This window comes from Sphingomonas yabuuchiae (assembly GCF_014199595.1).
GTDB classification, from domain to species: Bacteria; Pseudomonadota; Alphaproteobacteria; order Sphingomonadales; family Sphingomonadaceae; genus Sphingomonas; species Sphingomonas yabuuchiae.
In genome coordinates this window covers 1-57671 of record NZ_JACHNX010000001.1, presented here as the reverse complement: position 1 = coordinate 57671, position 57671 = coordinate 1, and the positions used below count along the sequence as shown (strand labels likewise).

44 protein-coding genes, 2 tRNA genes, 2 riboswitches and 1 other annotated feature (1 of these 49 running past the window's edge) are annotated in these 57671 nt (G+C 67.7%); of the genes, 14 read left to right on the top strand and 32 right to left on the bottom strand.

Going from position 1 to position 57671, the window contains the following annotated elements; translation table 11 throughout:
* The 6 genes from rbfA to rimP form a co-directional block, all read right to left on the bottom strand.
* Positions 1 to 71 carry the 5' portion of a 30S ribosome-binding factor RbfA gene (gene rbfA, locus GGQ89_RS00225; protein WP_184103175.1) on the bottom strand. Its footprint begins 337 nt before the window's first position, so 71 of the gene's 408 nt are visible here — the first part of the coding sequence; it begins with the start codon at positions 69 to 71; its stop codon lies beyond the left edge, outside the window.
* A gap of 104 nt (positions 72 to 175) precedes the next feature.
* Positions 176 to 3091 (bottom strand): translation initiation factor IF-2, encoded by a 2916-nt coding sequence (gene infB / locus GGQ89_RS00220; protein WP_184103173.1) that lies wholly within the window; start codon positions 3089 to 3091, stop codon positions 176 to 178.
* Positions 3088 to 3891 carry a DUF448 domain-containing protein gene (locus GGQ89_RS00215; RefSeq protein ID WP_240456554.1) on the bottom strand — a complete coding sequence of 268 codons (804 nt, stop codon included), beginning with the start codon at positions 3889 to 3891 and terminating at the stop codon, positions 3088 to 3090. The genes infB and GGQ89_RS00215 overlap by 4 nt, the downstream gene beginning before the upstream one ends.
* Entirely contained in the window at positions 3872 to 4108 is a 237-nt protein-coding gene (locus GGQ89_RS00210) for a tautomerase family protein (protein WP_056432362.1), read from the bottom strand. The genes GGQ89_RS00215 and GGQ89_RS00210 overlap by 20 nt, the downstream gene beginning before the upstream one ends.
* The gene (gene nusA / locus GGQ89_RS00205) at positions 4108 to 5730 is read right to left on the bottom strand and encodes a transcription termination factor NusA (RefSeq protein WP_056432365.1); all 1623 of its coding nucleotides are present in this window, start codon (positions 5728 to 5730) and stop codon (positions 4108 to 4110) included. Before nusA ends, GGQ89_RS00210 begins: the two co-directional genes overlap by 1 nt.
* On the bottom strand, positions 5730 to 6308 hold the full coding sequence (rimP, locus tag GGQ89_RS00200; RefSeq protein ID WP_056432368.1) for a ribosome maturation protein RimP: 579 nt from the start codon (positions 6306 to 6308) through the stop codon (positions 5730 to 5732). The genes nusA and rimP overlap by 1 nt, the downstream gene beginning before the upstream one ends.
* Positions 6309 to 6486: 178 nt before the next feature.
* Here rimP and GGQ89_RS00195 point away from each other — a divergent pair, with 178 nt between their 5' ends.
* The gene (locus GGQ89_RS00195) at positions 6487 to 7689 is read left to right on the top strand and encodes a PQQ-dependent sugar dehydrogenase (RefSeq protein WP_184103980.1); all 1203 of its coding nucleotides are present in this window, start codon (positions 6487 to 6489) and stop codon (positions 7687 to 7689) included.
* 163 nt (positions 7690 to 7852) lie between these two features.
* Entirely contained in the window at positions 7853 to 9097 is a 1245-nt protein-coding gene (locus tag GGQ89_RS00190; RefSeq protein ID WP_237243500.1) for an ROK family transcriptional regulator, read from the top strand.
* Between the two features lie 116 nt (positions 9098 to 9213).
* Here GGQ89_RS00190 and GGQ89_RS00185 read toward each other — a convergent pair whose 3' ends face one another.
* Together GGQ89_RS00185 and GGQ89_RS00180 are read right to left on the bottom strand one after the other, a co-directional pair.
* A complete protein-coding gene (locus GGQ89_RS00185; RefSeq protein ID WP_056432371.1) occupies positions 9214 to 10635 on the bottom strand; it encodes a sugar porter family MFS transporter in 1422 nt (473 codons plus the stop codon).
* 161 nt (positions 10636 to 10796) lie between these two features.
* Positions 10797 to 11864 (bottom strand): LacI family DNA-binding transcriptional regulator, encoded by a 1068-nt coding sequence (locus GGQ89_RS00180; RefSeq protein ID WP_076714563.1) that lies wholly within the window; start codon positions 11862 to 11864, stop codon positions 10797 to 10799.
* A 112-nt stretch (positions 11865 to 11976) separates the two neighbouring features.
* Positions 11977 to 12086, top strand: a riboswitch (SAM-I-IV-variant riboswitch).
* Positions 12087 to 12130: 44 nt separating this feature from the next.
* On the opposite strand from GGQ89_RS00180, the gene GGQ89_RS00175 reads away from it, so the two are divergent.
* Positions 12131 to 13201: a threonine aldolase family protein gene (locus GGQ89_RS00175; protein ID WP_076714561.1), complete on the top strand. Its 1071-nt coding sequence runs from the start codon at positions 12131 to 12133 to the stop codon at positions 13199 to 13201.
* 38 nt (positions 13202 to 13239) lie between these two features.
* Here GGQ89_RS00175 and GGQ89_RS00170 read toward each other — a convergent pair whose 3' ends face one another.
* From GGQ89_RS00170 to GGQ89_RS00135, 8 genes are all read right to left on the bottom strand, one after another.
* On the bottom strand, positions 13240 to 13584 hold the full coding sequence (locus GGQ89_RS00170; protein ID WP_056432379.1) for a hypothetical protein: 345 nt from the start codon (positions 13582 to 13584) through the stop codon (positions 13240 to 13242).
* A 53-nt stretch (positions 13585 to 13637) separates the two neighbouring features.
* Positions 13638 to 14189, bottom strand: coding sequence for an OmpA family protein (locus GGQ89_RS00165; protein WP_184103171.1), 552 nt, complete (start codon positions 14187 to 14189; stop codon positions 13638 to 13640).
* A gap of 125 nt (positions 14190 to 14314) precedes the next feature.
* Entirely contained in the window at positions 14315 to 15394 is a 1080-nt protein-coding gene (locus GGQ89_RS00160) for an AI-2E family transporter (protein WP_184103169.1), read from the bottom strand.
* 315 nt (positions 15395 to 15709) lie between these two features.
* Complete coding sequence (gene gltB, locus GGQ89_RS00155) at positions 15710 to 20224, bottom strand: glutamate synthase large subunit (RefSeq protein ID WP_184103167.1); 4515 nt, start codon at positions 20222 to 20224, stop codon at positions 15710 to 15712.
* Positions 20224 to 20802 (bottom strand): DUF2059 domain-containing protein, encoded by a 579-nt coding sequence (locus tag GGQ89_RS00150; RefSeq protein WP_184103165.1) that lies wholly within the window; start codon positions 20800 to 20802, stop codon positions 20224 to 20226. The genes gltB and GGQ89_RS00150 overlap by 1 nt, the downstream gene beginning before the upstream one ends.
* Positions 20802 to 22253 (bottom strand): NAD(P)-dependent oxidoreductase, encoded by a 1452-nt coding sequence (locus GGQ89_RS00145; protein WP_056432392.1) that lies wholly within the window; start codon positions 22251 to 22253, stop codon positions 20802 to 20804. Before GGQ89_RS00145 ends, GGQ89_RS00150 begins: the two co-directional genes overlap by 1 nt.
* 165 nt (positions 22254 to 22418) lie before the next feature.
* A complete protein-coding gene (locus tag GGQ89_RS00140) occupies positions 22419 to 23264 on the bottom strand; it encodes an undecaprenyl-diphosphate phosphatase (protein ID WP_184103163.1) in 846 nt (281 codons plus the stop codon).
* Between the two features lie 51 nt (positions 23265 to 23315).
* Positions 23316 to 24248 (bottom strand): complex I NDUFA9 subunit family protein, encoded by a 933-nt coding sequence (locus GGQ89_RS00135; RefSeq protein WP_184103161.1) that lies wholly within the window; start codon positions 24246 to 24248, stop codon positions 23316 to 23318.
* A 104-nt stretch (positions 24249 to 24352) separates the two neighbouring features.
* Here GGQ89_RS00135 and GGQ89_RS00130 point away from each other — a divergent pair.
* Positions 24353 to 24439 (top strand) — tRNA-Leu (locus GGQ89_RS00130).
* A 166-nt stretch (positions 24440 to 24605) separates the two neighbouring features.
* Here GGQ89_RS00130 and cobA read toward each other — a convergent pair.
* From cobA to GGQ89_RS00095, 7 genes are all read right to left on the bottom strand, one after another.
* Positions 24606 to 25397: a uroporphyrinogen-III C-methyltransferase gene (gene cobA, locus GGQ89_RS00125; protein ID WP_184103159.1), complete on the bottom strand. Its 792-nt coding sequence runs from the start codon at positions 25395 to 25397 to the stop codon at positions 24606 to 24608.
* On the bottom strand, positions 25387 to 27978 hold the full coding sequence (locus tag GGQ89_RS00120; protein WP_184103157.1) for a nitrate reductase: 2592 nt from the start codon (positions 27976 to 27978) through the stop codon (positions 25387 to 25389). The genes cobA and GGQ89_RS00120 overlap by 11 nt, the downstream gene beginning before the upstream one ends.
* Positions 27979 to 28099: 121 nt before the next feature.
* Positions 28100 to 28438, bottom strand: a complete 339-nt coding sequence (gene nirD / locus GGQ89_RS00115; protein WP_172839614.1) for a nitrite reductase small subunit NirD — start codon at positions 28436 to 28438, stop codon at positions 28100 to 28102.
* Positions 28435 to 30915, bottom strand: a complete 2481-nt coding sequence (gene nirB / locus GGQ89_RS00110; protein WP_184103155.1) for a nitrite reductase large subunit NirB — start codon at positions 30913 to 30915, stop codon at positions 28435 to 28437. The genes nirD and nirB overlap by 4 nt, the downstream gene beginning before the upstream one ends.
* Positions 30916 to 30943: 28 nt before the next feature.
* Positions 30944 to 32191, bottom strand: coding sequence for a nitrate/nitrite transporter (locus GGQ89_RS00105; RefSeq protein WP_076714527.1), 1248 nt, complete (start codon positions 32189 to 32191; stop codon positions 30944 to 30946).
* A gap of 380 nt (positions 32192 to 32571) precedes the next feature.
* Positions 32572 to 33768: an ABC transporter substrate-binding protein gene (locus GGQ89_RS00100; protein WP_184103153.1), complete on the bottom strand. Its 1197-nt coding sequence runs from the start codon at positions 33766 to 33768 to the stop codon at positions 32572 to 32574.
* Positions 33765 to 34346 (bottom strand): ANTAR domain-containing response regulator, encoded by a 582-nt coding sequence (locus GGQ89_RS00095; RefSeq protein WP_056432420.1) that lies wholly within the window; start codon positions 34344 to 34346, stop codon positions 33765 to 33767. The genes GGQ89_RS00100 and GGQ89_RS00095 overlap by 4 nt, the downstream gene beginning before the upstream one ends.
* A 152-nt stretch (positions 34347 to 34498) precedes the next feature.
* Between GGQ89_RS00095 and GGQ89_RS00090 the strand changes: the two genes are divergently transcribed.
* Both GGQ89_RS00090 and GGQ89_RS00085 read left to right on the top strand, forming a co-directional pair.
* On the top strand, positions 34499 to 36592 hold the full coding sequence (locus GGQ89_RS00090) for a TonB-dependent receptor (RefSeq protein ID WP_240456553.1): 2094 nt from the start codon (positions 34499 to 34501) through the stop codon (positions 36590 to 36592).
* Positions 36593 to 36896: 304 nt separating this feature from the next.
* The gene (locus GGQ89_RS00085; protein WP_184103151.1) at positions 36897 to 37352 is read left to right on the top strand and encodes a DUF3429 domain-containing protein; all 456 of its coding nucleotides are present in this window, start codon (positions 36897 to 36899) and stop codon (positions 37350 to 37352) included.
* 4 nt (positions 37353 to 37356) lie between these two features.
* On the opposite strand, the gene GGQ89_RS20195 is transcribed toward GGQ89_RS00085, so the two are convergent.
* A complete protein-coding gene (locus GGQ89_RS20195; protein WP_257787193.1) occupies positions 37357 to 37488 on the bottom strand; it encodes a hypothetical protein in 132 nt (43 codons plus the stop codon).
* An 85-nt stretch (positions 37489 to 37573) separates the two neighbouring features.
* Between GGQ89_RS20195 and GGQ89_RS00080 the strand changes: the two genes are divergently transcribed.
* The 6 genes from GGQ89_RS00080 to GGQ89_RS00055 all read left to right on the top strand — a co-directional run bounded on the left by GGQ89_RS00080 (position 37574) and on the right by GGQ89_RS00055 (position 45130).
* Positions 37574 to 37648 (top strand) — tRNA-Thr (locus GGQ89_RS00080).
* A 98-nt stretch (positions 37649 to 37746) separates the two neighbouring features.
* A complete protein-coding gene (locus GGQ89_RS00075; protein WP_184103149.1) occupies positions 37747 to 39039 on the top strand; it encodes a dicarboxylate/amino acid:cation symporter in 1293 nt (430 codons plus the stop codon).
* A gap of 73 nt (positions 39040 to 39112) precedes the next feature.
* The gene (locus tag GGQ89_RS00070) at positions 39113 to 41239 is read left to right on the top strand and encodes a transglycosylase domain-containing protein (RefSeq protein ID WP_184103147.1); all 2127 of its coding nucleotides are present in this window, start codon (positions 39113 to 39115) and stop codon (positions 41237 to 41239) included.
* Positions 41240 to 41530: 291 nt separating this feature from the next.
* Positions 41531 to 41586, top strand: a sequence feature (sul1 is cis-regulatory element that is thought to sense ions involved in sulfur or methionine metabolism; They are found in Alphaproteobacteria).
* A 69-nt stretch (positions 41587 to 41655) separates the two neighbouring features.
* Positions 41656 to 43137: a SulP family inorganic anion transporter gene (locus tag GGQ89_RS00065; RefSeq protein WP_184103145.1), complete on the top strand. Its 1482-nt coding sequence runs from the start codon at positions 41656 to 41658 to the stop codon at positions 43135 to 43137.
* Positions 43138 to 43196: 59 nt separating this feature from the next.
* Entirely contained in the window at positions 43197 to 44213 is a 1017-nt protein-coding gene (locus GGQ89_RS00060; RefSeq protein ID WP_184103143.1) for a threonine aldolase family protein, read from the top strand.
* Positions 44210 to 45130 carry a DMT family transporter gene (locus GGQ89_RS00055; protein WP_056432442.1) on the top strand — a complete coding sequence of 307 codons (921 nt, stop codon included), beginning with the start codon at positions 44210 to 44212 and terminating at the stop codon, positions 45128 to 45130. The genes GGQ89_RS00060 and GGQ89_RS00055 overlap by 4 nt, the downstream gene beginning before the upstream one ends.
* Here GGQ89_RS00055 and GGQ89_RS00050 read toward each other — a convergent pair.
* Both GGQ89_RS00050 and GGQ89_RS00045 read right to left on the bottom strand, forming a co-directional pair.
* On the bottom strand, positions 45040 to 45879 hold the full coding sequence (locus tag GGQ89_RS00050; RefSeq protein WP_338112358.1) for a Rossmann-fold NAD(P)-binding domain-containing protein: 840 nt from the start codon (positions 45877 to 45879) through the stop codon (positions 45040 to 45042). The genes GGQ89_RS00055 and GGQ89_RS00050 overlap by 91 nt on opposite strands.
* Positions 45880 to 46017: 138 nt before the next feature.
* Positions 46018 to 47724 carry a M28 family metallopeptidase gene (locus GGQ89_RS00045; RefSeq protein WP_184103141.1) on the bottom strand — a complete coding sequence of 569 codons (1707 nt, stop codon included), beginning with the start codon at positions 47722 to 47724 and terminating at the stop codon, positions 46018 to 46020.
* Between the two features lie 138 nt (positions 47725 to 47862).
* On the opposite strand from GGQ89_RS00045, the gene pepN reads away from it, so the two are divergent.
* Positions 47863 to 50466 carry an aminopeptidase N gene (gene pepN, locus GGQ89_RS00040; protein WP_240456585.1) on the top strand — a complete coding sequence of 868 codons (2604 nt, stop codon included), beginning with the start codon at positions 47863 to 47865 and terminating at the stop codon, positions 50464 to 50466.
* A gap of 125 nt (positions 50467 to 50591) precedes the next feature.
* Here the strand turns inward: pepN and GGQ89_RS00035 are convergent, their stop codons facing one another.
* The 5 genes from GGQ89_RS00035 to GGQ89_RS00015 all read right to left on the bottom strand — a co-directional run bounded on the left by GGQ89_RS00035 (position 50592) and on the right by GGQ89_RS00015 (position 56347).
* Positions 50592 to 51524, bottom strand: coding sequence for an alpha/beta hydrolase (locus GGQ89_RS00035; RefSeq protein ID WP_184103137.1), 933 nt, complete (start codon positions 51522 to 51524; stop codon positions 50592 to 50594).
* A gap of 166 nt (positions 51525 to 51690) precedes the next feature.
* Positions 51691 to 52062, bottom strand: a complete 372-nt coding sequence (locus tag GGQ89_RS00030) for a tRNA-binding protein (RefSeq protein WP_184103135.1) — start codon at positions 52060 to 52062, stop codon at positions 51691 to 51693.
* Entirely contained in the window at positions 52049 to 52720 is a 672-nt protein-coding gene (locus tag GGQ89_RS00025; RefSeq protein WP_007405605.1) for a glutathione S-transferase family protein, read from the bottom strand. The genes GGQ89_RS00030 and GGQ89_RS00025 overlap by 14 nt, the downstream gene beginning before the upstream one ends.
* 86 nt (positions 52721 to 52806) lie before the next feature.
* Positions 52807 to 54195, bottom strand: a complete 1389-nt coding sequence (locus tag GGQ89_RS00020) for a PepSY domain-containing protein (RefSeq protein ID WP_240456552.1) — start codon at positions 54193 to 54195, stop codon at positions 52807 to 52809.
* 22 nt (positions 54196 to 54217) lie between these two features.
* On the bottom strand, positions 54218 to 56347 hold the full coding sequence (locus tag GGQ89_RS00015) for a TonB-dependent receptor (RefSeq protein WP_240456551.1): 2130 nt from the start codon (positions 56345 to 56347) through the stop codon (positions 54218 to 54220).
* A 214-nt stretch (positions 56348 to 56561) separates the two neighbouring features.
* Positions 56562 to 56782: riboswitch (cobalamin riboswitch) on the bottom strand.
* An 88-nt stretch (positions 56783 to 56870) separates the two neighbouring features.
* Here GGQ89_RS00015 and GGQ89_RS00010 point away from each other — a divergent pair.
* Positions 56871 to 57188, top strand: a complete 318-nt coding sequence (locus GGQ89_RS00010; protein WP_184103972.1) for a hypothetical protein — start codon at positions 56871 to 56873, stop codon at positions 57186 to 57188.
* Between the two features lie 150 nt (positions 57189 to 57338).
* Here GGQ89_RS00010 and GGQ89_RS00005 read toward each other — a convergent pair whose 3' ends face one another.
* Positions 57339 to 57485: an entericidin A/B family lipoprotein gene (locus GGQ89_RS00005; protein WP_076714508.1), complete on the bottom strand. Its 147-nt coding sequence runs from the start codon at positions 57483 to 57485 to the stop codon at positions 57339 to 57341.
* Between the last annotated feature and the right edge of the window lie 186 nt (positions 57486 to 57671).

Here is a 57671-nt window from a genome sequence, read left to right as displayed (position 1 = left end):
ATGTGGCGAACCTGCTCGCCGACACGCAGCAGGCGGACCGAGGGTTCGGCGGGGTTTTTGGACTGGACCATGTCAGTTTCTTCTCAAACGAAAATCGCGGCCGCCATATGGGCGACCGCGATCCATTCCGGCATGAAGCGTGGGCGGCAGGACCTGTCCCGCCGCCCCGCGATCATCAGAGCGAACGCTCGCGGAGTTCGACCTCGAAGGTTTCGAGATAGTCGCCCGCCTTGATGTCGGTGAAGTTCTGCGTGAACGTCACACCACATTCCAGACCGGCGCGAACTTCGGCGACATCGTCCTTGAACCGGCGGAGCGAGTTGATCTCGCCCTGGTAGATGATGACGTCGTTGCGCGTGATGCGCGCCTTGAGCGCCTTGCGGATGACACCCTCGGTGACCAGCAGACCGGCGGCCTTGCCGATCTTGCCCGCCGAGAAGACCTCGCGGATTTCGGCGCGGCCGACGACCGTTTCGAACGCCTCGGGGCCCAGCTCACCGGCCATGCCCGCGCGGATCTCGTCGATCAGGTCATAGATGACGTCGTAATATTTCAACGCCACCTTGTTCCGCTCGGCGATCTCGCGCGCCTTGGCATTCGCACGGACGTTGAAGCCGATGATCGGCGCGCCGGAAGCGGCCGCCAGCGTCACGTCCGACTCGGTGATGCCACCGACGCCCGAGTGCAGGATGCGCGCCTTGATCAGATCCGACTGGATCTTGTTGATCGACGCCACGATCGCCTCGACGGTGCCCTGCGTATCCGCCTTCACGACCAGCGGATATTCCTTGGCCTGGTTCGCCTTCAGCGCCGAGAACATCGACTCCAGGCTGGCCGGGGCCGAGGTCGTGCGCTTCTGGAGCACCACGCTCTGGCGATATTCGGCGACCTCACGGGCCCGCGCCTCGTTCTCGACGACCTGCAACAGGTCGCCCGCCTGGGGCACGCCCGACAGACCGAGGACCTCGACCGGCATCGCAGGACCGGCCTGCTTCACCTGACGGCCCTTGTCGTCGACCAGCGCACGGACCTTGCCGCTTTCCGCACCGACGACGAACACGTCGCCGACCTTCAGCGTGCCGCGCGTGACGAGCACGGTCGCGACCGGACCACGGCCCTTGTCGAGCTTGGCCTCGACCACGCTGCCCTCGGCGGCGCGGTCGGGGTTGGCGGTCAGTTCGAGCAGTTCGGCCTGCAGCTGGATCTTCTCGATCAGCGTATCCAGACCGATCTTCTTGAGGGCCGAAACCTCGACGTCCTGGGTTTCACCGCCCATGTCCTCGACCTGCACGTCATGCTCGAGCAGACGCTCGCGGACGCGCTGGGCATTGGCGTCGTGCTTGTCGATCTTGTTGATCGCCACGATCATCGGCTTGCCCGCCGCCTTGGTGTGGTTGATCGCCTCGATCGTCTGCGGCATCAGCCCGTCATCGGCCGCCACCACCAGCACCACGATATCCGTGACGTCGGCGCCGCGGGCACGCATCTGGGTGAAGGCCTCGTGACCCGGCGTGTCGAGGAAGGTGACCTTCGACTTGTCCTTCAGCGTGACCTGATAGGCGCCGATATGCTGGGTGATGCCACCGGCCTCACCGCGCACCACGTCGGTGCCGCGCAGCGCGTCGAGCAGCGAGGTCTTGCCATGGTCGACATGGCCCATGATCGTCACGACCGGCGGACGCGGCTGAAGGCTCTCGGCCGCATCCTCGGTGGTGTCGAGCGCCAGATCGATGTCGCTGTCGGAGACGCGGACGATGTTGTGGCCGAATTCGGTCACCAGCAGCTCGGCCGTATCCTGGTCGATGGTCTGCGTCATCGTGACGGGCATGCCCATCTTGAACAGCGCCTTGACCAGATCCGCGCCCTTTTCGGCCATACGGTTGGCCAGTTCCTGGACGGTGATCGCCTCGGGCACCTGCACGTCGCGGACCTGCTTGACCTGCGGCTCGCGCGGGCCGCCGAAGCCACGCTTTTCCTTCTCGCGGGCACGCTTCAGCGCGGCGAGCGAACGGGCACGCGCCCCGTCCTCGTTCAGGGCACGCGTCACGGTCAGCTTGCCGCCGCGACGCTCGTCACCCTTGCGGTCGCGCTGCTGCGGACGGCCCGGAGGCGCGTTGCGCGGCGTCGCTTGGCCCGAGGGCATCGAACGCGGGGCGCCGCCCGACGGAGCGGAGGCGGTGGTGTTGCTCGGCGCGCTGGCGGCAGGCGCCGCCGCTGCGGCGGGCGCAGGTACGGGCTTGGGCGCAGGCTTCGGGATTTCCGGACGCTGCACCGGCGAGAAGCGGCGCGGCGCGGGCATCGAGGGATCGCGACCCAGGATCGGCGGCGTCGGCACCACCGGCGCAGGCGCCGGGGTCGGAGCGGGCGCGGGCGCAGGCTTCGCCGCAACCGGAGCGGGCGCGGGCGTCGGCGCAGGAGCCGGGGTCGGGGCGGGTGCCTCGACCTTGGGGGCTTCCACCTTGGGTTCGGGCGCCGGGATCACCGGACGCTCGACCGGACGGAACATGCGCGGCTGGACCGAGATGGTCGGTGCGGCAGGCGCCTCGGCCTGCACGGGGGCCTGCACGGGCGCTTCGGCGACCGGCGCAGGGGCCGGCTCAGCCGCAGGCTGAGGCTCGGGCGCCGCTTCGGCGGCCGGTTCCGGCGCGGGCGGCGGGGCAGCGGCAGCCTCGGCGGCGGCACGCGCACGTTCCTCGGCGCGGACACGCTCGTCCTCGGCACGCTGCTGACGCTCGGCGTCCTCGCGGCGACGAATCTCTTCCTGCATGGCGAGGCGCTGTTCCTCGGCCTCACGCAGCAGACGGGCCTGACGCTCCTGCGCCGTCTCGTTCGACGGAACGGGGCGCGGCGGGGCGACCGGCGCCGCCGCCACGGGGGCGGCCGGAGCCGGGGCCGGAGTCGGCGCAGGGGTCGCCGCCTCGGGCGCTCCACCCTGCGGGCCCAGGACGCGACGGCGCTTCGTCTCGACGATCACGGTGTTGGACCGGCCGTGGCTGAAGCTCTGCTTCACCTTGCCGGTCTCGACCGTGCGCTTCAGCCCCAGGGGCTGGCGCATTCCGAGTTTCGGCTTGTCGTTGTCGGTCTCGCTCACTCAAAATCCTCGTGTACGGTCACGGCCGTTCGGTCACCGGTAATGTCGGACGCCGATGCGCCTTGCGAGGCCGTTTCGCAAGGCGTTGCCACAGGGTCGGGTCCGATAAAATGCAGCCAGCGGTCGAGCGCTTCGCTCACCCGCTTTGCCGCGTTACGATCTGTCAGGCCGATGTGTACCACATTTTCGCGGCCCAACGCCATTGACAATATGGGGCGTGTGGCGGGCAGTGCCAACCCCTTGAGATCAGAACCTTCGCGATCCGACCCCACGCGCCACGCCTGCGCCAGCTTGCGACAGCCATCGTCGCCCGCATCGGACGCATGATAGAGCGCGTGCAGCTGGCCCGAACGGGCCGCCGTCGCGATCTTGTCCGATCCGGTCAGCAGCATGCCCGAACGCGACTCAAGTCCCAGCCGGTCGAGCGCGTTCCGCTCCAAAGCGGATGCGATCAGATCGGGCAGGTCGTCGGGAATACTGAACTCGCCCGTCTTGAACGCGCGCGCCAGTGCTCCCTTCAACTTGCCCTTGGCGATGGCCGTTTCCAGTTCGCCGCGAGTCACGCCGATCCAGCCGCCCCGGCCCGGCGCCTTGGCGCGGACATCGGGCAGCACCCGCCCATCGGGCGCGAGCGCCAGACGGATCAGGTGCGGGCGCGCATCATGCTCGCCCGACAGGATGCAACGGCGGACCGGCCCGTCGATCGAGTCGCGGGCCGCCTTCGCGGACTCCCTGGGACTCCGGCCCTTCCTGGCCGAAGCGTTGTTTACGCCACCGCGCTCATTGTCCCGGTTCCGCATGCGCGTCTCCCCGGGCGTTGGAGGCAGGGGCATCACGGTCGGCGATCAGCTGACCGCCGGCCCCGTAATTTTCGGTCGAAACCTCCTCGATCACGATCTGGACGGCGGCCGGGTTCTTGCCCAGCCGCTCCACCAGCGAACGAGTCACGTCGGCGACGATCTCGGCCTTTTGCTGCTTGGAGGCGGTGCCCGCCAGACGGATCGAGACGAACGGCATCAGGCTTCGTCGCCCTCCGCCTGCTCTTCACCGGCGTCTGCGGCAGGCTCTTCCTCATCGGTGAACCAGTGCGCACGCGCGGCCATGATGATCTCGTTGCCCTGCTCATCGCTCAGGCCATATTCGGCCAGGATGCCGCCCTTGGGGGCGGGACGCGGGGTGTCATCACCACGACGACGCGGCTCGGCGCGCTTCTTCTCGACCAGCTCGTCGGTCGCCAGATCGGCGAGATCGTCAAGCGTCTTGATGCCCGCCTTGCCCAGCGTGACCAGCATAGCCTCGGTCAGATACGGCATCTCGGCCAGCGCGTCGTCGACGCCCAGGCCACGGCGTTCATCACGCGCAGCCTGTTCGCGGCGATCCAGCGCTTCCTGCGCGCGGCTCTGCAGCTCCTGCGCCAAGTCCTCGTCGAAGCCCTCGATCGCGGCCAGCTCGTCGAGCTCGACATAGGCGACCTCTTCCAGCGCGCCGAAGCCTTCGGCGACCAGCAGCTGGGCCAGCGTCTCGTCCACGTCCAGTTCGTTCTGGAACAGCTCGGAATTCGCGACGAATTCCTTCTGACGCTTCTCGGAGGCATCGGCCTCGGTCAGGATGTCGATTGCCTTGGCGGTCAGCTGGCTGGCCAGACGGACATTCTGGCCGCGACGGCCGATGGCGAGGGACAGCTGATCGTCGGGGACGACGACCTCGATACGGTCCTCTTCCTCGTCGATCACGACGCGGCTGACGTTCGCGGGCTGAAGCGCGTTCACCACGAAGGTCGCGGTATCGGGCGACCAGGGGATGATGTCGATCTTTTCGCCCTGCATTTCCTGCACGACCGCCTGGACGCGGCTGCCCTTCATGCCGACGCAGGCGCCGACCGGGTCGATCGACGAGTCGTGGCTGATCACGCCGATCTTGGCGCGGCTGCCCGGATCGCGCGCGGCGGCCTTGATCTCGATGATGCCGTCATAGATTTCAGGCACTTCCTGCGCGAACAGCTTCTTCATGAAGTCCGGGTGCGCGCGGGACAGGAAGATCTGCGGGCCACGGTTCTCGCGGCGCACGTTCAGGATCAGCGAGCGGATGCGGTCGTTCACGCGAACGACTTCGCGCGGGATCTGCTGGTCGCGACGGATCACGCCCTCGGCGCGGCCCAGATCGACGACGATGTGACCGAACTCGACGCGCTTGACGACGCCGGTGATGATCTCGCCCTGGCGATCCTTGAACTCGTCATACTGACGGTCGCGCTCGGCGTCGCGGACCTTCTGGAAGATGACCTGCTTGGCGGCCTGCGCCGCGATGCGGCCGAATTCGATCGGGGGCAGCGGGTCGACGATGAAGTCGCCGATCGCAGCACCCTTTTGCAGCTTTTCGGCACCCTTCAGGTCGATCTGCTTGTAATAGTCGTCGACCTGCTCGACCACCTCGACGACGCGCCACAGACGCAGGTCGCCCGAGTTGGGATCGAGCTTCGCACGGATGTCGTTCTCGGCACCGTAGCGGGCACGGGCGGCGCGCTGGATCGCGTCCTCCATCGCCTCGATCACGATACCCTTGTCGATCATCTTTTCCGAGGCGACCGCATTCGCGATCGCGATCAGTTCCGCCTTGTTGGCGGAAATGGCGGTAGCCATCAGTGCCGTCCTTCCGTGGTGGCGCCGTCCTGTTCGGGCGCATCCTGATAATAAACCTCTTCCGCGCCATCGAGGGACAGCGGCACCGTCGCGGCGATCAGCCGATCGGTCATGACGAGCTTGGCGTCCTCGATCGCAGTGAAGGGCAGTTCGTGGCGAACCTCTTCCCCGTCGACGATGACGACAGTCTCGCCCTCGACCCCGGCCAGATCGCCCTTGAACTGCTTGCGACCGTTCAGCTTCTCGGCGAGCGTGATCCGCGCCTCATGCCCCGCCCAGTCGGCGAAGTCCTTCAGCCGGGTCAGCGGGCGGTCGATACCGGGCGAGGACACCTCCAGCCGATAGGCATGGTCGATCGGGTCGCGGCCCTCGGCCTCCAGCGCGTCCATCACGTCCGAAATGCGGCGCGACAGGTCGGCGCAATCGTCGATGTTCAGCTGGCGCGTATCGGGACGCTCGGCCATCACCTGCAGCGTGGGGTCCGACGTGCCGCCATACATCTTCACGCGCACGAGCTCGAAACCGAGCGCCTTGGCCTCGGGTTCGATGAGTTGCGTCAGAAGGGCGATGTCCGCCATGAAAGCTCCAGATGTGCCGGATCGGTGCCGCGGAACCCGTCCCGCAGCCTCTTTCACCCGACGATGTAAGAGAATGCGGCAGTCTATACGCGCAACGCTCTTGCGAAACAAGCATCGATATCGAAACGTTAGCCGGTGCAATCAGGGCCGCGCTCGGCCCGAGACGGGAGAGACGATGATGAAACTGCCGCTGTTCGCTGCCTTGCCGGTGGCGCTGATCGCCTGCTCGGGCAATGGCCCCGGTCCCAGCGAAACGGGCAACACGTCCCCGATCACGGTGACGCCCGGCGGCACGCCCTCCCCCTCCCCGTCCGCCACGGCCAGTCCGCCCGCGACGGTGGTGAACGGACAGCCCTTCGGCCGGACGGTCATCGCCGATTTCGACGCGCCCTGGGCGATGACCTTCCTGCCCGACCGGCGGATGCTGGTGACCGAGAAGGACGGCCGGATGCTGCTCGTCGGCGCGGATGGCCAGGCGCGCCAGACGGTCGCGCGGATCGCGGTCGATTCGGCGGGCCAGGGCGGCCTGATGGACGTGGTCCTCGCCCCCGACTTCGCGCAGAGCGGCCGTGTCTATTTCAGCTATTCGGCCGCAGCGGACGGCGGCAAGCGAGTCGTCCTGGCGCGGGGGCGCTTGGCGGAAGCGAACGGCGCCGCGCAGCTGACGGCTGTCGAGACCCTATGGGCCGCCACCCCCGCCGTCACCGGCGACGGTCATTATTCGGGTCGCATCGCCTTCTCGCCCGACGGCCAGTATCTGTTCTTCACCGCGGGCGACCGCCAGAAGTTCACGCCCGCGCAGGACCCCAAGGCCACGCTCGGCAAGGTGCTGCGCCTGACCCCGGACGGCCAGCCCGCGCCGGGCAATCCGCTGGCGGCGCAAGGTTTCGACCCGGCCGTCTGGTCCTATGGCCATCGCAACTTGTTGGGCATCGCCTTCGATGGTGCGGGCAATCTGTGGCAGCAGGAAATGGGGCCCAAGGGCGGCGACGAGCTGAACCTGATCCTGCCGGGCCGCAACTATGGCTGGCCCAACGCCTCCAACGGGTCGCATTATGACGGGCGCGACATTCCCGATCACCGCGCGGGCGACGGGTATGAAGCCCCCAAGGTCTGGTGGAACCCGGTGATCTCGCCGGGCGGGCTGATGATCTATTCGGGCTCGCTCTTCCCGCAATGGCGCGGCGACGCCTTTATCGGCGGATTGTCGAGCAAGGCGCTGATCCGCGTCGACCTGAGCGGCACCAGTGCCACCAAGGGTGACCAGTGGGACATGGGCGCCCGCATCCGCGAGGTCGAGCAGGGGCCGGACGGCGCCATCTATGTGCTGGAGGATGGCGGCGATTCGCAAGGCAGGCTCATCAAGCTGACCCCAGCCTGACACCCCCTCACCGCCCCGACATAAGCCCTGGAAAATAGGACCAATGTGCCGGGGCGGTATGGTCAGGTCCGATGATAGGTCTTGACCTGACACGGCCTGCGCGCCGATCCTATGGCAAAGACGGGCGATCGGAGTTCGCTCCACCATAGGAGACGAAAACCAGATGATGCGATCGACGCAGCCCATGCCGCCCGAGCGGGGGCCTGCCATCGAGGCGCATTCGCGCGATTCGCGTCTGTCGCGCGGGCTGTCGGGCACCAATCTGGAGCGGGCGGGGGATTATAATCTGCGCACCGTCTTGCAGGTCATCCGCCTGCATCGGGAAACGACGCGGATCGCGATCGCCAATCAGACCGGGCTGACCCCGCCGACCATCGCCAACATCACCGGGCGACTGATCGAGATGGGGCTGATCCGCACCGCCGGGCGGCTGCATCGCGGGCGCGGGCAGCCTGCGCTGAAGATCGAGCTGTGCCCCGACGGCGCATTCGGCATCGGCCTGACCATCGACCGCGACCATCTGGCCATCGCGATCCTCGACCTGTCCGGCACGGTGCGCGCGCGGGCGACCCGCGAGATCGCCTTTGCGACGCCGGACGACGTACTGGCCTTTATCGGCGATACGCTGGAACCCGCGCTGGCCGAGGGACAGGTGGACCGTTCGCGCGTGCTGGGCGTCGGCGTGGCGATGCCGGACGGCGTCGACCGCTCGCTGCCCAACCAGACGCGCGGCTATGACGCCTGGAACGGGGTCGACACGGCGGCGTTGCTCGCGCCGCTGCTGCCCTGGCCGATGTACCGCGACAACGATGCCGCCGCCGCCGCTTTGGGCGAGGCGCAGCACGACCATGATTTCGCCTGCCCCAGTTTCTTCTACCTCCTCATCACGGCCGGGCTTGGCGGCGGGCTGGTCATCGACCGGACCTATCATCGCGGCGCGCATCGCCGATCGGGCGAGATCGGGCTGATTCCCGACCCCACGGCGGGACGGCCCGGTGCGATCGTGCAGGATACGGTATCGCTGGCGGGGCTGGAGGTGCGGCTGAAGGCGGCGGGCTACCGCCTCGATTCGCCCGAGACGCTGGGTGACGGCGACGACCCGATGCTGTGCGCGGTCATCGACCAGTGGATCGAGGATTCGATTGCCGCGCTGCTCCAGCCCATCGTGGCAGTGACGACTTTGTTCGATCCCCATGCGATCCTGATCGGCGGGCGCCTGCCCGACTGGCTGCTCCAGCGACTGACCCAGGGGCTGAGCGAAGCGCTGGCCGGAATCGAGCTGCCCGCCCGCCCCGCCATCCGTCCCGCCCGCCGCGCGCAGGACGCCCCCGCCGTCGGTGCGGCGATGCTGCCCTTCATGGACCGGCTGTTGCCCTCCGACTCCATCCTGATCCAGGCGGGGCGCTAAGGCCCCCTCCTGCGTTCAGGCTGAACGGAGGGCGGGAAGCTGACATAGAGGCCAAAAGAAAAAGGCCCGCCTCCCATGGGGAAGCGGGCCTGTCAGGCGTTCGACGGTCGGGGCGATCAGCCCGCCATGTCTTCCAGCTCGCGACCGCGCGTCTCGTTGACCATGGCGCGGACGAAGAAGAACGATACCGCCGCGAAGAAGGCGTAGCCGAAATAGGTCACGCTCAGGCCCGGCGACACGGCGAGCGCGGGGAAGCTGACCGAGATGGCGGCATTGGCGATCCACTGGGCAAAGCCCGAGACGGCCAGGCCGGACCCGCGAATCTGGTTCGGGAACATCTCGCCCAGCATGACCCACATCACGGGGCCCCAGCTGGCGTTGAAGAAGATGACGTACAGGTTCGCCGCGACCAGCGCGATCACGCCGTTGTTGCCGGGCAGCGACACCGCGCCGTCGGCACCGGTGACGGCGGTCGAGAAGGCATAGGCGACGATCGCCAGCGTCACCGCCATGCCCGCCGAGCCGATCAGCAGCAACGGCTTGCGGCCGATCTTGTCGACGGTCGCGATGGTGAACAGGCAGGCCGCGATCGACAGCACGCCCGACAGGATGTTGGTCTGGAGCGCGTAATCCTCGGAAAAGCCGACCGCTTCCCACAAAGTCGCGCCATAATAGAAGACGACGTTGATGCCGACGAGCTGCTGGAACACGGCCAGGCCGATACCCGCCCAAAGGATCGGGCGGATCTTGCCGGTCGTCTTGTCGACCAGGTCCGACAGCTTGGGCTTGTGCTTGTCGCTGGCCAGCGAACCCCGGATTTCGGCCACCTTGCGGGTCGCCTCGGCCTCGCCGAACAGCTTGGTCAGGACCGTATGCGCCTCGGCATCGCGGCCCTTGGCGACCAGGAAGCGCGGGCTTTCCGGGATGATTGAGAGGGCGGCGAAATAGACCGCCGCCGGGATCGCCTGAAGCCAGAACATCCAGCGCCAGGCGGGGAAGCCCAGCCAGAATTCGGCGGTCGAACCACCGGCATAGCGGGCCAGTGCGAAGTTGGCGACGAACGCGCCGGTCAAGCCGGTGATGATCATCACCTGCTGCACGCTCGACAATCGGCCGCGAATCGAGGCCGGGGTCACTTCGGAGATATAGACGGGCGAGATGACGCTGGCCGCGCCGACGCCCAGGCCGCCGATGATGCGCGCCAGGATGAAGATCGCCGAGCTGCCGGCGGCGCCCGCCAGGATGGCGCTGACCAGGAAGAGCGCGGCGGCCAGCATCATGACGTTGCGGCGGCCGATCGCATCGGCCAGCCGCCCTGCACCGAACGCACCGATCGCCGAGCCGACCAGGATCGCGCCGACATTGACGCCGACGCCCAGACGGCCGAGGTCGAACGCGGCCTCCAGCCCCTTCTGGGTGCCGTTGATGACGCCCGAGTCATAGCCGAACATGAAACCGCCGATGGTCGCGACAACGACGATCGCGGCGATGAAACCATGATTGACGCGTGCGGCGTCCAATCCCCTTGTGTCGGTCACTTCCGGCCCTCTCCTGATCCGTGCGTGGCGTCTTGGCCTATCCGCACGGCAATGTCCTGTCACCGGCGCGATTCACGGCCAGCCATAATGGTAACGCTATCTTAAAACATCGCGCCGTCAAGCGGGTGCGTACACGGTTCGTCCCGCTTCGCGACCCGCCATCAGAATCCGCGCGGCCTGCGCCGGGGTGCGGCGTCCGACTGACGGCGGATCAGGCTGTAATCCAGCATGCGGTGCGCGGGCGGCTCGGCATTTTTCTGGCGGATGACGGTCGCCATCATCTCCACCGCCGCCCGCGCCATGTCGGCGATCGGTTGGTGAATGGTGGTCAGCTCGGGCCAGATCGTCGTCGACAGCGTGGTGTCATCGAAGCCGCAGACGGTCAGGTCGCTCGGCACGTCCAGGCCCCGGCGATGCGCCACCGCCACCGTCGCCGCCGCCATGTCGTCGTTCGACGCCAGGATCGCGGTCGGCGGCTCGGCCAGGTCGAGCAGCCGCTCGGCCGCATCCAGACCCGAGCGATAGGTATAGAGGCCGGGCGCGACCAGTTCCTCGTCGAACGGCACGCCCACCGCCTCCAGCGCGGCGCGGAAGCCCTCGTAACGGCGGGCGCTGGCGGTCAGGTTAGGATTGCCGCAGATGAAGCCGATCCGGCGATGGCCCAGGGTCATGACATGACGCGTCATCTCCTCGGCGGCCGCGCGGTCGTCGATCTGCACCGCCATCGCCGATTCGGGCATCTCCTGCGGCGCGACGCCGGTCGCCACGACCACGGCGGGCACCCCCGCCTCGCGCAGCAGGGCCAGCACGGCCTCCGCCTCGCACAAGGGCGGCGGCAGGATCACGCCGTCGATCCCGCCCGCGATCAGATGGCGCGCAACCTCGACCTCATGGTCGCCGATCTCGCATTTCTCCACGACCATCTGCACGTCCAGCCGCGACGCCTGGTCCAGTGTGCCGAGCAGGAATTCGCTGAGGAACCCCTGGCTGGGATTGCTGTAGAGCATGCCGATGCGGATCTGCGCCGCCCCCGCCAGGCTGCGCGCCGCCGGATTGGGCGCGTAGTTGAGCTGCGCAATCGCCGCCTCCACCTTTTCGCGGGTGGCGGGGCGGACATTGGCCTCGTTGTTGATGACGCGCGAGACGGTCATTAGCGACACACCGGCGGCGCGCGCGACATCGCTGATCGTGGGAGCGCTGCTACCGCGGCGCGAGGTCCTGATGCTCATAACGTTTACGCTTCCACTTTTCGGACGCGATACGCAATGCTTTGAGGGGCGAAAGATGACAGACACGGCAGTCGGCGCTCTTGCGGAGCGGGCCGCCCGCCGCTAAAGGCTGCGCCAGCATCAAGAGTCGGGCCGTCGCCCGGCACCAACCTGCCTCCCGGCAAGGTGGTGCCTTTCCGGATGGAGAGGGATGTGGCCGAACCGGCAACAACGGGACGAACCGCCACTTTCCTCATCCGACTCGTCATAGGTACGAAGGATTTGCGATGAGCGCGGTGGTTCCCCGACATTCTGCCCCCCAGCAATTTGCCAGCGACAATTATGCGGGCATCTGTCCCGAGGCCTGGGCCGCGATGGCCGAGGCGAACCAGGGCTATGTCCCGGCCTATGGCGAGGACCCCTATACCGACCGCGCCGCCGACGCGTTCCGCACCCTGTTCCAGACCAAGTGCGAGGTCTTCTTCGCCTTCAACGGCACGGCGGCCAACTCGCTGGCGCTGGCGGCGCTCTGCCAGAGCTATCACAGCGTCATCTGTTCGGCCTCCGCGCATGTCGAAACCGACGAGTGCGGCGCGCCCGAATTCTTCTCCAACGGATCGAAGCTGCTGGTCGCGCAGACCGAGGACGGCAAGCTGACCCCCGAGGCAGTGCGGGCGCTCGCCACCGGCCGGTCGGACATCCACTTCCCTAAGCCGCGCGCGGTGACGATCACCCAGCCGACCGAGACGGGACAAGTCTATACGCTGGCCGAGATCCACGCGCTGTCGGCGGTGTGCCGTGAGCTGGGGCTGCGGCTGCACATGGACGGCGCGCGCTTCGCCAACGCCTGTGCCGCACTGGGCTGCTCGCCCGCCGACATGACGTGGCGCGCAGGCGTCGATGTCCTCTGCTTCGGCGGCACCAAGAACGGCATGGCGGTCGGCGAGGCCATCCTGTTCTTCGACCCCGTGCTGGCCGAGGATTTCGACTATCGCTGCAAACAGGCGGGGCAGCTGGCGTCCAAGATGCGCTACCTCGCCGCGCCGTGGATCGGGATGCTCGACACCGGCGCATGGCTGACCAATGCCGCCCATGCCAATGCCTGTGCGCAAGCGTTGGCGGCGCGGGTCGCGGGGCTGCCCGGCATCGAACCGATGTTCCCGGTCGAGGCGAACGCCGTCTTCCTTAGCGCCCCGCCTGCTGTGCTCGACGGCCTGCGTGCGCGGGGGTGGCGTTTCTACACCTTCATCGGCGGCGGTGCGCGGTTCATGTTCGCCTGGGACGCCGATCCCGCGCGGGTCGACCAACTGGGCGACGACATCGCAGCGGTCGCGGCGGAGGCGTTGCAGGCGGCGTAGCGCGTATGCTCTTCCTCCCCTTACCGGGGAGGAATGAGTTATTGGTCCTCCGCCGTCAGACGATCGAGCCACGCCTGCGCCTGTTTGGGTTCCCCCACCGCCTCGGGCCCGACCGGCCCACGGGAGGCGAGAAATTCGGCATGGAGCGCGAAGGGCGGCAGGCCAAGCTGCTCCCGGGCTTCATCGATCTCCTCGCCCATCTCGGTCAGCTGCGCCACCACCGGCGCCGCCGCCGCGCGCGCCACCCGGTCCTTGCGGTGGTCGAACAGCCCCCATTTGCCCGCCGCCGTGGTCCGCAGCGCGGCGATCAGCGCCTCGCGATACTCGCCTTCCATGTCTTCGCGATGCGCGTCGAGCCGCGCCAGTCGATCACCCTTGGCCATGGCATGGCCTTACGATCCGACCGCCGGGTCGGCAATCGCTCGCGCCGCTTCGATCAGCCGCCGCGGTCGAGTTCGATCTCGACCCGGCGGTTGCGTGCGCGGCCGTCGCTGTCGTCGCTGCCATCGGGTTTGGCGTTGGGCGCGACGGGGCGGGTTTCGCCGAGCGCGATCACCCGCATCCGGTTCCGGTCCAGACCCTTGCGCGCCAGATAGTCGCGCACCGCCTCGGCCCGTTTGCGCGACATGATGCGATTGGCCTCGTCATCGCCCTCGCTGTCCGAATGGCCGCGCAGGATCAGGCTGCCGCCGCGCACCGCCGGGTCGGCGACCAACCGGTCGAGCATCGCCTTGGCCTCGCTATTCAGGCCCCCGCCGCCCTGGGGAAAGCCGATGGTGGTCAGGCTGGCATCGGCATCGGCCGCAACGGTGCCGGGCAGCGTGTCGGGTTGCGCGACGGTCTTGCCCGGAGACGGCGCCGGGACGGGCAGTTCGATCGAAGCACCGCTGGCCCCGGCCTGACGCGCGACATCGCCGCCTCCGCTGCACCCGGCCAATGCACAGGCGAGCCCGGCCGTCATCTTCCAGGCCCCCAATCGCAGTCGCATCACGCTACCCCATCATCCGGCCGATCCCCCCGGCCGGTCCGCCCTTTGCGCGGACCATAGGCAGCGCGATGTTGCAGCGCAAATCGGCTTTAGGGTCAGGGTCGGTCCGATATGAGCCAGCGCCCTTAGGCCGCCTCGCCCTCGGGCGGGGCGACGCCGCGTTGCTCGCTCAGGATGCGCCAGCCCGCCAGGAACAGCGCGGCGACGACCGGGCCGACGACGATGCCGCTCAGCCCCAGCAGGTCGATGCCGCCCAGCGTCGTCAGCAGCACGATCCAGTCGGGCAGCCCGGTGTCGCGCCCGACCAGGATGGGCCGCAGGATATTGTCGGCAAGGCCGATGACCAGCACGCCCGAGGCGACGACCACCGCCCCCTGCCAGATCGCGCCGGTCGCGAGCAGATAGATGGCCACCGGCCCCCAGATGATCGCCGGACCGATGGCGGGCAGCAGCGCCGCGATCGCCATCAGCACACCCCACAGCAGAGCGGCGGGCACGCCGACGATCCAAAAGGTGATCGCCCCCAGCGCGCCCTGCACCAGCCCGACGATGACCGAACCCTTGATGGTGGCGCGCACCACCGCGACGAAGGTATCGACCAGCCGCGTCGCGACACCCCGGTCCAGCGGGAGCGAACGGACAAAGGCCGGTCCCAGTCGTTCACCGTCGCGGATCAGGAAGAAGGCGACATACAGGCCGACGCCGAAGGCCAGCGCAAAGGCAAAGGCATTGCGTCCGATCGACAGCGCCTGGGACGCGATCTGGCTGACGCTGCTGCTCAGCGTGCGCGAGATGCGGGATTGCAGCCCCTCGACGCTGTCGATGCCCCAATTGTCCATCGCCTGGCGCAGGCGGGTGGGCAGCGCATCGCGGACCTGCTGGAAATATTGCGCGAAATCGATCTGGCCGCTGCGCACCTTCAGATAGACGCCCGACGCCTGATCGACGACCATGCTGCCGATCAACAGGGTCGGCACCACCACCGCAAAGGTGATGATCAGCATGGTCAACCCGGCGGCCAGGTTGCGCCGCCCGCCGGTCTTGGTCAGCAGCCACTGGAACAGCGACCGGAACAGGATCGCCGCCAGCCCCGCCCAGAGCAGGGCCGCAAGAAAGCCCGACACCACCGCCAGCATTCCGATGGTGATCAGCGCGAGGAACAGGATGAATCCCCCGCGTTCGATCTTCTGGCGATCGATGGTCATGCTGCTGTCCCCTTTTTCATCGCGGCGTAACCGTCACGGCGGCGCAACGGTTCCGTAATCTGGGTTAATGGGGCGACGGGGGTGTCATGGATTTAAGCGTGCGAGCCGCATGCTCCCGCTCCGTTCAGCCTGAGCGAAGTCGAAGGCCATGCGCTCGTTCACCAAGCGGGTGGCAACCGGGCTCCCTTGGCCTTCGACTTCGCTCAGGCTGAACAGATGGTGGGAATGGTGTCATTCCTCCCCTGCAAGGGGAGGTGGCAGCCCGAAGGGCTGACGGAGGGGTGTCACCGTCCGCGATGACACCCCTCCGCAATCTTACTCCGCCGCGACCGCCTCGACGCTGTCGTCGAGCGGATGCGCCAGGCGGGTCAGCATTTCCTTAGGGACAACCTGCCAGAAATGCCCGGCCGCCCGGTCCCAATCCTCCAGCAGGCCCTTCGACCATTTGCTGTCGGTCCGCGCCGCATGTTCCTCGATCAGGCCGCGCAGCACGCCTTCCCAATGTGCGGAGGCGAGACGCTGCCACACGATGTTCTCGGGGTTGGCGCGGCGAGGGAAACGCTCCTCGGGGTCGTAGATGAAGGCCATGCCGCCGGTCATGCCTGCGCCGAAGTTCGCGCCGACCTCACCCAGCACCACGGCGGTGCCGCCGGTCATGTACTCGCAGCCATTGGCGCCGCAGCCCTCGACCACCACGACCGCGCCCGAGTTGCGGACCGCGAAACGCTCGCCCGCCTGGCCCGCTGCGAACAGACGGCCCGAGGTCGCGCCGTAGAGCACCGTGTTGCCGATGATCGTGTTCTTCTGGCTGGCCAGCGGCGAGCTGACCGCAGGCCGCACGATGATGGTGCCGCCCGACAGGCCCTTGCCGACATAGTCGTTGGCGTCGCCGAAGACTTCCAGTGTGATGCCCTTGCACAGGAACGCGCCCAGCGACTGGCCCGCGCTCCCTCGCAAGCGCACGGTGACGTGCCCGTCGGCCAGCTTGCTCATCCCGAACTTGCGCGTGATCTCCGACGACAGCCGCGTACCGACCGCGCGGTGCGTGTTGCGCACCGAATAGGTCAGCTGCATCTTCTCGCCGCGCGAGAACACGGCGCTCGCATCCTTGATGATCTGCGCATCCAGGCTGTCGGGCACTTCGTTGCGGAAGGTCGACAGGCTGAACCGCCGCTCGGCGTCGGTCGCATCGACCTTGGCCAGCACCGGGTTGAGATCGAGATCGTCGAGATGCTCGGCACCACGGCTGACCTGGCGCAGCAGCTCGGTCCGCCCGATCACCTCGTCCAGCGAACGCACGCCCAGACGCGCCAGGATGTCGCGGACTTCCTCGGCGATGAAGGTCATCAGGTTGATGACCTTTTCCGGGGTGCCGGTGAACTTGGCGCGAAGCCGCTCGTCCTGCACGCAGACGCCCACCGGGCAGGTGTTGCTATGGCACTGGCGCACCATGATGCAGCCCATCGCGACCAGGCTCAGCGTGCCGATGCCGAACTCTTCCGCACCCAGGATCGCCGCGATCACGATGTCGCGCCCGGTCTTCAGGCCGCCGTCCGCGCGCAAACGGATGCGACCGCGCAGGCCGTTCAGGGTCAGCGTCTGGTTGACCTCCGACAGACCCATTTCCCAGGGCGTACCGGCATATTTGATCGAGGTCTGGGGCGAGGCGCCCGTGCCGCCGACATGGCCCGACACCAGGATGACGTCGGCATGCGCCTTGGCCACGCCCGCCGCGACCGTGCCGATGCCCGCCGAGCTGACCAGCTTCACGCAGACGCGCGCGCGCGGGTTGATCTGCTTGCAGTCATAGATGAGCTGCGCCAGATCCTCGATCGAATAGATGTCGTGGTGCGGCGGCGGCGAGATCAGCGTCACGCCCGGCGTCGCATGGCGCAGCTTGGCGATGAACTCGGTCACCTTGAAGCCGGGCAGCTGCCCGCCCTCGCCGGGCTTGGCGCCCTGGGCCACCTTGATCTCGATCTCGTCACAGGCGTTCAGATATTCCGCCGTCACGCCGAAGCGACCGCTCGCGATCTGCTTGATCGTCGAGTTGGCGTTGTCGCCATTGTCGTAGGGCTGGTAGCGCAGCTTGTCCTCCCCGCCCTCGCCCGACACGGCCTTCGCGCCGATCCGGTTCATCGCGATCGCCAGCGTCTCGTGCGCTTCGGGCGACAGCGCGCCCAGCGACATGCCCGGCGTCACGAAGCGCTTGCGGATTTCGGTGATCGCCTCGACCTGATCGACCGGCACGCCCTCGTTCGGAAAGTTGAACTGGAGCAGGTCGCGCAAATAGACCGGCGGCAGATCGCCGACGCCGCGTGCGAATTGCAGGTAGGTCGAATAGCTGTCGGTCGCGACCGCCGTCTGCAACAGGTGCATCAACTGCGCCGAATAGGCATGCGTCTCGCCGCCGTCGCGCTGGCGATAGAAGCCGCCGATCGGCAGCGTCGCGACATGCTGGTCCCAGGCCGCTTCGTGACGGACCATCGCCGAGTAGTGCAGCGAGTTGTAACCCTCGCCCGAAATCTTGGCAGGCATGCCGGGGAACAGGTCGTTGACCAGCGCGCGGGACAGGCCGACCGCTTCGAAGTTGTAGCCGCCACGATAGCTGGAGATCACCGCGATCCCCATCTTCGCCATGATCTTGAGCAGGCCGTCCTCGATCGCGGTGCGATGGTTGGTCAGGCACTGTTCGATGCTCATCTCACCGAACAGGCCACGGCCATGACGGTCGACGATCGCGGCTTCGGCCAGATAGGCGTTCACCGTGGTCGCACCCACGCCGATCAGCACCGCATAATAATGGGTGTCGAGGCACTCGGCCGAGCGCACGTTGATCGACGCGTAACTGCGAAGGCCCCGGCGGACGAGATGCGTGTGCACCGCCGCCGCCGCCAGCACACCCGCGATCGCGACACGGCCTTCGGAGACATGCTCGTCGGTCAGGAACAGCTCGGACCGGCCCTCGCGCACCGCCTGTTCGGCCTGGTTACGGATTCGCTGGATCGCGGCGCGCAGGCGGTCGGGACCGCCATCGGCCTCGAAGGTGCAGTCGATCTCCGCCGCCGAGCGGCCGAAATGCGTCTTCAGCCGGTGCCAGTCCGCGCCGGTCAGCACCGGGGACGGCAGGACGAGCACGCGCTCGCGCCGATCCTCGGTGTCGAGGATGTTGGCGAGATTGCCGAACCGGGTCTTGAGCGACATCACATAGCGTTCGCGCAGCGAGTCGATCGGCGGGTTCGTGACTTGGCTGAAGTTCTGGCGGAAGAACTGGCTGATCAGGCGCGGCTTGTCGGAGATGACCGCCAGCGGCGTGTCGTCGCCCATCGAGCCGATGGCTTCCTTGCCCCCCTCGGCCATGGGCGACAGGATCAGCTCCATGTCTTCCATGGTCTGGCCTGCCGCGACCTGACGGCGCAGCATTTCGGCGCGCGGCATGCGCACCAGCGCTTCCTCTTCGGACGGCGCGGGCAGCTGGTCCATGGTCAGGAACTCGCCGATCATCGCGGCATAGTCCTGCTCGCCGGCAATCTGGTCCTTGATCGCGCGGTCTTCGTACAGCTTGCCCTCGGCCAGATCGACGGCGATCATCTGCCCCGGCCCCAACCGGCCCTTGGCGGTCACGGTGGCCTCGGGCACCACGACCATCCCGCTTTCCGAACCGACGATCAGCAGGCCGTCGGCGGTCAGCGTATAGCGGAGCGGACGCAGCGCGTTGCGGTCCATGCCCGCCACCGCCCAGCGGCCATCGGTCATCGCCAGCGCGGCCGGACCGTCCCACGGCTCCATCACGGAGGCGAGATACTGGTACATGTCGGCATGCGCCTTGGGCGCGTCGAGGTCCTTCTGCCACGCCTCGGGCACCAGCATCAGCTTGGCGGTCGGCGCGTCGCGGCCCGACCGGCAGATCGCCTCGAACACCGCGTCGAGCGCGGCGGTATCGGACGCGCCCGCCGGGATCACCGGCTTGATGTCCTCCGAATTATCGCCGAACGCGATCGAGGCCATCCGGATCTCGTGGCTGAGCATCCAGTTCTTGTTGCCGCGGATCGTGTTGATCTCGCCGTTATGCGCCAGGCAGCGGAAGGGCTGCGCCAGCCACCATTGCGGGAAGGTGTTGGTCGAATAACGCTGGTGGAAGATCGCCACGCGGCTCTCGAACCGGTGATCCTGCAGGTCGGGATAGAAGACCGACAGGCTCTCGGCGAGGAACAGCCCCTTGTAGATGATCGAGCGGCAGGACAGCGAACAGATATAGAAGCCGCTGATCTGCGCCGCGATCACGCGCTTTTCGATGCGGCGGCGGATCAGATACAGGTTCTTCTCGAACTCGGCGGCATCGACCTCGTCGGGCATCGGCCCGGCGATCATGATCTGCTCGATCTCGGGGCGCGTCGCCTGCGCCTTCATGCCGATGACCGACACGTCAACCGGCACCTGACGCCAGCCATAGATGGTATAGCCCGCCTCGATGATGACGCTCTCGACGATGGTGCGGCAGGTTTCCTGCGCGCCCAGATCGGTGCGCGGCATGAAGACCATGCCGACCGCGAGGCGGTTGGGCAGAACCTTGTGGCCCGACGCGGCGATCGCATCGTCGAAGAAGCGGTGCGGCAGGTCGACATGCAGGCCCGCGCCGTCGCCGGTCTTGCCGTCCGCGTCCACCGCGCCGCGATGCCACACGGCCTTCAGCGCGTCGATCGCCGACTGGACGACGCGGCGCGAGGGCCGGCCATCGGTGGCCGCGACCATGCCGACGCCGCACGCATCACCCTCGAACTCGGGGCGGTACATGCCATGCTCGGCGAGATATTGGCGCTGATCGGTCATCACTTCTTATCCTGCTTGGTCGCGGCGGGAGCCTGGGTCTTGGCCAGGGCCTCGATGCGGGCGCGAATCTTGGGGAAAGCGGCCATGCCCGCGTCGCGGCCCATCCCCTTGCCGAACTCGGCCAGACGCTGCTGCAACTGCGGCTGCAGGGCGAGCAGATGCTGCCCGGCCTGCGTATTGTAAAAGGCGACGATCGCTTTCAGATCTTCCTCGGAAAAGCTCCGGCGATATTCTTCGGCCGCCGCCTCGCGAATTTCGGGATAGCGGGACCGCATGGCCGCCAGCATTTCCTCGCTCACGATCGCGCGGACCTTGGCCTGCCCCTCCGGGGTCGCCAAGACCTGCTTGATCCCGGCCGGCGCATCGGACGAGGTCTGCATCACGCCCAGCACATTACCTGTCACCAGCGGCATCAAACTCGCGAACTGGAAATTTAGCAGCCGGTCGATGTTCATCTTCTCGACCAGAGCACGGGCGGTTTCAATCCGCCCCCCTGCATCGGGGGTGGCCTCGGTCGGGCCCGTCTGCGCCACGACCGGCGCAGCGAGCAGCAGCGCCAGCGGGACGAGCGCGCGCATCACGCCGCCTGCCTTTCGCGCGACGCGGTCTTGGCCCGCGCCTTCAGCCACTGGTGCATCGCCTTGGCGACGTCGCGACCGTCGCGGATCGCCCACACCACCAGCGAAGCGCCGCGCACGATGTCGCCCGCCGCGAACACGCCGTCCAGGCTGGTCATCAGCGTGCGACCATCGACCAGCACCGTGCCCCAGCGGCTGACGCCCAGTTCGGCAGTGCCGAACAGGCTCGGCAGATCCTCGGCATCGAAGCCCAGCGCCTTGATGACCATGTCCGCTTCCAGCAGATGGTCGGCACCCGGCTCGGCCTCCGGCGCGCGGCGGCCGCTGGCGTCCGGCGCACCGAGACGCATTTTGGCGGCGCGCACGCCGGTCACCGTCTCGCCGCCCTCGAAGCCGAGCGGGGCGGACAGCCAGACGAACTCGGCACCCTCTTCCTCGGCATTGGCGACTTCGCGCTGCGAGCCCGGCATATTGGCCCGGTCGCGGCGATAGAGGCACTTCACCGACTTGGCACCCTGGCGGATCGCGGTACGGACGCAGTCCATCGCGGTGTCGCCGCCGCCGATCACGACGACATTCTTGCCCTCGGCATTGAGCGAGCCGTTCTCGAACGCCTCGACCGTATCGCCGAAGCTCTTGCGATTGGAGGCGGTCAGATAGTCGAGCGCGGCGATCACGCCGTTCGCGCCCGCACCGTCCACCTCGACATTGCGCGCCTTATAGACGCCGGTCGCGATCAACACCGCGTCATGGCGACGGCGCAGCTCCTCGAGCGTCGCGTCCTCACCGACCGCAAAGCCTTCGTGGAAGACGATGCCGCCTGCCTTCAGTCGCTCGACCCGGCGCATGACGACGGGCTTTTCCAGCTTGAAACCGGGGATACCATAGGTCAGCAGCCCGCCCGCCCGGTCGTGCCGGTCATAGACATGGACCTCATAACCCGAAACGCGCAGATATTCGGCGGCGGTCAGGCCCGCAGGCCCCGCGCCGATCACCGCGACCGACTGGCCGCGCGCGGGTCCGGGGACCAACGGCTCGACCCAGCCCTCTTCCCAGGCGGTGTCGGTGATGAACTTCTCGACCGAGCCGATCGTGACCGCGCCGTGGCCCGAAAACTCGATGACGCAATTGCCCTCGCACAGCCTATCCTGCGGGCAGATGCGGCCGCAAATCTCGGGCATGGTCGAGGTGGCGTTGGACAGCTCATAGGCTTCGCGCAACCGCCCCTCGGCGGTCAGCCGCAGCCAGTCGGGGATATGATTGTGCAGCGGACAGTGCACCGAGCAATAGGGCACGCCGCATTGCGAGCAGCGCCCCGCCTGGTCCTCTGCCGCCGGGGGCGCATAGCGCTCGGCGATCTCGCGAAAATCCTCCGCACGGGTCTCCGCGGCCCGCTTGGCCGGATAGGCCTGATCGCGGCCTACAAACTTCAGCATAGAATCGTTCGCCATATGCGCCTCCGAAGATGCGGATATTGCGCAGGCGACCCTGTGTCACCTCGAAATCGACATATAAGTCAGCATGACTGACTAATTAAAATGGGTTTTGCGCTACCAGACCCTTTTATTGCGAGCGACCCGCAATAAACAAGGACCGATTCGGCATTAATGCTGCGCTCAGTGCATGATCAGCAGCGCCAGCGCGATGCTGCCCGCCACGATTCGGTACCAGGCAAAGGGGCCAAAACCGTGACGGCCCACAATGCCAACGAACCAGCGCACGACCAGCAGCGCGACGATGAAGGCGACGACGAAGCCGACCGCGATCTCGATCGGGCCGACGCTGTTTCCGGCACGCATGGCATCCATATGCCCGGCCGTCTCGACGACGCTCGCGCCCAGCATGGTGGGGATGGCGAGGAAAAAACTGAACTCCGCCGCCGTGCGCCGCTCGACGCCCAGGGTCAGCGCGCCCAGGATCGTCGCGCCCGAGCGGCTGACGCCGGGGATCATCGCCAGGCACTGGAGGAAACCGACGCCCAGCGCCGTCCTGGCCGGAACCGCCGCGATGCCGCGCGTCGTGCCGGGCTTTACCACCCGCTCGATCACCAGGATCGCGATGCCACCGACGATCAGCGCGACCGCCACGACCTTGGGCTGGAGCAGCAGCGCTTCGATATGTTTCTTCGCCAGCACACCGATGACGGCGGCGGGAATGAAGGCGATCAGCAGGTTGCGCACGAAGCGGACCGAGCCGGGATCGCGCTTGAACAGCCCGACCAGGACGGTCCAGAAGGTCCGCCAATAGAGGACGACCACCGCCAGGATCGCGCCCAGCTGGATGACGATGTTGAACATCTGCCACCGCGCATCGTCATAGCCGAGCAGCGCGCCCGCCAGGATCAGATGGCCGGTGGAGGACACCGGCAGAAATTCGGTGACACCCTCGACAATCCCCAAGATGATGGCGGCAATCAGATCGTTCACGCGAGTCCCCACAAGCAAAGGCAGCCCCGCCGCCATAAGGCGACGGGGCTGTCAGCGAAACGATAAAGACTGTCAGCTTGGGACGGTTCAGGCCGCCAGCGTCTCCGCGCGCCGCCCGAACCGGCCCGCCTTGCGGAAACGGATCAGATATTCGGGCGCGACGGTCGCCAGCGGGGCGGCCTTGATGCCCAGCGCGGCCAGACCCGGCGTACCGGCGGCGGCGACATTGTCCTGCTGCAGCATCAGCCACTGGTCCCAGCTGATCGGTGAGCCCGGCAGCCGGGCGAGCAGCGCGCCTGCGAAATCGGGGATTTCCACGAAGTTGGGCTTGCGACCCAGCGCCTGGGCGATCCAGCGGAGCAACTCGCCCATCGACAGCACGTCCGGGCCACCCAGCTCATAGGTAAGACCACCGTGCGATTCGGGATCGCGCAGCGCGTTGGCGACCGCTTCGCCGACATCGCCCGCAAAGACCGGCTGGAACTTCACGCCCGAACGCAGGACCGGGACGATCGGCGCACCCATCATGCCCGCGAAGCGGTTCACGAACTGATCCTCGCGCCCGAACACGATCGAGGGGCGCAGGATGGTGGCGTTCGGGAAGGCCGCGCGCACCGCCTCTTCGCCCTGCCCCTTGGACCGGGCATAGGCCGCCGCACCATTCGTGTCCGCGCCGATCGCCGACACATGGACCAGCGCCCCGGCACCGGCGTTGCGCGCGGCTTCCGCCACGGCGCGCGCGCCGTCGACATGGATGCGCTGCATATTGCCGCCCATCACACCGACCAGATTGACGACCGCATCGGCGCCTTCGACCGCGCGTGCGACCGTCTCCGGCCGGGCGATATCCGCGGCCACGAACTGCGTCTGGCCCAGCCCGCCCTGCGTGCGCAGGAAATACGCCTGGCGCGGATCGCGCTGCGCCACCCGGACGCGCGTACCGTCCCGCATCAGTTCGCGTGCGACATAGCGGCCCAGAAAGCCCCCGCCGCCGATCAGCGTCACCAGCTTGTTCGTCATGACCGTCCCTATTCGCCAGATTTTTTGTGCACCGCCCCTTTGCCTCGCAAAAAAGCCGTTGACAAGGATTCGAACCCTACCCTAAAGGCGCAGGCCTACCCCGTGCCCAGATGGCGGAATTGGTAGACGCACCAGCTTCAGGTGCTGGCGATCGCAAGGTCGTGGAGGTTCGAGTCCTCTTCTGGGCACCATTCTTTCCCAAGGCTTCCAAGCCTCGGGACTGGCGGAAAACCAAGACTTTCTACCAACGTCACCGTGCGATAGCGCGATGACGAAGTCTTGGCCTCTCCCGCCGCCATGGGGCGCCGAGGCGCGCTCACTCCTTCCCTTACAAAGTCGACGCGCCGGTCTTTCGGGTCAGGCGATCAATATCCCTTCGCGGACCCCGCTGGATTGTGCGGGTGCGAAGGTCGGATCGGCTTCGACCGCTTCGCCGACGATCAGCATGGCGGGATCATGCGCGCTGATCGCCTCGACCAGAAAGGCCAGCGAGGACAGCCGCCCCCGGATGATTCGCTCATTGGGCAGCGAGGCGTTGACCACGACCAGCACCGGCGTGTCGGGGCTGCGCCCGGCGGCGACCAGTTGCTGGGCCACGGTCGCCGCCGCCGCGCGGCCCATATAGATGGCCAGCGTCGAATCGGTCGCGGCCAGCGCTGGCCAGTCGAGGTCGAGCGTCGCGCCCGCCTGCGCATGCGCCGTGACCAGGGTCAGGCGGCGTGCCACGCCGCGCAGGGTCAGGCTGGTCCCCGCCGAGGCGACGGCCGCGCTGGCGGCGGTGATGCCGGGGCAGATTCGTACCGTCACGCCCGCCGCGCGGCAGGCGGTCACTTCCTCCGCCGTACGACCGAAGATCGCCGGGTCGCCACCCTTCAGCCGGACGACCCGCTTGCCCTCCAGCGCTGCCGCGACGATCAGCGAATCTATGGTCCGCTGATCCTTGGAATGACGGCCCGAGCGTTTGCCGACGCTGATCTGCTCGGCGCGCGCGCCGATCAGGTCGAGGATGCCGGGGCCGACCAGCGCGTCGTAGAACACGATATCGGCCGCCGCGATCAGCCGCTCGGCCTTGCGGGTCAGCAGATCGGGATCGCCCGGCCCGGCCCCGACCAGCCAGACCGAACCGGCGGGAAATTCGTCATGCGGCATGGATAGTCTCCTCGGCGAGCAGGCGGGCGAGCGCGGGGCGGCAGGATCCGCAATTGGTGCCAGCGCCCAGAGCGGCCCCGATCGCGGCGACATCGGCCAGCCGCTGGTCGCGGATCGCCGCGACGATGGTGCGCATCCCGATATCGAAACAGGCGCAGACGATCGCGCCGCGATCCGCCTGCACCCCCGGCGCACGTCCGGCGAGCAGGGTCGGTGCTGCCTCCGCCTCGGCCAACTGGCCGATCAGCCAGTCACGGCTGGGCAATTCGCCGCTTTCGGTCACGAACAGCGCGGCGATCAGCCGGCCGCCCGACAGGATCGCGATTCGCCTGGTGCCGCGCGCCGCATCGATCGCCTCGACACGCTCGCCAGCGGGCAGGCTCGCCTCCAGCTTTACCGGATCGCCATCGCCCGCCAGTTCCCACAGGCTGCCCGCCGGAACCGCGACGCGCGTCGCCCAGAGGCAGGAGGGACGCCGCACCGGCTCGCCCGCGAGGATCAGGAAACCACGCCAGCGCGTTGCTACCGCCGCCAGCCGCGCCGGGGTTTGCTTGAAGCCCGGCTGGCCCGACACCGGATCGACCAGCGGACGCGGCAGCAGGCCGGTTCGCCCGCCGCTGGAGGTGCGGTCGGTCCAGTGGATCGGCGTGAAGATCTCGCCCCGCCGCTGCGCAGGCGTCACGCGCACGCGGTAGAGGCTGTCGCCCTGCGGCGTCGCCACCCACGCCAGCCCGCCCTCGATGACGCCTAGTCCGGCGGCATCATCGGGATGCACCTCGACCAACGGCTCTTCGCGGTGGCGGGCCAGCTTGGGCGCAAGGCCGGTGCGGGTCATGCTGTGCCACTGGTCGCGATAGCGGCCGGTGTTGAGCGTCAGCGGCCAGGCGGCAAGCGGGCCGGAAATCGCCTTTTGCGTCACCGTCACCAGCCGTGCGCGGCCATCGGGGGTGGAGAAGCGGCCATCGGCAAAGGGGGTGCCGCCCCAGCGGAACGGCGTCATCGCGTCATACTCTGCATTGCCCGCGCTCGACAGACCGGGCAGCGCGAACAGGCGCGCGCCGTCATTCTCATAGGCCGACAGACGGCAATGCTCGCGCCAGATCTCGGCGGGGCGGTCATAGGCAAAGGCGGTCTTCCACCCCATGCGGCGGCCGACCTCCTTGACGATCCACCAGTCGGGCCTTGCCTCACCGGGCAGCGGGAACAGCGCGCGCTGGCGGCTGATCGTGCGGTCCGAATTGGTGACGGTTCCGTCCTTCTCGCCCCAGGCGGCGGCGGGCAGGCGGACATGGGCATAGGCCGAGGTGTCGGTGTCGGCGATCACGTCGCTGACCACGACGAAGGGGCAGGCGGCCAGCGCCTCGCGCACGCGGCCCGCATCGGGCATCGACACGGCGGGATTGGTCGCCATCACCCACAGCGCCTTGATCCGCCCCTCGCCCAAGGCGCGGAAGAGTTCGACGGCCTTCAGGCCAGGCTGTTCGGCGATGGTCGGCGCGGCCCAGAAGCGCTGGACACGGGCGCGGTTGTCGGGCGCGAAGTCCATATGCGCGGCCAGCGTGGAGGCCAGCCCGCCCACCTCACGCCCGCCCATGGCGTTCGGCTGACCCGTGATCGAAAAGGGCTGCGCGCCGGGCTTGCCGATGCGCCCCGTCGCGAGATGGACGTTCAGGATCGCATTGACCTGATCGGTGCCGCTCAGCGACTGGTTCACCCCCTGGCTGAACAGGGTGACGGTGCGCGGGGTGGCGGCGAATAGTTCGTAGAAGCGGCGCAGGTCGGCCGGGGGCAGGTCGCAGGTCCTGGCGACCGACCAGAGATCGCTCCCCTCGCCCACCCGCTCCCAGAAATCGGCCGGAACCGACAGATGATCGGCAAGGAACCCCGCGTCGAGCGCCCCCGCCTCGCGGCACCAGGCGAGCAGGCCGTTCATCAGCGCCACGTCGCTGCCGGGGCGCAGCGGCAGATGCAGGTCGGCTTCCTCCGCCGTCTCGGTGCGGCGCGGATCGATGACGACCAGCTTGGCACCCGCATCGCACCGGGCGCGAATACGCTGATAGACGATGGGATGGCACCAGGCGGTGTTGCTGCCGACCAGCACGATCAGGTCGGCGGCGTCGATGTCTTCGTAAGACGCGGGCACCACATCCTCGCCGAACGCGCGGGTGTGGCCCGCCACCGCGCTCGACATGCAGAGCCGCGAATTGGTGTCGATATTGGCCGAGCCGATAAAGCCCTTCATCAGCTTGTTGGCGACATAATAGTCTTCGGTCAGCAACTGGCCGGAGACGTAGAAGGCGACGCTGTCGGGACCATGCTGCGCGATAGTGTCGCGGAAGCGTTTCGCCACCAAATCCAGCGCCTTGTCCCACGAGGCGCGGCGCTTGCCGATCATCGGGGTGAGCAGGCGACCTTCGAGACCGACCGTCTCGCCCAGATGCGTGCCCTTGGAACAGAGCCTGCCGCGATTGGCGGGGTGGTCGGGATCGCCCTCGATCTGGACGGCACGCTCGTCGGTGACGGTCGCGCGGATGCCGCAGCCGACACCGCAATAGGCGCAGGTAGTGCGGATCGCGTTCATGCGTTGCCCCTCCCCTTCAGGGGAGGGGTTGGGGTGGGGCAGTTCGGCAAGCGCGCCGCTTGTGGCGAGGCCCCACCCCCGACCCCTCCCCTGAAGGGGAGGGGGGAAAGCAGCCTCATGCTCACGCCGCCGCCTTCAGGGTGCTGGCGCGGCAGATCAGCACGCGGCCGCCGCTGATCTTCACCGGCACGGTCGGCGTGCAGCCCTTGTCCTCGCCCAGCGCCTCGCCGGTGCTGAGCGAGATGCGCCAGTTGTGCAGCGGACACGCCACCGCGCCGCCATGGACGATGCCCTGGCTCAGCCGCCCATGCTTGTGCGGGCAGCGGTCGAGCAGCGCGAAGACCTTGTTCTCGCCGGTACGGAAGACGGCGATGTCGTGGCCGCCCTCGACCTGCACGGTGCGGCTGCCGCGCACCGGGATCTCGTTCACCCAGCCGATATCGAGCCATTCGCCGATCATGCCATCTCTCCAACAGGTTGGAAGCGCGCCATCGGCGCATGGATTTCGCGTTCCTCGCCCGCGACGCGCGCGGCCCAGGGATCGTCCTGCGAGAAGCTCTGCGAATAGAAGAAGCGGCGGGCGAGTTCGGCGCGCGCCTCTTCGTCGGGCAACAGCCGCGACTGGATGTATGCCAGGCCCACACGTTCGATCCACGGCGCGGTGCGTTCCAGATAGCGCGCCTCCTCGCGATAGAGCTGGACGAAGGCGGCGCACATCTCCATCGCCTCCGCCTCGGTCGCGACCTTGCACAGCAGGTCGGTGGCGCGGACCTTGATCCCGCCATTGCCGCCGACATGGAGTTCGTAGCCCGAGTCCACGCAGACCACGCCGAAGTCCTTGATCGTCGCCTCGGCACAGTTGCGCGGGCAGCCCGACACCGCGATCTTGAACTTGTGCGGCATCCACGACCCCCAGGTCGCCCGCTCCAGCTTGACACCCAGCCCGGTCGAATCCTGCGTGCCGAAGCGGCACCATTCGGAGCCGACACAGGTCTTCACCGTCCGCAGACTTTTCCCATAGGCATGGCCGCTGACCATCCCGGCGGCGTTCAGATCGGCCCAGACGGCGGGCAGATCCTCCTTCTTGATGCCGAAGATGTCGAGCCGCTGGCCGCCCGTCACCTTGACCATCGGCGCGTTGAACTTCTCGACCACATCGGCGATCGCGCGCAGCTCCTTGGGGCTGGTGATGCCGCCCCACATGCGCGGTACGACCGAATAGGTGCCGTCCTTCTGGATGTTGGCGTGCATCCGCTCGTTGACGAAGCGGCTCTGCTGGTCGTCGACATATTCGCCGGGCAGCGCGCACAGCAGATAGTAATTGAGCGCGGGGCGGCAGGACGAACAGCCATCGGGGGTCGACCAGTGCAGCTTCTGCATGACCTCCGGAATGGAGCGCATGTCCTGCGCGACGATCTCGCGGCGGACATCGTCATGGCCGAAGCTGGTGCATTTGCACATGGTCTTCGGCCCCGCCTCGACCTCGTCGCCCAGCGTCAGCGCGAGCAGCGTCTCGACCAGCCCGGTGCACGAGCCGCAGCTCGCCGATGCCTTGCAGGTGGCACGCACCGCATCCAGGCTGTGTGCGCCCTTGGCGATGCACGACACGACCTGCCCCTTGGTGACGCCGTTGCAGCCGCAAATCTCCGCCGTGTCGGAGAGCGCCGCAACGGCCGCCTTAGGGTCCGCCTGCCCCCCTCCCGAGGCGAAGGCCTGGCCGAAGATCAGCGCGTCGCGAATGTCGCCGACGCTTTCGCCCTTTTTGAGCAGGTCGAAATACCAGTTGCCGTCGGCGGTATCGCCGTACAGCACCGCGCCGACGATGCGGTCGTCCTTGACCACGACGCGCTTGTAGATGCCGCGGGCCGCGTCGCGCAGCACGATATCCTCCGCGCCGTCCCCGCCGCCGAAATCGCCCGCCGAGAAGACGTCGAGTCCGGCAACCTTCAGCTTGGTCGCGGTGGCGGTGGGGCGATAGCCGCTGGGGCTGCCGGTCAGTGCATCGGCGAGGCTGCGGCACATGTCCCAGAGCGGCGCGACCAGGCCGTATACCTGTCCGTCATGCTCGACGCATTCGCCGACGGCCAGGATGCGCGGGTCGGAGGTGACCATATGGTCGTCCACCTTGATCCCGCGCCCGACCTCCAGCCCGGCGGCGCGGGCCAGCGCGACGCAGGGACGGATGCCGACCGCCATCACCACGAGATCGGCAGGGATCTCGCGGCCGTCCTTCAGGCGGATCGCCTCGACCTTGCCGTCGCCCAGGATCGCGGCGGTGTCGGCGCCGCACAATACGGTCTGGCCGCGCGCCTCCAGCGCCTGCTTGAGCAGCCAACCCGCCGCTTCATCCAGCTGCCGCTCCATCAGCGTTGGCATCAGGTGGAGGACGGTGACGGTCATGCCGCGCAAGCTCAGGCCATGCGCCGCCTCCAGGCCGAGCAGGCCGCCGCCGATCACCACCGCGCTGCCACCCCGCTCGGCGGCGTCGAGCATATGCTCGACATCCTTCATGTCGCGAAAGCTGATGACGCCGGGCAGGTCGTGGCCGGGCACCGGGATGATGAACGGGTCGGAACCGGTCGCGATGAGTAGCCGATCATAGTCCAGCACCATGCCGCTCTGGGCGGTGACCGTCCGTGCCTCGCGGTCGATCGCGGTGACCGGATCGCCGCTGACCAGGGTGATGCCGTTATCGGCATACCAGTCGAGGCCGTTGATGACGATCTCGTCGAACGTCTTCTCGCCCGCCAGCACCGGCGACAGCATGATCCGGTTGTAATTCACCAGCGGTTCGGCACCGAATATGGTGATACGGTAGCGGGCGGGATCGCGGGCCAGCAATTCCTCGACCGCGCGGCAACCGGCCATGCCGTTGCCGACGACGATCAGGTGTTCGCGGGTATCGACCTTGGCGGCGCTCAGGACTTCGTGTTTCATCGGTTCGATCCGTCGAAGAGGAAAAGCATCAGATCCGCACGCCCTCGGCCGCGCCCCAGCTGCGGCGCCAGCGGCTCTTGACCAGCATCAGGCCCGCCAGCGCGACCAGGGCCAGCGCGGCGAAGATCAGGAACCCGCCCGAAAAGCTGCCCGTCCACTGCTTGGCGAACCCCAGCGACGAGGCGAGGTAGAAGCCGCCGATCCCGCCCGCCATGCCGACCAGGCCGGTCATCACGCCGATCTCGGCGGCGAAACGCTGCGGCACCAGCTGGAAGACCGATCCGTTGCCGACACCCAGCGCCAGCATGGACAGGACGAACAGCGCCAGCGAGGCGGCGAACCCGTCGACCATCGCCACGCCCGTCAGGGTGACCGCGGCGGCGGCGAACACGCCGAGCAGCGCCTTCACCCCGCCGATCGCATCGGCCAGCGCCCCGCCCATCGGCCGCACCAGTGACCCGGCAAAGACGCAGGCCGCCGTGGCGTAACCCGCCTGCACCGGGGTCAGCCCGAAGCGGTCGGTGAAATAGATGGGCAGGCTGGCGGCAAGGCCGACGAACCCGCCGAAGGTGACGGCGTAGAAGCCCATCAGCCACCAGGCATCGGCCTGTTTCAGCGGCGCGAGATACTCGACCAGACGGCGTGGGCTCGGCGCACCCGGTGCGTCCTTGGCCATCACCATATAGGCGAAGAAGACGAGGGTCAGCGGCAGGCAGGCGAGCCCCAGAACGGCGTTCCAGCCGAACAGCTTGGCCAGCGCAGGCGCGAACAGCGCGGCGAGCACCGTGCCCGAATTGCCCATGCCCGCCAGACCCATGGCCTTGCCCTGATGCTCGGGCGGATACCAGCGGCTGGCGAGCGGCAGCGCGATGGCGAAGCTCGCCCCCGCAAAGCCCAGGATGACGCCCAGCACCAGTGTGCCGCCGAAGCTGTTCACCCCCAGCACCCAGGCGGAAAAGAGGCCGCCGATGACGATCAACTGGCTGATCGCGCCCGCGCGCTTCGGCCCGATCCGGTCGACCAACAGGCCGTTGACGACGCGCAGGATCGCCCCCGCCAGCGTCGGCACTGCGACCATCACACCCTTTTGCGCAGGCGTCAGGCCCAGGCTGGCGGAAATCTGCGGCGCCAGCGGGCCGAGCAGGACCCAGACCATGAAGGCCAGATCGAAATACAGGAATGCCGCGATCAGCGTCGGCGTATGGCCGCTCGACCAGAAACCGCCGTCATCGCCCGCTTTCGCCGCTTTGCTGTCATCCCAGAATGCCGTCGCCATCGTGCCGCCTCCGTGGGGCCCAGGGCCCAAAACGAAAAAAGCCGCCAGGACGCGGGGCCCTTGCGGGTCGCATCCTGGCGGCTTCGTTGCCTCCAAGCGGAATATGGGGACTGCCCCGCTTCCGCCAGCGCGCCACCCCGTCGTTGGAGCGGACCGCGCCGTTATCTCGTGCCCGACGCCATTGCCGGGCGAATTGAAAATTGCCCGATTCGCGGGCGCCGCGCAAGAGGCTTTCGCAAATGCAGCAAAACCAAGTCTATTCCTCCCCTGGAAGGGGAGGTGGCGCGCGCAGCGCGTCGGAGGGGTGTCCCGCTATCGAGAGGGTTACACCCCTCCGTCAGGCCTGACGGCCTGCCACCTCCCCTTTGAGGGGAGGAATCTCAGGGAAGTGCCGCCAGATACCCCGGAATATCATCCGGATCGAACGCCCGCCCGTCGAAGAACCGGTCGCTCCCCAGCACCAGCCGCCCTTGCGTCGATCCCGCCCCGATCGGCTCGACCAGCGCGCCTTCCAGCTTGGAACTCGCGCCCGGCAACGGCGCTCCCGATCCGGCCAGCGCGGCGCGGTACAGGTCGGGGCGGAACACCCCCTGCGCCGTCGCGGCGTCCGCGTTCGAGAAGGGCAGCCCTTCCCACCGCACCATCTGCGCATGGAGCCAGCCCGCCTGGCTGCGCCACGGGAAATTCGCTGCCTCGCGATACTGGAACATGAAGTCGGGATAATGGACCGGTTCGCCGCCCGGCACCACGCGGATGCGGTCGGTGATCGCGCGCAGGATCGCCCCCATTGGCGCGTCGAGATAGTGGGGGCGCGACAGGATTTCGGCGCTCTGTTCGACCGTCTCGGGATCGATGAAATGCGCCGCCGCCGCGTGCAGCGCGCGGATCAGCCGCAGCACCGCGTCGCGCCGTTCCTCGGCCTGGTCGGCGCGCATCGCCAGCACCTTTTCCACGCCGCGCCGCCAGATTTGCGCGGTCGCCAGCGCGATCCGTCCCACGCCACGATCGACCGCGATCGAGTTCCACGGCTCGCCGACGCAGATGCCGTCCACCTCGCCCGCTGCCAGCGCATCGGCGGCGAAGGGCGGGCTCGTCACGACGATATCGACATCCGTATCCGGCCGGATGCCGACCCCGGCCAGCCAGTAGCGCAGCATGTAGTTATGGCTCGAATGGCGGTGCACCACGCCGAAGCGCAACCGCTGTCGTGCCGCGACCGCGCGCAGGGCCGCCCCCACCGCGATCGGATCGCCCAGCCCTTCGCCCAGCCCGCAGGCCTCACCCAACGCGGTCGAGAAGGTGATCGCATTGCCGTTCAGCCCCAGGACGAAGGGCACCGCCATCGGCACCGCCGGGCGATCGCGGCCCAGCGCGGTCGCGATGGCGAGCGGCGCGACCATATGCGCGGCGTCCGTATGCCCGTAGAGCAGCCGATCCCGCACCGCCGCCCAGGTGACGTCGCGGACCATTTCGACGCCTACGCCCTGCTCTTCGGCAAAGCCCAGCTCATGCGCCAGGATGGGCAGCGCGGCGTCGACCAGCGGCACGAAGCCGATGCGGAACCGGTCGAGACTCACGGCAACTCTCCCATCAAGGCCTCGCTGGTCACGATCGCCTCGGCCACCTCCGCGATGCGCCGGTTGGATTGCATCGCATGGCCGCGCAGCAACGCATAGGCGGCGGGCTCATCGATCCCGCGCCGCCGCATCAGGATCGCCTTGGCCCGGTCGATCGTCTGGCGGTCGGCCAGTGCGGTCTTCGCCTCGGCCAGTTCGGCCTGGAGCCGCGAAAAGGCCTGGAAACGGCGAATCGCGACATCGAGCACCGGCTTGATCCGCTGCTTCGCCAGACCGTCGACGACATAGGCCGACACCCCCGCATCGACCGCCGCCAGCGCGCTTTCGGCATCCGACTGGTCGACGAACATCGCGATCGGCCGGTCGAGCGCGCGCGACATGGCGAAGAAATCCTCCAGCAAGTCGCGGCCGGGATTCTCCAGATTGATCAGCACCACCTCGGGCGCGCACGCCTCGATCTGACGGACGATCGGCCCGGCGGGATCGATCAGCACCTGATCGTCCAATCCGGCCTCTCGCAGCCCCTCGGCGATGATCGCCGCGCGCGTCGTGCTGGTGTCGATGATCGCGATCCTCACGGGCGGATGGACTAGCGGCAAAGGCGCATATCATCCAGCCCGGACGATGAAGGGCGGCATGACGTTTTTTTCAGAATAGCCGGGCCGAAGTGTTGCCTTGCAGCATTGCCGCCCTATGAGACGTTGCAACATACCACATCACCGGATCACCCATGGCCGTCATCGACCACTCCCTTCGCTGTTCCCGCCTGGCCGCGCTGGCCCTTGCCATGACCACCTGCGCCATGCCGTTGTGCGCCAATGCGCAGGAAAGCCAAGGGCAGGAGAAGACCGAGGATCGCTCGGACATCGTGGTCCTGGGCACCCGTCACTCGGTCGACCGTACCCTGTCCTCCGACCCCGCGACCGAGCGCATGTCGCAGTCCAGCCGCTCGCTGGAGCAGGATGTGCTACAGGCGGCGGGCACGTACCGGCTGAACGACGCGCTGGAGCTGGTCAGCGGGTTCAGCCAGCAGAACAACCGCGGCGGCGTGCTCGACAATTTCGCGATTCGCGGTTTTCTGGGCACGCCGGACGGCGGCGCGGAATTCTATGTCGACGGCTTCATCGCCAATCGCGGCATGGTCCCACCGCGTGACCCCGCCACCGTCGAGCGGATCGAGGTGCTGAAGGGCCCGGCGGGCGCGATCTTCGGCGAGGTCGATCCGGGCGGCCGGGTCAACATCGTCTCGAAGATGCCGCGCTTCACCCCCTATGCCCGGCTGACCGCGACCTATGGCTCGTTCGACACGCGCCGGGTCGAGGCGGATGCCACGGGGCCGCTCTCCGATACGCTGGCCGCACGGATCGTCGTCGCAGGCGAGGACAGCGATGGCTGGCGCGACACGGTGTCGCTGAAGCGGCGAGTGGTGTCGCCCTCGCTGACCTGGGCGCCAAGCGATTCGCTGCGGCTGACCTATCTGGCCGAGTTCATGCAGTTCGACACGCCGTTCGATCGCGGTATCCCGGCGGTCGGCGACGATGCCAACGCGCTGTCCCGTTCCAACTATTATGGCGAGCCGTCCAACGGACTGACCCGCTTCCGCAACGAGCGGCACCAGCTGACCGGCCTGGCGCAGCTGGGCGGCGGCTGGACGCTGAACGGCGGCATCGTCTGGCGGACCGGCTCGCTCAAGGGGTTTTCGGCGGACCAGTCGCGCATCGTCGGCACCCAGGTCTGGCGCCAGCGCCGCTCGCGCGATTTCGTGATCGACGATCTGGCCGCGCGGATGGAGCTGGCGGGCAATGTCGGGCGGCACCAGCTGAGCGTCGGCATCAAAGGTTATCGCATGACCTATGGCGAGCGCTGGATGCGGCGCAATCCGTCGGCGGCGGCGCCCTATGCGGTCGATCTCTACGATCCGGCCTCGACCTATGGCGGGACCGCCGCGTCGCTGCTGCCCTTCACCAACAATGACGAGAATCGCTGGGCGGGCACATTCTATGTCCAGGATATGTGGGCGGTGACCGACCGGCTGACCCTGGTCGGTGGTGCGCGGGTCGATCCCTATCGGCAGAAGATCGTCAACAACCGCACCGGCGGGGTCGGGCAGATCGTCGACGAGCCGGTGAAATTCCGTGCAGGGGCCCGCTATGCGGTGGACGACCATGTCTCGGTCCATGCCAATTGGGGCGAGTCCTTCGTGCTCAATTCCGGCACCGGCCGCACCGGCGACGGATTCCAGCCCGAGCAGGCGCGCGGTTACGAAGTCGGCGTCGCGGGCCGCTGGACCGGGCTGGACCTGGGCATGACCTGGTTCGACATCGCCAAGAGCAACATCCTGACCACCGATCCGGTCGATCCTGGCTTCAACGCGCCGGTCGGCCGGATGAACAGCCGGGGGATCGAGGCCGACGCCTCGCTGCGTCTCGCCCGCCGGTGGCAGGTGATCGCCAACTACGCCTGGGTCCATGCCCGCAACGACGACAAGAGCTTCGCCACCACGGCGGTGCTGGGCGTGCCGACGCATTCGGGAACGGTGCTGGTCGTCCATCATCTGCCGCTGGCCGGGCGCGACTGGCAGTTGAGCGGCGGCGTCGCCTATGTCGGCGACCGCGCCGGTTCGCTCGATGCGCAGCCGCTGGTCCTGCCGTCCTATGTGAAGGCCAAGGCGGCGGTCGAAATGCCCGTCACCGACCAGCTGCGCTTCCGGCTGGAGGCCGACAACCTGTTCGACGCGCGCTATGCCGCGAGTTCGTACAGCCGGTTGTGGATCTATCCCGGGGCACCGCGAACGGTGCGGGCCTCGCTGCGGGTGGAGATCTAAAAGCGGGATAACATTGCGTTGAAGTAACGTGAGCCCCTCCCCTTCAGGAGCATCAGGTAAACCGCGCCACGCGCGGTTTAGATCAGGCTGGGAGCCTGATCGACCTGATGCTGGGTTGGGGTGGGGCCTTTCCACGAACGCCACGCCTGAGGACACGCCCCACCCCCGGCCCCTCCCCTGAAGGGGAGGGGTGGATTGAGCTTATGTCGCCTCCGGCACCGGGAGGAATGGGCGTTGCCCCGAATGAACCAACACGCGGCCCCTGCGTAGCCACCCCGCAACGCCATGTTTCGGGAATGCCGCGATGAATCACACTCGCCTGCCACGACCACCGCTTGTCTTGGGCGCGGCGGGTGTGCTGCCGCCCCTGGCCTGTGTCGGGCTGACGCTGGTCGACCCGGCGCTGACCCTGCCCGCGACGATCGGCGGCGGGCTCTATGCCGCGCTTATCCTGTCCTTCCTGGGCGGTATGTGGTGGATGGAGGCGCTGCTCCGCCGCGACGATCGGAGCTGGCCCTATCTGGTCGCGGTGCTGCCCAGTCTGATCGGATGGGCATTGTTCTTGCCGCCGCTGCTGGCGGGCGGCTCGATCCGGGTTGCGCTGATCCTGCTGGGTCTGGTCATCATGGTCACGCCGCTGGCCGACCTTCGGGTCGGCGATGCGATGCGGGCCATCGCAGGCTGGGCCGGGCTGCGCTGGGCCTTGTCGCTGGGTCTGGGGAGCCTGACCCTGGTCCTGGGGCTGATCGCCCCCCGCTAAGCGGTCAGGCGGACTCGTCGCGCGGGGCGGGATCGGGCGCACGCCCTTCGTCCTGTTCCCGCGCCTGGGCCTTTCGCCGCTTCAGATTTTCCCGGAGCGCCGCCGCCAGCCGCTCCGCCCGTTCGTCTTTTGCCATGGCTTTTCGCATAATCCGCACAAAGGTCGCTTGACAATGCCCGCCCAATCGTCTCTAGGCGCGCTTCCCGCGGTGAAACGCGAGTGCTGCCGTAGCTCAGTGGTAGAGCGCATCCTTGGTAAGGCTGAGGTCGTGAGTTCAATCCTCACCGGCAGCACCATTCTCCCCCGCCCCGCAAGGGGCCCGAAATGGGGAGCTTTCTGGCCCCCACGCAAAACTTGATTGGGATCGTTTCGCCGGCTTGCTAGCTATGGTCGGATGAGATTCCGTTTTTCTTTCGGCGCACAGGTGTTCGTCGGCATGGCCGTGGGCCTGCTGCTCGGCCTGCTCGCCCGGTCGCAGGGCCTGGCCGGATTGGCCGAGGGCCTGCGCATCATCGGCGAGAGCTTCGTCCAGCTGCTCAAGGTGCTGGTCGTGCCGCTGGTGTTCACCGCCATCGTGGCGTCGATCGCGGCACTGCGCGACCTGAACAATGCCGCGCGGTTGGTCGCCGCCACCTTCATCTGGTTCGCGATCACCGCGCTGATCGCCGTCACCATCGGCCTGACGCTGGGCACCGTGCTGCAACCCGGCCTGCATGCGGGCGTCGCACCGGGCAGCGCGGTGCGGCCGGATACGGCGGGGTCCTGGCTCGACTTCCTGCGCGGGCTGATCCCGTCCAACATCCTGGGCCTGTCCGCCTCGACGAGCGCGGGCGACAATGGTGCGCTGAAGACCGGGCTGTCGTTCAACATCCTGCAGATCATCGTCATGGCGGTCGCGATCGGCGTCGCCGCCGTGCGGGTCGGCGACAAGGGCGAGAGTTTCCTGTCGTTCAACGCCTCCGCGCTTGCCATCTTCCGGCGCATCCTGTCCTGGGTGATCCGGCTGACCCCGCTCGGCTCGGGCGCGCTGCTGGGCAATGCGATCGTACGCTATGGGTGGCAGTCGCTGTCCGCGCTCGGCAGCTTTGCGCTGGCCGTCTATATCGGGCTCGGCCTCGTGCTGTTCGTGGTCTATCCGCTCCTGCTGCTCGCCAATGGCATGTCGCCCAAGCGCTTTTACGCCGCCGCCTGGCCCGCCATCCAGCTGGGCTTCGTGTCGCGCTCCTCGATCGCCACCCTGCCGGTGACCGAAGACGCCGTGGAGCAGCGACTGGGCGTGCCGCGCGCCTATTCGGCCTTTGCGGTCCCCTTTGCCGCGACCACCAAGATGGATGGGTGCGCCGCCATCTATCCGGCGATTTCGGCGCTGTTCGTCGCGCAATATTACGGCCTGCCGCTGCATATGGGCGATTATGTGCTGATCGTGCTGGTGTCGGTGCTGGGTTCGGCGGCGACGGCGGGGCTGACCGGGGCGGTCGTCATGCTGACGCTGACCCTGTCGACGCTGGGCCTACCGCTGGAGGGGGCCGGACTGTTGCTGGCGATCGACCCCATCCTCGACATGGGCCGCACCGCGATCAACGTGGCGGGGCAGGCTCTGGTCCCGACCATCGTCGCGCACCGGGCGGGCCTCATCACCGACACGCCCCCGGCGGAGCGCTTGCCGGAGGTGCCGCAAACAGGGTAAACGCGTGCATGAGCTTGCGCGCGGTGTTCTGGTGGAGTAATACACGCGAGTGGCCGACCACCGGAACCCTGTGATGCGCCCCGACCCGTTTAATCCCGATCGTACCCCCCTGGACCGTCCTTACGAGCCGGTGGGGCCCCATTATCCGCTCTATGATGCGGAGACGCAGAGCTGGACCTTTGGCCCCGATGAAGACGATGCGTCGCCCGAGCGGCCGCGTCGGAACATCCGCTGGGGCCGCTGGATCGCGCGCGCCATGGGGGCGGGCATCATCCTGCTGGTCATCGCCATCGCCTGGCTGGCCGTCACCGCGCCGCTGTCGCGCTCGCTCCAGCCGCCGACGCCGCCCTCGATCACGCTGACCGCCGATGACGGCACGCCTATTGCCCGGCGCGGGGCGATCATCGGCGCGCCCGTCGATGCGGCCAAGCTGCCCGCCCATGTGCGCGAGGCGTTCATGGCGATCGAGGACCGGCGTTTCTATTCGCACTGGGGCGTCGATCCGCGCGGCATCCTGCGCGCGGCCTGGCACAATGTCGGATCGGGCGGCGTGCGCGAGGGTGGATCGACCATCACCCAGCAGCTGGCGAAGAATGCCTTTCTCGATTCCGACCGGACGGCGGGGCGCAAGATCCGCGAGGCGATGATCGCCTTCTGGCTGGAGGCGTGGCTGACCAAGGACGAGATCCTGTCGCGCTATCTGTCCAACGTCTATTTCGGCGACAATGTGTACGGCATCACCGCCGCGTCGAAGCATTATTTCGGCCGCACGCCTGACAAGCTGAACATCGGCCAGGCGGCGATGCTGGCCGGGCTGGTCAAGGCGCCGTCGCGCCTCGCCCCCACCACCAACCTCAAGGGCGCGCGCGCCCGGCAGGCGGTCGTCGTCGCGGCGATGGAGGATGCGGGCTTCCTGACCAAGGCGGAGGCCGATGCCGTTCAGCCGCAGCGGGTCCTCGCCTCGCGGCCCGAAACGCTGCCCAGCGGCACCTATTTCGCCGACTGGGTACTGCCCGAGGCGCGCGACCAGGCCGGCGAGATCAAGACCGAGGCGACCGTCCAGACGACGCTCAATCCCCGGCTGCAACGGATCGCCGAGCGTACGGTGCGCAGCGCCGGGCTGAACCAGGCGCAGGTCGCCTTGATCGCGATGCGCCCCGATGGCCGCGTCGTCGCGATGGTCGGCGGCAAGGATTATTCCAAGAGCCCGTTCAACCGTGCGACCCAGGCGCGCCGCCAGCCGGGTTCGGCGTTCAAGCTGTTCGTCTATCTGGCGGCCTTGCGCTCCGGCATGACCCCGGACTCGACCATCGAGGACGAGCCGGTCGATATTGCCGGGTGGAAACCGCGCAACAGCGACGGGCGCTATCTAGGCAAGATCACGCTGCGTCAGGCCTTTGCGCGTTCGTCCAACGTGGCCGCCGCCCGGCTGACCCAGGCGGTCGGCGTGAAGTCGGTCATCAAGGCGGCGCGCGATCTGGGGATCACCACGCCGATCCCGAACGAGGCGACCATCGGCCTCGGCACCTCGACCGTCAGCCTGCTCGAGCTGACCGCCGCCTATGCCGCGGTCGCCAATGAAAGCTATCCGGTCGCCGCGCGCGGCCTGAACGACGTCAAGGACAAGGGCTGGTATCAGTCGCTGACCGACCGCAAGACGGGCTTTGCCTCATCGGTGCATGACGGGATGCTCGACCTTCTGTCCTCCTCGATCAAGACGGGCACGGGGCGGCAGGCGCTGCTGACCGTCGATGCCTATGGCAAGACCGGCACGACGCAGGATTCGCGCGATGCGCTGTTCGTCGGCTTCGCGCGCGATCTGGTGGTCGGCGTGTGGGTCGGCAATGACGACAACACGCCCAATCCCGGCCTGTCGGGCGGCGGCGTGCCCGCCCGCATCTGGCGCGCCTTTATGCAGTCGGCGCTCGACATCCCGCCGGTCGCCGCCCCCGTCGTGCAGGAAGAGGTCGATCCCGACGCGATCTCCAATGGCATGGACGACGGCATGATGCCCGGTGGCCCCGACATGATGCCGGGTTCCGCCGATCCGGTCGGCGAGATCATCCAGGGCCTGGGCATCGACCTGCGCACGGGCGATGACGGTTCGATCACCGTCGGCCCCGGCCGCCGCCGCCCCGACCGCGCCGGTCCCCCGCCGGAGGATCGCCGCCCGCCCGACGAGCGTGACGAGGAGGAATAGCCCACGCTTTGGTCTTTGCGTGTTCGTGCGAAGACGCGATGGCACGAAGAAATTCGGTTCGCGCAGAGGCGCGGAGGACGCAGAGAGACAATCGACATTCCTCCCCTGCAAGGGGAGGTGGCAGGCCGAAGGCCTGACGGAGGGGTGTAACCACTCGTTAGGTGAGACCACGCTCACGCCTGGTGACACCCCTCCACCATCCTACGGATGGTCCCCCTCCCCTTGCAGGGGAGGAATCGGGATCGGGACTTGCCCTTCACCATGTATCCCGATTAAACGCGCGGTCATTCGCAAGGACCCGGTGAAATTCCGGGTGGCTATTCCGGCCGCCGATCCGCCGGACAACAGAATGCATGGCCCTATCCCCGCTCCTGCCGTCAGGACGCGCGCCGCCATGCGCGACATTCTGGTATTTCATGACTGTTCAAACCTATCGAACCCAATGGTTCTCCGGCCTGGGAGACGCACGCCGTGACGTGCTCGCCGGGCTGGTCGTCGCCCTCGCGCTGATCCCCGAGGCGATCGGCTTTTCGATCATCTCGGGCGTCGATCCGCGCGTCGGGCTCTATGCCTCGGTCGCGATCGCGATCGTCATTTCGTTCACCGGCGGGCGGCCCGCGATGATCTCCGCCGCGACCGCCGCCGTCGCGGTCGTCGTCACGCCGCTGGTCCGCGAGCATGGCGTCGATTACCTGTTTGCCGCCACCATCGTGATGGGACTGATCCAGATCGCCGCGGGGCTGTTGCGCCTCGACCTCGTGATGCAGTTCGTCTCGCGCTCGGTCATCACCGGCTTCGTCAACGCGCTCGCCATCCTGATCTTCATGGCGCAGCTACCGCAACTGACCGGCGTGACGTGGCACAGCTATGCGATGGTCGCCGCCGGGCTCGCCATCATCTACCTGCTGCCGCGCGTGACCAAGGCGGTGCCCTCGCCGCTGGTCGCGATCCTGGTGCTGGCGGGGATCAGCATCGCCATGGGCCTGCCGGTGCGCACGGTCGGCGATATGGGACGGCTGCCCGAGGGACTGCCCAGCCTGACGCTGCCCGATGTGCCGCTGACCTGGGAGACGCTGCGCATCATCCTGCCCTATTCGCTGACCATGGCCGCCGTCGGCCTGCTCGAATCGCTGCTGACCGCGCAGATCGTCGACGACATGACCGACACCGACAGCGACAAGCGCCGCGAATGCATGGGGCAGGGCGGCGCCAACATCGCCGCCGCGCTGGTCGGCGGCATGGGCGGTTGCGCGATGATCGGCCAGTCGGTGATCAACGTCACCTCGGGCGGGCGCAAGCGGCTGTCGACGCTGACTGCCGGGGCCGTCCTGCTGATCCTGCTTGCCGGGCTTGGTCCCTTTGTCGGACGTATCCCAATGCCCGCGCTGGTCGCCGTCATGGTGATGGTGTCGATCGGGACGTTCAGCTGGAACTCCATCCCGAACCTGCGCCGCCATCCGCCGACCTCTTCGGTGGTCATGCTGGTCACGGTCGCGGTGGTCGTCCTGACCCATGACCTGGCCAAGGGTGTGGCGGCGGGCGTGCTACTGTCGGGCATCTTCTTTGCCGGAAAGGTCCGCCGCCTGTTCGCGGTCGAGCGGATCGAGACGGGCCAGGCGGTGCGCTACCGCGTAACCGGCCAGATTTTCTTCGCCTCGGTCGATCGCTTCACCCGCGCTTTCCAGGCGGAGCCGGGCCGCGATGTCGTGATCGACGTGTCGGCGGCGCATTTCTGGGATATTTCGGGTGTGGGCGCGCTCGACAAGATCGTCGCCCGGCTGCGCCGCGACGGGGCCGGTGTCGAGGTGATCGGCTATAACCAGGCGAGCGCCGATCTGGTCGACCGCTTCGCGCTGCACGACAAGACGGGTGTCGAGCTGGGCCTCGCGCCGCATTGAGGCACCATATGGGGGAGCGGTGTTGACCTGTTCGGCCGCCTCCCCCAAACGCCGGAGCCATGCGCTTCTTCTCGGACAATGCCGCCCGTATCCATCCCAAGGTGATGGAGGCCATCGTCGCCGCCGACCAGATGGACGCCGCCTATGACGGCGACCGCTGGTCCAAAGCGCTGGACGGGCGGCTGTCCGAGCTGTTCGGCACCGAGGTTGAGGTGTTGTGGGTGCCCACCGGCACCGCCGCCAACTGCCTGGCGCTCGCCGCGCTCTGCCCGCCTTATGGCGGCGTGGTCTGCCACCGCGACTCGCACATCCAGAATGACGAGGGCGGCGCGCCCGAATTCTACACGCACGGCGCCAAGCTGATGCTCGCCGATGGCGACGGGGCCAAGCTGACCCCCGACACGATCCGGTCGGTGATCGACGCCATCGCCAATGACGTCCACCGGGTCCAGCCGCATGCCATCTCGATCACCAACGCCACCGAATATGGCCGGGTGTACAACCCCGACGAGGTCGCCGCGATCGGCGCATTGGCGAAGGAGAGGGGCCTGGGCTTCCATATGGACGGCGCGCGGTTCGCCAATGCCGTCGCCCGCCTCGGCTGCACGCCCGCCGCGCTGACCTGGCAGTCGGGCGTGGACGCGCTGTCCTTCGGCTTCGTCAAGAACGGCGCGATGAGTGCCGAGGCCTTGGTCTTCTTCAAGCCCGGCTTGGCCGACACCACCCGCCGCCGCCGCAAGCGCGCAGGCCTGCTGATGTCCAAGGGCCGCTATCTCGCCGCGCAAGTGCTCTCGATGGTCGAGAACGACCTGTGGATCGCCAACGGCGCGCTCGCCAATGCCTGTGCCGAGCGACTGGCGGGCGCGGCCGGGAACCGGCTGGTCTATCCGGTCGAGGCGAACGAGGTCTTCCTGCGCGCCACGCCGGAGGAAGCCGCCCGCCTGCGCGCACAGGGCTTCGACTTTTACGACTGGGCGGACGGGGAAATCCGCCTCGTCACCGCCTGGGACACGGACGGCCAGCATGTCGCGCGCCTCGCCGACGCGATCGCCGCCCTGGATACGAGCACGACATGAGCGAGTTCGACACCGCCCCCCGCTCGACCCGCGCCGCCGTCCTGATCCCCTTTGCGATCGTCACGCTGATCTGGGGATCGACCTGGCTGGTCATACGCGACCAGATTTCGGTCGTCCCCGCCACCTGGTCGGTCAGCTATCGGTTCCTGGTCGGCGGGCTTGCCATGGGGGCCTTCGCGCTGGCCCGGCGGGAGAGTTTCCGCCTCGGCACCACCGGCCTGCTATTCGCCGCCGGGATCGGGCTGTTCCAGTTCGTCCTGAACTTCAACTTCGTCTATCATGCCGAAGGCTACATCACCTCCGGGCTGGTCGCGGTGATCTTCGCGATGCTGCTGATCCCCAATGCGGGGTTCGCGCGCCTTTTCCTGGGACAGCGCATGGGGCGGCAGCTGCTGTTCGGCTCCGCCATCGCGATGGCGGGGGCGGCGCTGCTGTTCGTGCATGAGGCGCGGGTCGATCCGGCGGGACCGGCGCGCGCGCTGACCGGCATCGCGCTGACCATCGTGGCCATCCTGTCCGCCTCCACGGCGAACGTCATGCAGGCGACCAAGACCGCCAAGCGTTTTCCGATGCACGCGACCTTGAGCGTCGCGATGCTGATCGGATCGGCGCTGGATGCGATCATCGCCTATAGCCTGAACGGCCCGCCGGTGTTCGAGATGCGCACCGGTTATGTGCTGGGCATCCTCTATCTCGGGCTGTTCGCCTCGGCGCTGGCCTTTCCGCTCTATTACCGGGTGCTGCGTGCGATCGGCCCGGCCAAAGCGGCCTATTCCAGCGTGATCGTGCCGGTCATCGCGATGAGCCTGTCGACGGTGTTCGAGGGTTATCGCTGGTCGCTGCTGGCGGGCGCGGGTGCGGCGGTGACGGCGGTCGGGCTGGTCATCGCGCTCAAGGCGCGCAGGCCCAACCGGTAATCGGGATAGCGCGGGCGCCAGTTCAGCACCCGCTTCGCCTTGCCGTTCGCCACCCGCCGGTTCTCGGCATAGAAGCCCCGCGCCGCCGCCGACAGGCTCTCCAACGGTACGAGCGGCGGCGGCGCCAGCCCCGCCAGTTCGGCGGCATAGGCGACGACCGCATCCTGGTCGCACGGGAAATCGTCGGACAGGTTATAGGCCCCCGCAGGCCCGTCGAACCCGGCGATCACGCCCGATACGATGTCGGCGATATGCACCCGGCTGAACACCTGCCCGGGCAGCCCGACCCGGTGCGCGCGACCGGCACGAACCCGGTCGATCGGCGAGCGGCCGGGGCCATAGATGCCAGGCAGCCGGAACACCCGTGCGCCCAGGCCCTGCCAGTCCGCATCCGCCGCCGCCCGCGCGGCGCGGCGCCCCGAGCCGATGGGGGCGGTCTCGTCCACCCAGGCGCCGCCGGTATCGCCATATACGCCGGTCGAGGAGAGATAGCCGATCCACGCGTCCGACTTTGCGAGTTGCGCGCCATAGGCGAGCAGCACCGGGTCCGCCTCGTCCACGGGGGGCACGGAGGACAGGATATGCGTGGCGGCGGCGATCTGCGCCTCCACGCCGTCACGGTCGTCGAAACGGATCGTACCACCGCGCCCGTCGCGGGTCGTCCCCACAACGGACCAGCCCCGCCCCTCCAACAGAGCGGCCAAGTGACCGGCGGCATAGCCCATGCCGAAGACGAACAACTTATTCACCCAACCTCCGTTCGCACTGCGCGACGTCGAAGTGCACGCCCCGGACAGGCCATGGGGCGAAGGTCATCCCTTGGCCTTCGACTTCGCTCGGGCTGAACGGTTGGGGGGCGGCTTGGCTGCAAGACGCCTCACCGCCCCTCACTTCGCCGCCATCGGCCCCTTGTAGAGCGTGCCGAAATAATCGCCCTTGTTCCATACCGGCCGCTCGGGCGCGTCGGCGATCTCGCGGGCGATGGCGTAGTTGACGCTGACGAAGCGCGGTCCCTGGCTCCAGTCGATGCCCTGGTCGATCTCGTCGCCGACACGGTGATAGCGGTGGCTCATGAAATCCTCGACCGCGGCCTTGCCCGGCCCCTTCTGGCCCGGCCACAGGAAGACCGAGGGGATGCCCTTCTGCACGAAGCGGAAATGGTCGGAGCGGACGAAGATGCCTTCCTCCGGCATCGGATCGGGCGAGACCGGCAGGTCCATCGCCCCCACCGCCTTGCGTACGATCGGCCCCAGCGTCGAGCGGTCCGCGCCGAACACCACCATATCCTCGAACTTGTAGGTCAGGATCGGCATGTCGAGATTGACGTCGGCGACGATCGACTTGAGCGGCACGGTCGGGTGGTTGGCGAAATAGTCGGAGCCGACCAGCCCTTTCTCCTCCGCCGTCACCGCCAGGAACATGACGGTCCGCTTGGGCGCGGCGGCGGCCTTGAAGCGCTTGGCCTCCTCGATCAGGCTGGCGATGCCGATGGCGTTGTCGAGCGCGCCATTGTTGATCCGGTCGCCCTCGCCGCCCTCGTTCGTGCCGATATGGTCGAGATGCGCGGACAGGACGACGACCTCGTCCTTCAGCTTCGGGTCGCTGCCGGGGATCAGGCCAATGACGTTGCTGCTGTCCATCGGCTTGAAGCTGGTCTTGGACGCGACCGTCAACTGGCCCTTGGCGGTCAGCGGCTTATAGCCGGGCTTGGGCGTGGCGGCGGCCTTCACCACTGCGTCCCAGCCCTTGCCAAACAGCTTGGCCGCGCCCGTCTGCGACAGGGTGCCCAGCACCGGGGTCGTCGGCGTCATCGCATGGGCGGTGCCGTCCGGGTTCGCCCAGGTGACGCGCGGCGCGTTGTAATAGCGGGCCAGCGAGGCAAAGGGTCGTTGCCGCCCCCCGGCGCGCGGCATGTCGATCTGGATCGCGCCGACCGCGCCGCGCGCCGCCGCCAGCGAGGCCTTGTTCGCCGCCGATCCGAAAAAGGCGCGCTCCTCACCGCCCAGCCCCTCGGGCGTGCCGGGGACGAAGGCGACGATCTTGCCGCGCACATCGACACCCTTGTAATCGGTCAGGCCATATTGTGCCGCATCGATACCGTAACCGACGAAAACGACCGGCGCCGACAGGCTGGTTTCCTTCGCATTGGGCACGGGCGAGGGGACGAAGTCCTCGCCGAAGACCAGTTCCTGCGCCTGGCCGCCCGCCGGGGTCCACATGGCGCTGCCCTTGTCGGCGACATTATACGCGACCAGCGGCACCTTCTGCAGATAGCCGCCCTGGTCGCCGCCCGGCCGCAGCCCCGCCGCATAGAATTGCGCCGCGACATATTGCGCGGCGATGTCATAGTCGCGGGTCCCCGCCTCGCGTCCGGCCATCGCGTCCGACGCCAGGAACATGACGTGCGCCTTCATCGCGGCCTGATCCTCGGGCAGGGCGGCGGTGATGACGGCATTGCGTTCGGCCGGGCTGCGCTGCGCCTTCGCCTCGACCGGCGCGGTGCTAGCGGCTTGATAATGCAGGTGATCGTGATCATGCGCGATCGCGGCGGTGGACAGGAAAAGCAGCGGCAGCAGAGCCGTCGAACGCGACATGCAGGACCTTTCGGGGAAATGGTGTGCCACAGGCGTATCACGCCATCTGGGCCGATCAACCCCGCCCATGACGCACTGTCCCGGTTTTTCATGGCCAGCCCGGTGGCCGCAGCGGGTGCGCGCGGCTATATTCCCGTCATGGACATTCAGCGCAGCGCCGCCCAGCCCAGCATCACCCCCGCCGCCATCCGGCGCGAGGATTACAGCCCCCCCGCCTGGGAGGTGCCGCAGATCGCGCTGGACTTCGCATTGGACCCCGCCGACACCCGCGTCCACGCCGCGCTGACCGTCACGCGCAGCGGCCCGCATGACGAACCCCTGCGGCTCGACGGTGCCGGGCAGACGCCGCTGTCGGTCAAGGTCGATGGCGTTGCGGTCGACGACTGGCGGATCGAGGGCGAGCAGCTGGTCGTGCCGCTCTCCGGCGATTCCCATGTCGTCGAGACCGAGGTGTCGATCGCGCCCGAAAGCAACACCCAGTTGATGGGTCTCTATGCCTCGGGCGGCAATCTCTGCACCCAGTGCGAGGCGGAAGGGTTTCGCCGCATCACCTGGTTCCCCGACCGGCCCGATGTGCTGAGCGTCTACCGCGTGCGGATGACGGCGGACCGGCTGCGTTACCCGGTGCTGCTGGCCAATGGCGATCCGATTGCCCAGGGCGAGAATGGCGACGGCACGCATTGGGCCGAGTGGCACGACCCCTTCCCCAAGCCCTCCTATCTGTTCGCGCTGGTCGCGGGCGACCTGGCGGTCAACGCCTCGACCTTCACCACGATGAGCGGGCGCGAGGTGCGCTTAGGCATCTGGGTGCGCGCGGCCGACATCGCCAAGACCGACCATGCGCTCCACGCGCTGAAGCTGTCGATGGCGTGGGACGAGCGCGTCTATGGCCGTGAGTACGATCTCGACGTGTTCAACATCGTCGCGGTCGACGATTTCAACTTCGGCGCGATGGAGAATAAGGGGCTGAACATCTTCAACAGCCGCTACATCCTGGCCGACCCCGACACCGCGACCGATTACGATTACGACGCGATCGCCGCCGTCGTCGCGCATGAATATTTCCACAACTGGTCGGGCAACCGGATCACCTGCCGCGACTGGTTCCAGCTGAGCCTCAAGGAAGGCTTCACCGTCTATCGCGACCAGTGTTTCTCCGCCGACCAGGGATCGGCCGCGGTCAAGCGGATCGAGGATGTGCGCGGGCTTCGCGCCAGCCAGTTCCCCGAGGATTCCGGCCCGCTCGCGCATCCAGTGCGCCCGGAAAGCTATATCGAGATCAGCAATTTCTACACGGCGACCATCTATAACAAGGGTGCCGAACTGATCCGCATGATGGCGACCATGTTGGGGCCGGTGAAGTTCCGCGCCGCCACCGACCTGTATTTCCACCGCTTCGACGGCACGGCCGCCACCTGCGAGGATTTCGTCGCCTCCATGGAGGAAGCGGGCGGCATCGACCTGTCCCAATTCCGCCTCTGGTATTCCCAGGCGGGCACGCCGCGTGTCTCGGCGGGCCTGTCCCACGAACCCGGCGGGGGCCGCGCGGAGCTGCGCCTCGCCCAGCATGTTCCCGCCACGCCGGGGCAGACCATGAAGCAGCCGATGCTGCTGCCGCTCAAGGTCCGTTTGTTCGGCGCGGAGACCGGCCGCCCGCTGACCGACGAGACGCTGGTGCTGCTCGACCAGGTGGCCGAGACGATCGTGTTCGAGGCCATCACCGAGCGTCCCGTCCTGTCGATCAATCGCGGCTTTTCCGCCCCCATCGTGGTCGAGAGCGACCGCACGGCCGAGGACCTGGCCTTCCTGTCAGCGCATGACGACGACCCCTTCGCCCGGTACGAGGCGATGCAGCAGCTGATGCTCGACACGCTGGTCGCGGGCACGATCCATGGCGAGATGAAGGGCGAGGCGGTGATCGACGCCGTCACCCGTACGCTGGAGGCCGAGGGGCTGGAAACCGCCTTCCTCGCCGAGGCGGTGCTGCTGCCGTCGGAGAATTTCATCGGCGACCAGCTCGCCACCGTCGACCCGGACGCGATCCATGCCGCGCGCGAGGCGCTGCGCACGCAACTGGGCCAAGCGCTGCTGCCGACCTGGCGGCGGCTTTATGCCGAGCTGGCCCAAGGCCCTTACGTCTATTCGCCCGAGGCCAAGGGGCGGCGGCGTCTGCGCAATGTCGCGCTCGGCTATATCGCGGCCAGCGGTGCGGAAGACGCCGCCGCGCTGGCCTTCGCGCAGTTCGAGGCGGCCGACAATATGACCGACCGGCAGGCGGCGCTGACCACGCTGGTCAATTCCGACGCGCCCGAGCGCGAAGAGGCGCTGGCGCGTTTCCATGCGCGCTATGCCGGTAACGGGCTGGTCCTCGACAAATGGTTCCAGACCCAGGCGCTGTCGTCCCGCAGCGACACCGGCGCGGTGGTCGAGCGGCTGGTCCGACATCCCGACTTCACGCTGGCCAACCCCAATCGGGCGCGGGCGGTGCTGGGGGCGTTCGGGGTGAACCAGCGCGCGTTCAACGCCGCCGACGGTTCGGGCTATCGCTTCCTGTCCGAGCAGTTGATCGCGCTCGACCGGCTCAACCCGCAGACCGCCGCCAAGCTGCTGCCGCCGCTCGGCCGCTGGCGCCGGTTCGACGCCAAGCGCTCGGCCCTGATGCGCGCCGAGCTGGTGCGGATCGTCGAGACGCCGGGTCTGTCGAAGGATCTGTTCGAGCAGGCGTCGAAGAGCATCGATTGAGGAAATTCCTCCCCTTGCAGGGGAGGTGGCAGGCGCAGCCTGACGGAGGGGTGTCCCGTTCTCGATAGGGCGACACCCCTCCACCATCCTTCGGATGGTCCCCCTCCCCTTACAGGGGAGGAATGTTACTGGACCTTGGCCTTCAAAAACCCTTCCATCACGATCCAGCGATAAAAGGCGTCGAACCAGCCGGTGCTGGTCGTCTTCTTCGGATACATGCCGAAGCCGTGGCCGCCCTGGCCGTAGAGATGGAACTCGACCGGCTTCTTCGCGGCCATCCACTGGTCGATCAGACCGAAACCTTTGCCCGCGAACAGCGGATCGTCGGCGGCGATCGCGGCGAACATCGGCGGCGCGTCGGCGGGCACCGTCATCGGCTGGAGCGGGCCATAGATGTCGCCGATAAAGGCGGGCTTGGCCTGTCCGTCGAGGACGGTCGCGACGGTCAGCATCGCACCCGCCGAAAAGCCGACCATGCCGATGCGGGTCGGATCGACCTTCCACTCGCCCGCCCGCTGGCGGACCAGCGCGAAGGCGGCGCGGGAATCGGCGATCTGGGGCGCCAGGCCCTTCAACGCCTCCTCCGGGTTCGGCCGCGCGGCGGGGCGCGCCACGCTGGAGAACATTGCGGCCATCGACTTTTCGAACTCGCCCATATCGGCGGGCGTCTGGTTCAGCCGGTATTTCAGGACGAAGGCGGCAATGCCGCGATCGGCCAGCGCCTTGGCCACGTCCCAGCCTTCATTCTGCATCGACAGGGTACGGAAACCGCCGCCGGGCGCGACGATGACGGCAGCACCGGTCGCTTTGGCGGGATCGGGCAGGAAGGGGGTGAGCGTCGCCTCGGTCACGTTGCGGGCGAACACGCTGTTATACTGGCTGTGCCAGCTTTCCTTGTTCTTCGCACCCGGCAACGGCCCAGTGTTCAGCGGAATGGCGGTCGGCTGTGCAGGTATGGCGATCGGGGCCATCTTGTCGGCCTGCGCCATGGCGGGTGCCGCCACCGAGAGCGTTAGCAAAGCGGCCAGCGCATGGCCGGCCCAGCGTTTGGACTTCATATCCCCTCCTGTCCTCCGTGGGTTATGTCCCTACGGTCGGACGGGGATGGTACGCTTCGCGGCGTAGGGCGCAAGGGGTAATGTTAAGGCTAACAATTTGGGTTAGTACAGGGCGTGGGTTTCGACTTCGCTCAGCCTGAGCGAAGTCGAAGGCCAAGGGAAACCCTCAGAACAACCGCCCCCCATTGGGTACAGGCAAATCCGGCGCGATCAGCACCACCTGCCCCTCCGCATCGGGAAAGCCCAGCGTCAGCACCTCGGACATCATCGGCCCGATCTGGCGCGGCGGAAAATTGACCACCGCCGCCACCTGCCGCCCGACCAGGGTCTCCGGCGTATAATGCCGCGTGATCTGCGCCGAGGAGCGCTTCACGCCGATCACATCGCCGAAATCGATGGTCAGCTTGATGGCGGGCTTGCGCGCTTCGGGGAAAGGTTCGGCGGCGATGACGGTGCCGACACGGATGTCGACCGCCAGGAAATCCTCGATCCCGATGCGCTCGGAGGGCTTGGGGACGGGGGCGTCAGAAGTCGACATTGTCGTAATGCGACGGCGGGGTGACCATCTCCATCCGTTCCGACAGCAGCGGGCGGAAGGAGGGGCGGCTCTTCAGCCCGCGATACCAGCGTGCGGTCTGCTCATGCCCCTTCCAGTCGATGCCGCCCAGATAATCGGCGACCGAAATCTGCGCCGCCGCCGCCAGATCGGCGAGACTCATCGTCGCCCCGCCCAACCAGTTGCGATGGTCGAGCAGATAATCGGTATAGTCGAGATGCCCGACCGCCGCCTTCATCGCCTCGCGCAGGCCCTTGGCATCGGGGCTGCCGGTGCGTGCGACGCGCTTGACCATGCGTTCGTGGAGCAAGGGCCCGGTCACGTCCTGATAGAAATGCGTGTCGAACCACGTCACCAGCCGCCGGATTTCGGCGCGACCGACGGCGGTGCCGTTAATCATCGCCGACTTCTCGACCGTCTCCTCGAAAAACTCGCTGATCGCCATCGAGTCGACCAGCAGCACGCCGCGCTCCTCGTCGACCATCACCGGGGTCTGCCCGGCGGGGTTCATGTCGAGAAACTCGTCGCGCCGCTGCCATGGCGACTCGCGCACCAACTCGTATCCGACGCCCTTCTCGCCCAGCAACAGCCGGACCTTGCGGGAAAAGGGACAGAGCGGGAATTGGTAGAGTTGCCACATGCCGCCCACTTAAGCGGGCGGGACGCACGACGCCAACCCCGATGGCGCGCTTTTCACCCTTTCCCACGCGCAGGGCGGCGCTTTCATCATTTTCCGCGCGCGGGGCGACGCAGGCGCCGCTGCCCAAGCACGACACCGCTGATCGACAGGATCAGGCCAGCCAGCGACCAGAGCCACATCCAGCCGGTCCAGACCCAGCAATGCGCGGTCAACCAAGGCCAATCCCAGGTGTGGAGCAGCGTATAGACCCAGCGATAGGCGCGCCGCGTGCCGTCCTGCCGCTCGACGAGCGCGCCGCTGACGGGATCGATATAGAGCCAGGTCGCCGCCGCATCGTCGAACCGCAACCGCCAGAGCGGCAGCCGTGTTGCGTCGGTCCAATAGAAGTCGGGTCGCGCCAGCCACTCGCGCGCCACCCGCCGTCCGCCGGGCACCAGCATCGCCGCGCGCAACGGATCGGCAGCCTGGGCGGGGGCCAGCGTCGCCTGCTCCAGCCAGTGCGGATGCGGCGCGGCGCGATCGATCGCGATCCGCGCAAACCCCGCGTCCCCGCTCCACTCGACGGTGCGCGCATCCGGTGCGATCCGGGCCAGCCGATCGAGGTCGTGCGGCTGCCCCGCCCGTCCGGCATAGGCCCGCATCGCCGCCGCAGGCGCCTCGCCCCCGGCAAAGGCGTGCCCCGGATCGACCGACAGCCAGCCGCTGACGATCCAGGTCGTCAGCATCGCAGCCCCCGCCAGCCCGCTGACATGGTGCCAGAGCATCCAGCCGCGATAGGGCGTCATCCGCCCGCCCCGATAGCGCCGCCGCCCCACCCGCAGTCGCAATATGCCGATCCACAGGCCGGTCAGTGCGACCGCGATGCACGGACCCGCCACCCACATCACCGCCTGCCGCCAAGTCTCCCGGTCGCGACGCAACACGGTCGGGTAGATCCAGTGCGGCACCGAGCCCAGCCAGTTCCAGAACCGCTGGCCCTGCGTCGTCCGCTGCACCGGCTGGCCGATCAGGCTGGAGATATAGAGTTCGGTCCCCGCCGCATCGGCCAGCGCGACCTTCCACAAGGGGCGATGCCGGTCGAAGCCGTTTGCCACCGTCCATTGGTCGTCCACGATCCGCTTGACATGGCGAACCGAGCCCGCAAACCGGGTGGCGACGCGTGCGGCGAGTGCGGCATCGACGGGAGCGACCGCTCCGCCGCCCGCCGACAGGATGCGGGTGTCGCCATCACGGCTCTCGATCCGCCAGACCGGTGCGGCGTCGCGCATCTCCAGCGTGATCCGCCGGGCGTCGGGCGCCACGGGTGCTCGGCCGACCCGCGCCCAGTCGATCGGTTGCGCGCCCTTCCAACTCTCCGCCGGTTTGAGCGACGGATAGGGCACGTAAAGCATCACCAGCCCGCTGGCGAACCACATCGCGAAGAACAGGCAGGTGACGATCCCGACCCAGCGATGGGTGAGGAAGGCGAGCCGCAAGCCCGCCTTCCCCCAGGACCGGTCAGAACCCGGCACGGATGCCGATGTCCAGCGCGCGCGGGCGACCCAATATCCATTGCTGGTCGCCATAGGCCGTCACCGCATAGGGTTTGTCGAACAGGTTATAGACACGGACATCGACCGCCAGATGCGGCGTCAGCGCATAGGACAAGGTCGTGTCCACCGTCGCATAGCCGGGGATGCGGAACGCCTCGCCATTGTCGGAAAAGCGACGCCCGACATAACGCAGCCCGGCGCGCGCCTGCAGCTTCGCCGAAGCATCCCAGCGCAGCCAGAGATTGGCCAGCGCCTCGGGCACGTTCGGCGGGGTGCGGCCGCTATAATCCACGCCGCCGGAGCGGAAATCGTCGAACCGCGCATCCAGTAGCGTGCCGTTTGCGTCGATCCCGAAGCCCTGCGGCAGATCGAGCGTCACCGCCGCCTCGACGCCCTGCGACGATCGCTGCCCGACCTGCTCGACGGGGCTCGCCAGCGTGCGCTGGGCGAGCAGGTCGGTCTTGACGATGCGATAGGCCGCCAGCGTGGCGGTGCCATGGCCGTTCGCGAACAGCCACTTGGCCCCCGCCTCGACCTGGTTCCCGCGCGCGTTGCTATACTGCACCTGCCCGGTCGATACGGTGGTCAGGGTGCCCAACGGATCGACGCCCGTGGCATATTGCGCATAGAGCGACAGGGTCGGCACCGGTTGATAGACCAGCCCCGCGCGCCACGTCGCGTTGCGGAACGTCTTTTCCAGCACGAAGCGATCCGGCGTGGCGACGGTCCAGCGACGGACATTGTCCACCTCGTAACGGACGCCGCCGACCACCGACCATTTCGGGCCGAGCGTCACCCGATCCTCGGCAAACACCGCCAGCGCGGTGGTGCGGGTGCGGTAGCGTGGGGCGATTCCCTGCGTATCGAGGAAACGGCCGGGATCGAAGGCGAAAGGATCGACCGCATCGACCTGCTCGACCGAGCCGAAGTCGTTCTCATGGGTGAAGCGGACCAGATTGGCGTCCACCCCGACGACCAGCGCGTTGGCGATGCCCGGCGCGAGTCCCGTGCGCCACGTCACGCTGGCCTGATCGCCCCATTGGGTCAGGTCGTGGCGGATGCCGTAATTGCTGCTTCGGCGGATCGTGGCTGGAATGCCCGTCGATCCGTCCGCGCACGCGCCGCTCGCACCGACCCAGCAATAATTCTCCAGGTTGCGCCAGAAACGGTCGCTGGTCAGGACATAAGCGATGTTGGACAGACTGACCGCATTGCTCGGCGTCCAGTCGACCCGGATCGAGGCGCGGTCGTCGCGGAACCGCATCCGCCCGTCGCCGACATTATAGTTGCGGTCCCGCACCCGAAGGTCGAGCCGCCCGTCGATCAGCGGGGTGCCGAAATAGGTCATGGGTCGCTGGCCGCCATGATCGCCGCGCACCGTCACCGCCAGTGTCGCGGACGGCGTCCAGCGCAGCGTCCCCGACAGCGCGACACTGTCCGAATGCCCCCGATCGACATAGCCGTCCGACCGGCGATAGCTGGCATCCACGCGGTAGCCGAGCGTCGGGGTCAGCGGCCCGCCCAGCCCGGCGGCGGCGCGGAAACTGTCCTGCCCGCCATAGCCGATTTCGGCCTGGCCATGGGTCTGCGCACTGGGCGCGCGCATCACGACATTGACCGCGCCGCCCAGTGCGCCCTGTCCGTAAAGGACCGAGGCAGGGCCGCCCAGCACGTCGATCCGCTCCACCATCCAGGGATCGGTCGGGAAGGTGATCGTCCCCGCCGCCGGGAACAGCCGCACGCCGTCGACCAGTTGCAGCACCGATCCCTGCCCCGAAAAGCCGCGCGCGGCCAGCGCGGTGCCGCCATTTCCGGGATTGGCGACGCTCGACAGGCCGGGCGCGCGCGTCTCCGCCTCGACGATCGACACATCGCCTCGGGCTCGGATCGTCCCGCCGTCGAGCGATGCGATGCTGGCGGGCGTCTCCAGCGGTGTCAGGCCCAGCCGACTGCCGGTGGCATTGGGTGTGTCGAGCGCCTGTTTTTCCCGCGTGCCGATCACCAGCACGGTGGCGTCGCCCCCCTGCTCCTCGGCCTTTTGCGCCCCTGCCTGCGTCGCCCCCAGCAGAAGCGCCGCGCCACCCCACAGGACCATAGGGACCTGTCCGAATCTGTTACGATATATCATTTCAAAGCCCATAGCGTCTTGTCGCGAACAAGCCGAGGCCTTGCCGCCCGATTTCGGGCAGCCAGATGCCCTGCGTGCGGCACGCCGTTTTCCGCATTCCACAGGGCCACCCATGCGCCTCCGCCACTTATGGCGTCGCTCGTCGGAACAGACCTAGCCTCGACCATCCCCTGGACCGGGCATGAGCGACCTGACGCCGGCAGGTCTCCTGGCTCACGGGTCATCACGGACGGATGCGCCTTCCCAGGTTGCCCCAGTGGCTGGATCGCGCCCATGGCCGATCCGTGCATCGCCGCTCACCGCTTACAGTTGCAGGGACAGCCGCGGATTCGGGGCCTGCGCCCCTCACCGTGTTCCCTTTTAATCTCCCTTGTCGGGAGAACCGGCGCGATCATATCGCCGGATCATTCCGGCCCCGTATCGCTACGCGGCGGCGATGGAGGGCGTCAAGCGGGATGAGGTCGCGGCGTCCTTGCGCTATGGCGGCGGCATGGCACGCAGGAACCGTTATCTGATCGCGACGATGCCCGATGGCTATGTGAAGACGATCGGCCCGACATCGCAGCCCTTCACCCATTATTGGCGGATCGTCGCCGATCTGGGCGGGGGCAGGACAGAAGTCTTCTGGGGCCATGCCAAGTCGCGCAAGGCGGCGATGGCGAACGATGCCGCCATGGCGGAAGCGGTGCGGCAGCGCGGCTGGGTCGGGTATCGCTTCGAGGTCGTCGAACTGGTCGAGGCGGATGCGCCGCCTGAAACCATAAAAAAATCCTCCACCGGTAGGGGAGGTGGCAGGCCGAGGGCCTGACGGAGGGGTGCCACCCTCTCGAGAGCAGCACACCCCTCCACCATGCTGCGGATGTGTGCGGGCGAGATGGTGCCCCCGGCACCATCTTGACGTGCCGGGGGCACGACAAAGCCCGCACACCCTCCCCTTGCAGGGAGGAATGGTCGGAATTTACTTCTTGGGCTTGTCTTGGCCCGAGGCGTCGGACACGGCCGCACCAGCCGAACGCAAATCGCGGCCTGCGCCGTTCACGGTGTTGCAGGCCGACAGGGTCAGGACGGCGAACAGGGTAGCACCCAGAGCGATCTTCTTGGTCATGACGATCTCCTCGAAAAGGGGATGCGGCGGGCCCGGTACGCCGGCCCGCCGCGGGTACTCAGCGCAGACGACGGCGGCTGGCCGCCGTTGCTGTAGCGCGACATCGTCGGTGACTGGTCAGCGACATTGATGGTGATGTGTCAGCGGTGACGTTGGGGATAGTGTCACACGAGGTTGGCCTGGATC

What these genes read in the sequence shown, in the direction of transcription:
- GGQ89_RS00215 (WP_240456554.1), bottom strand. Translation starts at nt 3,891, where the DNA reads ATGCGGAACCGGGACAATGAGCGCGGTGGCGTAAACAACGCTTCGGCC.
- GGQ89_RS00210 (WP_056432362.1), bottom strand. Translation starts at nt 4,108, where the DNA reads ATGCCGTTCGTCTCGATCCGTCTGGCGGGCACCGCCTCCAAGCAGCAA.
- nusA (WP_056432365.1), bottom strand. Translation starts at nt 5,730, where the DNA reads ATGGCTACCGCCATTTCCGCCAACAAGGCGGAACTGATCGCGATCGCG.
- rimP (WP_056432368.1), bottom strand. Translation starts at nt 6,308, where the DNA reads ATGGCGGACATCGCCCTTCTGACGCAACTCATCGAACCCGAGGCCAAG.
- GGQ89_RS00195 (WP_184103980.1), top strand. Translation starts at nt 6,487, where the DNA reads ATGAAACTGCCGCTGTTCGCTGCCTTGCCGGTGGCGCTGATCGCCTGC.
- GGQ89_RS00190 (WP_237243500.1), top strand. Translation starts at nt 7,853, where the DNA reads ATGATGCGATCGACGCAGCCCATGCCGCCCGAGCGGGGGCCTGCCATC.
- GGQ89_RS00180 (WP_076714563.1), bottom strand. Translation starts at nt 11,864, where the DNA reads ATGAGCATCAGGACCTCGCGCCGCGGTAGCAGCGCTCCCACGATCAGC.
- GGQ89_RS00175 (WP_076714561.1), top strand. Translation starts at nt 12,131, where the DNA reads ATGAGCGCGGTGGTTCCCCGACATTCTGCCCCCCAGCAATTTGCCAGC.
- GGQ89_RS00170 (WP_056432379.1), bottom strand. Translation starts at nt 13,584, where the DNA reads ATGGCCAAGGGTGATCGACTGGCGCGGCTCGACGCGCATCGCGAAGAC.
- GGQ89_RS00165 (WP_184103171.1), bottom strand. Translation starts at nt 14,189, where the DNA reads ATGCGACTGCGATTGGGGGCCTGGAAGATGACGGCCGGGCTCGCCTGT.
- GGQ89_RS00160 (WP_184103169.1), bottom strand. Translation starts at nt 15,394, where the DNA reads ATGACCATCGATCGCCAGAAGATCGAACGCGGGGGATTCATCCTGTTC.
- gltB (WP_184103167.1), bottom strand. Translation starts at nt 20,224, where the DNA reads ATGACCGATCAGCGCCAATATCTCGCCGAGCATGGCATGTACCGCCCC.
- GGQ89_RS00150 (WP_184103165.1), bottom strand. Translation starts at nt 20,802, where the DNA reads ATGCGCGCGCTCGTCCCGCTGGCGCTGCTGCTCGCTGCGCCGGTCGTG.
- GGQ89_RS00145 (WP_056432392.1), bottom strand. Translation starts at nt 22,253, where the DNA reads ATGGCGAACGATTCTATGCTGAAGTTTGTAGGCCGCGATCAGGCCTAT.
- GGQ89_RS00140 (WP_184103163.1), bottom strand. Translation starts at nt 23,264, where the DNA reads ATGGCGGCGGGGCTGCCTTTGCTTGTGGGGACTCGCGTGAACGATCTG.
- GGQ89_RS00135 (WP_184103161.1), bottom strand. Translation starts at nt 24,248, where the DNA reads ATGACGAACAAGCTGGTGACGCTGATCGGCGGCGGGGGCTTTCTGGGC.
- cobA (WP_184103159.1), bottom strand. Translation starts at nt 25,397, where the DNA reads ATGCCGCATGACGAATTTCCCGCCGGTTCGGTCTGGCTGGTCGGGGCC.
- GGQ89_RS00120 (WP_184103157.1), bottom strand. Translation starts at nt 27,978, where the DNA reads ATGAACGCGATCCGCACTACCTGCGCCTATTGCGGTGTCGGCTGCGGC.
- nirD (WP_172839614.1), bottom strand. Translation starts at nt 28,438, where the DNA reads ATGATCGGCGAATGGCTCGATATCGGCTGGGTGAACGAGATCCCGGTG.
- nirB (WP_184103155.1), bottom strand. Translation starts at nt 30,915, where the DNA reads ATGAAACACGAAGTCCTGAGCGCCGCCAAGGTCGATACCCGCGAACAC.
- GGQ89_RS00105 (WP_076714527.1), bottom strand. Translation starts at nt 32,191, where the DNA reads ATGGCGACGGCATTCTGGGATGACAGCAAAGCGGCGAAAGCGGGCGAT.
- GGQ89_RS00090 (WP_240456553.1), top strand. Translation starts at nt 34,499, where the DNA reads ATGGCCGTCATCGACCACTCCCTTCGCTGTTCCCGCCTGGCCGCGCTG.
- GGQ89_RS00085 (WP_184103151.1), top strand. Translation starts at nt 36,897, where the DNA reads ATGAATCACACTCGCCTGCCACGACCACCGCTTGTCTTGGGCGCGGCG.
- GGQ89_RS20195 (WP_257787193.1), bottom strand. Translation starts at nt 37,488, where the DNA reads ATGGCAAAAGACGAACGGGCGGAGCGGCTGGCGGCGGCGCTCCGGGAA.
- GGQ89_RS00075 (WP_184103149.1), top strand. Translation starts at nt 37,747, where the DNA reads ATGAGATTCCGTTTTTCTTTCGGCGCACAGGTGTTCGTCGGCATGGCC.
- GGQ89_RS00070 (WP_184103147.1), top strand. Translation starts at nt 39,113, where the DNA reads ATGCGCCCCGACCCGTTTAATCCCGATCGTACCCCCCTGGACCGTCCT.
- GGQ89_RS00065 (WP_184103145.1), top strand. Translation starts at nt 41,656, where the DNA reads ATGACTGTTCAAACCTATCGAACCCAATGGTTCTCCGGCCTGGGAGAC.
- GGQ89_RS00060 (WP_184103143.1), top strand. Translation starts at nt 43,197, where the DNA reads ATGCGCTTCTTCTCGGACAATGCCGCCCGTATCCATCCCAAGGTGATG.
- GGQ89_RS00055 (WP_056432442.1), top strand. Translation starts at nt 44,210, where the DNA reads ATGAGCGAGTTCGACACCGCCCCCCGCTCGACCCGCGCCGCCGTCCTG.
- GGQ89_RS00045 (WP_184103141.1), bottom strand. Translation starts at nt 47,724, where the DNA reads ATGTCGCGTTCGACGGCTCTGCTGCCGCTGCTTTTCCTGTCCACCGCC.
- pepN (WP_240456585.1), top strand. Translation starts at nt 47,863, where the DNA reads ATGGACATTCAGCGCAGCGCCGCCCAGCCCAGCATCACCCCCGCCGCC.
- GGQ89_RS00035 (WP_184103137.1), bottom strand. Translation starts at nt 51,524, where the DNA reads ATGAAGTCCAAACGCTGGGCCGGCCATGCGCTGGCCGCTTTGCTAACG.
- GGQ89_RS00030 (WP_184103135.1), bottom strand. Translation starts at nt 52,062, where the DNA reads ATGTCGACTTCTGACGCCCCCGTCCCCAAGCCCTCCGAGCGCATCGGG.
- GGQ89_RS00025 (WP_007405605.1), bottom strand. Translation starts at nt 52,720, where the DNA reads ATGTGGCAACTCTACCAATTCCCGCTCTGTCCCTTTTCCCGCAAGGTC.
- GGQ89_RS00015 (WP_240456551.1), bottom strand. Translation starts at nt 56,347, where the DNA reads ATGGTCCTGTGGGGTGGCGCGGCGCTTCTGCTGGGGGCGACGCAGGCA.
- GGQ89_RS00010 (WP_184103972.1), top strand. Translation starts at nt 56,871, where the DNA reads ATGGCACGCAGGAACCGTTATCTGATCGCGACGATGCCCGATGGCTAT.
- GGQ89_RS00005 (WP_076714508.1), bottom strand. Translation starts at nt 57,485, where the DNA reads ATGACCAAGAAGATCGCTCTGGGTGCTACCCTGTTCGCCGTCCTGACC.